We start from the raw sequence: 57,671 nt of genomic DNA on the forward strand, positions 1-57,671 counted from the left end.
CGTGGACGGAATATTGTCATACCCGTACAATCTCGCCGTTTCTTCAATCAGGTCTTCTTCTATTCTAATATCTCCGCGGCGCGACGGCACCGTTACGACGAGAACGTCTTCAGCTTCACCGACTGCAAACCCGAGGCGCTTGTAAATGCTGATGATTTCTTCTTTAGCGATTGTCATGCCGAGCACGGCGTTCACTTTTTCAACAGACACGTGAATATTGTTTGCTTCAATTTTCAGATGGTTTTCTTCAACCGTGCCTGAGAGCACTTCTCCGCCGGCATATGCCTGAATGAGACTGCAGGCCCGTTCAGCCGCCAGCAAAACGCGGGCCGGATCAATGCCTTTTTCATATCTGGCGCTCGCTTCGCTTCTCAATCCGAGGTCTCTCGACGCTTTGCGGACGGTCTGTCCGTCGAAATAAGCGGCCTCCAGTAAAATCGCAGTGGTGTCTTCACGGACTTCAGACTCAGCTCCGCCCATGACTCCCGCAACGGCTTGCGCTTTTTTTCCGTTTGTGATGACCAAATGGCTGCTTGACAGCTTTCGCTCTTGTTCATCCAGCGTTACGATGGTTTCGTTTTCCGCCGCTTTTCTGACGACGACCTCTTTTGAACCGAACCGGTCGTAATCGAAAGCGTGAAGCGGCTGTCCGTACTCAAGGAGGACGAAGTTTGTAATGTCCACGACGTTGTTATGCGGGCGGATGCCTGCATTCATCAGCTTCGTCTGCATCCAAAGCGGTGACGGGCCGATTTTGACGTTTTTAATGATTTTTGCGGCATAATGCGGATTGGCCTGCGTATCTTCAACCTTAACGGAAACAGCATCCGCCGCTTTTTCTGCCGCTTTTTCATATGAAGCCTCCGGAAGCTTTACCTCTGCGCCGAGGATAGCCGCAACTTCATAAGCCACGCCAAGCATGTTCATCGCGTCGGCGCGGTTCGGCGTTAAGCCCAATTCTAAAATCGCATCATCAAGCTGAAGGGCCGCCATTGCGTCAGCTCCCGTTTCAGCATCATTCGGAAAAACGAAAATGCCTTCCGCATATTCTTTCGCCACGAGCTTGCTTTCAATGCCGAGCTCCTGAAGGGAACAGATCATGCCGTGAGACGCTTCGCCGCGCAGCTTGGCTTTTTTAATTTTGAAATTGCCGGGAAGCACGGCTCCGACCGTTGCAACGGCAACCTTCTGTCCTTTATCAACATTCGGGGCGCCGCAGATAATCTGCACGGGTTCCTCCGCACCGATATCAACAAGGCATTTGTTGAGTTTGTCGGCATTCGGGTGCTGTTCGCGCTCAAGCACGTGTCCGATGACAACGCCTTTTACGCCCTCCCCTTTATACTCGATACCCTCAACTTCAATACCGGCTCTCGTAATTTTTTCTGCAAGCACGGCCGGGTCGATTCCCTGCAAGTCAACGTAATCTTCTAACCATTTATAAGAAACAAACATGTGTATCCTCCTCTTACGCCTGTTTAAACTGCGAAATGAATCTGACATCATTGGTATAGAAATGGCGGATATCTTCAATGCCGTATTTCAGCATCGCGATACGTTCCACACCCATTCCGAAAGCAAAACCCTGGTATTCCTCAGGATTGAATCCAGCCATCTTCAGCACGTTCGGGTGAACCATGCCGGCGCCGAGAATTTCGATCCAGCCTGTTTTTTTGCAGACGGAGCAGCCTTGTCCGCCGCACTTAAAGCAGGTCACATCCACCTCGACAGAAGGCTCTGTGAATGGGAAAAAGCTCGGACGGAGCCTGATTTCACGGTCTTGGCCGAACATTTTTTTGGCGACCAATTCAAGCGTGCCTTTCAGGTCGCTCATGCTGATTTTGCGGTCGACGACGAGACCCTCGATCTGCATGAACTGATGGGAATGTGTCGCGTCATCGTTGTCGCGGCGATACACTTTACCGGGACAAATGATTTTGACAGGGCCTTTTCCTTTATGCTTTTCCATCGTGCGCGTCTGCACCGGTGACGTCTGCGTTCTCATCAGCATTTCTTCTGTAATGTAAAAGCTGTCCTGCATGTCGCGGGCAGGATGTTCCTTCGGCAGGTTCAGCGCCTCAAAGTTGTAATAATCCGTTTCCACTTCAGGGCCTTCTTCGACGGTATATCCCATGCCGATAAATAAATCTTCAATTTCTTCAATAACGACCGTCAGCGGATGGCGTCCGCCGATGTTTACCTGACTGCCCGGCAATGTGACGTCAATCGTCTGGCTGCTGAGTTTTTTATTCATCTCTTCTTGTTCAAGCTGTTCATTTTTCGCCGTAATGGCTGCTGCAATGCGCTCTCTCACTTCATTGGCGAGCGCTCCCATTTTCGGGCGCTCTTCGGCGGACAGTTTGCCCATGCCGCGGAGAACTTCTGTAATCGGCCCTTTTTTTCCGAGATATTGCACCCGAATGTCGTTAACTTCTTTTAATGAACCCGCCGCTTCTACTTTTTCTGCAGCTTCCAGTTCGAGCTGTTTAAGCTTCTCTTCCATCATGCATCCTCCTTTTATGTAAACCAAACCGTTCTATGCCTTTTTCAGAAAACAAAAAAACCCGCCCCTTGAGAGAAGGGACGAGTTGTGGCCGCGGTACCACCCTTTTTAAGGCAGACTTCATCTGCCGACAGCTTCATTGACATAACGGAAACGATCGTTCCGGTTCACCTTTACGCGCGTTTGGCGCGGTCCCGGTGACAACTCGAGAGGTGAAAATCAATTTTTGTGCTGCGATAAAAATGCTTTCAGTCAGCGGCATTTTCTCCCTGGAAGGCAGTGTGTGCAAAAATTGACGTCCTCTGTCACGGTTTTTACATTATTGCTATCTATTATAGTGAAATCCAAGGCTTTTCGCAACCTATCCTCTGAGATGATAAACGAGGATGGCGGCCGCTACCGCCACATTCAGCGATTCCGCCTGCCCGTACAGCGGAACGTACAGGTTGAGATCCGTTTTTTGCAGAAGGCCGGCGTCCACTCCCGCCCCCTCGTTCCCGACGATTAACGCGAACGATTCTTCAGGCTTCACACTTTGATAAGCCGCACCGTTTTCAAGCGCCGTGCCGTAGATCGCGACGCCTTGTGATTTCAGCTCAACGGTAAACTCATCAAGCGGACGTTTCAAAATGGGAATATGAAAATGAGAACCTTGTGCTGAACGCAGCGTTTTTCCATTGTACGGGTCTGCTGTTCCCTCACCAAGGACAACGGCGTCGATTCCCGCCGCATCTGCCGTTCTGATCATTGTTCCTAAATTCCCCGGGTCCTGCACGGCATCAATCAGAAGCAGCCGCTTCAGCTGATCAGGCTGCTTATCCGGCATATGGCAGACCGCGGCGATCCGCTGCGGCGTTTCTGTTTCCGTCACGGCTGAAAACGCGTCTTCGCTCAGCACGTAGCACGGAATGCTCATGTCCAGATCGGCCGGGATGGCGCTCTCATCGTTTACGAGAATTTCTTTTACCGTTCCCTTTGATTTGAGCGCTTCTTCTGCCAGATGCTCTCCTTCTATCAGAAATGTATTCGTTTTAAGTCTCTCTTTTTTTGTGTGAAGTTTTTTCCAGTCCTTCACTTTTTGGTTTTTTGCAGAGTCGATTCGTTTCACTTTATGTCTGTGCTCTCCTTTTTTCATGCATATTGTTATTATATCTTAAGAACAGCACATAATAAACCGCGTGCGCGGTAAGAATATGCGTATCACATTCAGAAAAAGGAGCGGTTGTAATGGATCTTAATTTACGCAACGCCGTTATTGCCAATGTAACCGGCAATAACCAGGATCAGCTGGAGCATACGATCGTTGACGCCATCCAAAGCGGTGAAGAAAAAATGCTTCCGGGCCTCGGCGTCTTATTCGAAGTTCTTTGGCAGCATGCGTCGGACTCAGAAAAAAATGAAATGCTCAAAACACTTGAAGGCGGATTAAAACCTGCGCAATAAGCATGAACCGGGTGATGGGACACCCGGTTTTTTTTGTATAATAATGGCGAGGGGGATCGCCATGCAGTTACAGCCGGAACTGGCAAAGAAATTGATTGCCGAAGTCAAACATATGTACAGCCGCGAAGTGATTATTGCCGATACAAAAGGGATGATCATCGCGGGCACCAACGAGGCGCGCGCCGGATGGTTTCATGAAGGCGCACTGATCTGCGCGCGCGAAAAACGGAATGTCATCATTACGAAAGAAGATGAAAAACGGCTCGAGGGCGTAAAAGCAGGACTGAACCTCCCCGTTTTTTCAGGCCATGAAGTGATCGGAGTATTCGGCCTGACAGGAGACCCTGACGATATCCTGCCTTTCGGAGAATTGCTCAGAAAAATGACGGAGCTGTTTATTAAAGAAACGCGCCATATGGAAGAAGCGCAGTGGCGAGCGAGAATGCTTGAATCCTTTATGGTTGATTGGCTGCAGCTGAAAGAATGGTCTCCGGGCTTTTTAGAAAAAGCAAAGCTCATCGGCGCAGACCTTCACGCATACCGCCGGATCATACTCATTCAAGGCCGTTATGAGCAATATAAAGCGGAGGAGCTCGGGCGGCTCTGGCAGTACGAATGCCCTGAAGACCTGTTTGTCCGCTGGGGAAATGAACGCATTCTCATTAATCATGAAGCAAATTCGGGTTCCAAAACACAGCTCATTAAAAAGATCGGCGCCGTTTTTGGGCAGCCTGTCACCGCCGGCATCGGACGGATCGTTCCGGGAGAGCGCCTCACGGAATCATACGAACAGGCAGATAAAGCACTTTCAGCCGGAATCGGTGACAAGCAGGCCGTCTTTGAAGAAGATTTAAAACTGGATATGTGTCTTGCCGATATCACACCCCGCACGAGGTCGGAATTTTCACGGCGGGTTCTCGAGCATGTACTCGGCCGGGAAGAACTTCTGGATACGCTGCGCGCCTTTTTCGACCGGCAATTATCGTTAAAGCGCACCGCCGACGACATGCATATTCATATCAACACATTGCGCTACCGTCTTTCCAAACTGGAATCACTGACAAATATGAAGCTGGACCGCCCTGAAGACATAACGGCTTTTTATTTGGCGCTGCGCTTTTTAGATCAACATACAAAAAGCACGTAATCATATCAACATTTTTCATATGTTTCTCCATAGTGTGCGGAATCGTTTTTCTTTACAATTAAATGAAAACGCTTTTCTTATCAGGGAGGTTGGGAGAACATGATTTCACGAGAGGCAAAAGAAGCGTTCATCCGGACGGTCGGGAAGGAGAATTATGATGATTCGGCGGCGGGCCGTCTTGTGTATTCTTATGATGCGGCTCCTCAGCTGCAAGCCATGCCGGATGCGGTAATCGCCCCCCGCAGTGCGAATGACGTGTCCCGTATATTAACGATTTGCAGCAGGCATGACATTCCGATCGTGCCGAGGGGTTCAGGCACAAACTTGTGCGGCGGCACATGTCCGTCTGAAGGCGGGCTTGTGCTTTTATTCAAACATATGAACCGCATTCTAGAAATCGATGAAGAAAATTTGACGGCAACCGTCCAGCCGGGCGTGATTACGCAAGATATGATCCGTGCGGTTGAACAAAAAGGTTTATTTTATCCGCCTGATCCGAGCAGCATGAAAATATCGACAATCGGCGGGAATATTAATGAAAATTCCGGCGGGCTGCGCGGTTTGAAGTACGGCGTCACCCGGGATTATGTCCTCGGCCTTGAAGCCGTATTGGCTTCAGGCGATATCATCCGCACAGGAGGAAAGCTGACAAAGGATGTCGCCGGTTATGATCTGACCCGGCTTTTCGTCGGATCAGAAGGGACGCTCGGCGTTGTGACGGAAGCGACTTTAAAGCTGGTTCCGAAGCCGGAAACGAAAAAAACGCTGCTTGCACTCTATGAACATATTGAAGCGGCTGCGGAATCGGTTTCTGCCATCATCGCTGAAAAAATCATTCCGGCGACACTCGAATTTCTGGATCAGCCGACACTGCAGGTCATTGAAGATTACGCCAAGATCGGGCTTCCGACCGACGCAAAAGCGGTGCTGCTGATCGAACAGGACGGTGACATCGACACGGTCAGACGAGATATGGAAAAAATCGAAGCGATTTGTAAAAACGGAGCCGCCGTATCCGTCCAAACGGCTGAAACCGAGGAAGAGGCATTCGCGCTTACAGAGGCCAGACGGTCCGCATTATCAGCCCTTGCCCGGCTGAAACCGACAACGATTCTGGAAGATGCGACCGTGCCGAGATCACAAATTGCCAGCATGGTCAAAGCCATTAACGAGATTGCAGAAACATACGGCCTGTCCATCTGCACATTCGGCCATGCCGGAGACGGCAACCTCCATCCGACGTGCACCACCGATATCCGAAATACAGAGGAGATGGAACGTGTCGAAAAAGCTTTTGCCGCCATTTTTGAAAAAGCGATTGAGCTGGGCGGGACGATAACGGGTGAACACGGGGTCGGCATCGTAAAAGCGCCGTATTTAGAAATGAAACTGAAAACAGAAGGCATCACCGCCATGAAAGCGATCAAACAAGCGCTTGATCCCCAAAATCTGCTGAATCCGGGAAAAATATTCGCCAATTCATCAAGGAAACGCGTGGTGGTGATGAAATGACAACGGCTAAAGAGCAGCAACAAATTCAAACAGAATTCAAAACCCGCATGGATGAAGGTGAATTGCTGAACTGTATGCGCTGCGGCTTCTGCCTTCCTTCCTGTCCGACCTATATTGAATCGGGATTTCAAGAATCCCATTCGCCGCGCGGCCGGATCGCCCTGATGAAAGCCGTCACTGACGGACTGATCGAGCCGGATGAAGATGTCGAGCGCTCACTTTCGCTGTGTCTCGGATGCCGGGCATGCGAGCCCGTTTGTCCGGCAGGGGTCAATTACGGACAGCTGCTTGAAGAAGCGAGGGATATCATTCATCAAAATAAAAAACATAAGCCGGGCGTGCGCCTCTTGCGGAAAGCCGCCTTCACCGGGCTTTTCCCTCATCAAAACCGCATGCAGACAGCCGTGAATCTTCTCGGAATATACCAAAGATCGGGACTGCAGACCGCCGTCAGAAAAACCGGTATGCTGCGCGTTTTGCCTGAACATCTGCGCACAATGGAACAAGTGCTCCCGCCCGCCCCGAAACGGAAAGACATGAAGGAAAGGCCGCGTTTTCTTCCTGCCGCGGGTCCCGTCCAAAAACGGGCCGCTTTTTTCTCGGGCTGCTTAATGGATACGATGTTTTTAGCGACAAATCATGCGACAACGGCGCTTTTACAGGCGGCCGGGTGTGAAATCGCGGTTCCGGACGGCCAGGCGTGCTGCGGCGCGCTTCACGGGCACAGCGGAGAAAAAGAGATGGGAAAAGAACTGGCCAAGCGGAATATCGCGGCTTTTGAGGCGCTTGACGCTGATTATATCATTACAAACGCCGGCGGATGCGGCGCCTTTCTTCAGGAATATCCGCATTTACTGAAAGATGAACCTGGATGGGCGGAACGTGCCGGACAATTCGTCCGGAAGCTCAAAGACTTTTCATCCGTACTGGTTGATCTGAAGTTCCATCAAAAAAACCTGCGGGCGCAGTCTCCTCATATCGTCACATATCAGGACTCCTGCCATCTCCGCAATGTGATGCATACGTCAGAGGAACCGCGCACGCTTTTGAAAAGCATTAAAGGGGCTGAGTACAGAGAAATGGAAAAGGCCGACAGCTGCTGCGGGTCGGCGGGAATTTATAATATAACAGAGTCAGAGATGTCTATGAAAATATTAGACAGTAAGATGAAAGCCGCCGGAAAAACGGAGGCCGCCGTCATCGTAACAGCCAATCCCGGATGCCTTCTGCAAATGCAGCTCGGCATTTTACGCGAAGGATTAACAGGCCGTGTCCGCGCGGTTCATTTGGCGGATTACCTTTTGGAAGCGGCGGATTTGTCATAAGATGAAAGCAGAGAGACCGATCGGCTCTCTGCTTTTTTATGATGCTGCAATGTTCGGACGGCCGCGGATTTATCCGGGTATTGAAGCTTCCAGTCTGGCACTCGGGTCACGCCATACATTCGCCCATTTTTTCACAGCCGCAATGATAATCACAAGCCCGAGAATGAGCATGATAATGGATAAAACGCCATTCAGCACGTTGTATCCCGCCGCTTCGGGGTTCAAATACACATACCGCACCATCCAATAACCCGCATAGTTGACGGTCACGTACAAATAAGCGAGAGGAATCAGGCATGTCAGCATATAGCGCCGCTTATCCGCTATTTTTAATACGACGGTCGCACCGATAATTAAGCCGACAGACGCCATAAGCTGATTGGATACGCCGAACAGCGCCCAAATGGAGCTGATGTCGCCCGAATACAGAAGATAGCCCCACAGCAGGCAGGCGAGCGCGCTTGAGAAAATCGAGCCCGGCAGCCAGTCTGTTTTTTTCAGCGGCTTATAGACCTCTCCGAAAAACTCTTGAATCAAGTACCGGGCGACACGGGTTCCCGCATCAATCGCCGTTAAAATAAACACCGCTTCAAACATAATGACGAATTGAAAAAAGTATGAAGCCAAATGACTGAAAAACGGAATCTCCGTAAAGATATACGTCATTCCGACGGCAAGCGTAACAGCGCCGCCCGTTCTTCCTTCCAGACTGAGCCCGATTTCTTTACTCAATTCAGGCAGATGGACGACATTCATCCCGAGGGTGCGGAATATTTCAGGCGTGCTGTTAATAGCAAAATAGTCGGCGGGCTCAAGAGCGGCAGCTGCAATGAGCGCCATAATTCCGACGAGACATTCCACAAGCATCGCTCCGAAAGCAACCGGCTTTATATCACTCCATTTATCCAGCATTTTCGGCGTTGTGCCGGAACCGACAAATGCATGAAAGCCCGAAATGGCGCCGCAGGCAATCGTTATTGAAATAAACGGCCAGACAGGACCCGCGATCACCGGCCCTCCGCCGTGAATAAACTCCGTTACGGCCGGAAATTTAATGGCGGGATTGACGAAAAAGACGCCTGCGATCAAAGCGGCAAAAACCCCGATTTTCATAAAACTGCTTAAATAGTCACGCGGAGCCAGCAAAAGCCAAACCGGAAGCGCCGCGGCGAAAAACGCATAGACAGGAAGCGCCACTGCAAGCGTTTTCGCATCCAGTGTCAGCATGTCCCCGAGAGCCGTTGTCTGCAGCCACGGCCCGATGACAACACCGGCCATTAACAAAAGAAACCCGACAGTTGATGCGAGTTTGAGATTGCCCGTTTTTTTATAGTAGAGGCCGACCCCCATCGCGATCGGAATCGTAATCCCCACCGCAAACGTTCCCCACGGGTTTTTCTCAAGCGCGTGCAGCACAACCATGGACAGCCCCGCCATCGTGATCGTAATGATAAACAGCATGGAAAGACCCGTGCAAAAGCCCGCCACCGGGCCAAGCTCTTCTTTGGCGACTTCAGAAAGCGTTTTCCCGTTTTTCCGCATTGATGCAAACAATACGACAATATCGTGCACGGCTCCTCCGATCACCGCCCCGATTAACAGCCATAAAAGCCCGGGCAGATAGCCGAACTGAGCTGCCAGAATCGGTCCGACAAGCGGGCCGGCAGCGGCGATTGCCGCGAAGTGGTGGCCGAATGACACCCACTTATTCGTCGGCACATAATCTTTCCCATCCTCAAGCACATGGGCCGGAGTCGGTGTCTGATCATTGATTTTTAATACTTTGACCATCATAAAGGTACCGTAAAGCCGATAGGCGATCGCCAGAATACATATAGACGCTATGACGATTGTAATCGCATTCATTTAATCCCAGCCCCTTTTCTCTTTTTCTAAATATTATCACAATTATCAGATAACAGTAGATGATTTTTGCGTAAAAAAAAGCCGGCGACTAAGCCCGGCTTTTCGGAACGCTATTTTCCTGATAAACGGATGACATTCCAGGACAGCGGCTTAAAATGAGCCGTTATCCCTTCAGCATTTGCTGAAGACGTTCCGTTTGAGTGAGGCGTGACTTCATTTCTGTTTTTTTGATTGGTCGCTTTCATATCCTGATGCTCCAGCACGATATGCTCAATGATGCGGTAATCTTCAAACCCCCTCAGTTTGATCTCCGTTTCCATCAGTTCCTTGCTTTTGTTGACGGCAAAAATGGTCAGTGCTTCATCCTCTTCATGGTAAACGGCCGCGGCATCAACATACGGCACATCCGTAAAATCCGCCGAGTCGTATTTCGGGGAGGTAATTAGCAGCTTCATCGAAGTCCCTCTCCCGTAGACAGAGGCGTGCATGTAAGGGTAAAAGATCGGCTGCCTCCATGCTTCTCCGCCCTTTTCGGTCATGATAGGCGCAATTACGTTGACAAGCTGGGCGAGACAGGCGATCTTTAGTCTGTCCGCATGCTGCAGCATGGTAATCAGCAGTGAACCGATCAACAGCGCATCTTCAAAATTGTAGATGTCTTCAAGAATCGGCCGGGCCGTAATCCATGGCTCCACTTTTTTATCCGCTTCATTTGAGTGATACCACACATTCCATTCATCTAAAGAAAGGTGAATCGTTTTTTTGCTGCGTTTTTTCGCTTTCATATAATCACATACGGCTGTGACGGATTTAATAAAATGGTCTAAATCCATCGACTTCGCCAAATAGTTCTCAAGATCATTTTCATGGTTGCCGTAATACGTATGCAGTGAGATGTAATCCACATGCTCATACGTATTCTCAAGCACCTCGGCCTCCCACTCGATGAAGGACGGCATGCCGCTGTTTGAGCTTCCGCAAGCCACCAACTCGATCGTCGGGTCCGTCCATTTCATCACCTTTGCCGTTTCAGCGGCGAGCCGTCCGTATTCATGCGCCGTTTTATGACCGATCTGCCAAGGGCCGTCCATCTCATTTCCTAAGCACCATGTTTTGATGCCGTAAGGTTTTTCATATCCGTGCGATTTTCGTAAGTCGCTCCAGTATGACCCTTCAGGATGGTTGCAGTATTCGACGAGGTTCCGGGCGGCATCGATCCCTCTCGTCCCGAGATTGACCGCCATATTCACTTCGGCGTTCACTTTTTTCGCCCACGTTAAAAATTCATTCGTCCCTACTTCGTTCGTTTCTGTCGTCTGCCATGCCAAATCTAGCCTCCGCGGGCGGCCCTTCACCGGCCCGACGCCGTCTTCCCAATTGTAGCCCGAGAGAAAATTCCCTCCCGGATAGCGGATGAACGGCACTTGCAATTCCTTGATTAACTCCTGCACGTCTGTTCTGAAGCCGTCCTTGTCGGCTTTCGGGTGTCCGGGCTCATAAATGCCTTCATACACCGCCCGGCCCATATGTTCTATAAATGATCCGTACATCCGTTTGTCCACTTCACCGATGATATATTCTTTATCTGCTGTAATCCCCGCTTTTTTCATTATATTTCCTCCCTCTCTCTATCCCTTCACTCCGCCTACTGTGAGTCCGGAAATGAAGTATTTTTGGAAAAACAAGAATATGATGATCACCGGCAGTATCGCAAAAACGGACCCGGAAATCAGCATGTCATAGTTGTTGCCGTACGGACTCAGCAGCCCTGAAAGTCCGATTGGAAGCGTAAACATTTCTTTCGACCGAAGCACGATCAGCGGCCATAAAAAGTTATTCCAGCTGTTTAAAGATTGAAGAATGATCATTGCCCCGAATGCCGGTTTCATGAGCGGCGCCATAATTCTGAAAAAAATGCCGAATTCGGTGCAGCCGTCCATTCTTGCTGAATCAAGCAGATCCTTCGGAAGTCCGAGCGCATATTGCCGGAAAAAGAACACGGCGACAGGCGACACAATAAACGGCAGAATCACTCCCGTATAAGAATCGATCAAATGAAGACCCACCGTCAATTTGAACAACGGAAGCATCATCACTTCAAGAGGCACCATCATAATGATCAGCACAAGAACGAAAATAATATTTCTGCCTTTAAATTCGTAGACACCGAGTCCGTAGCCGATCAAAGAGGAAAAAAACAGCGTGAGAACCGTGGTGAGAACGCCGAGCAGCAGGCTGTTAAAAAACCATTTGAAATAAATGCTCCCCCCGTTGAACAAATAGGTGTAGTTATCAAGGCTCATCACATCCGGATCAAGACGCAGATTCAGCCCGATACGCATCAGCTCAGATGACGGCTTTAAAGAACCGAGCAATAGGCAGATCATCGGAAAGATATACAACAGGCTCAGCATGATAAAAAACAAGGTAAACGCGACTCTGTACACGGAAGACATGTGATTGTTACGCAACGCTTTATCCCTCCCCTTTAAACGAACCGGACAGTTTCAGTGAAACAAGACTGACTAGTAAGATGACAAGCAAAAGGACAATTCCGATTGCGGCCCCGTACCCCATTTCGTTGTATGCAAGCCCCTGCTGATATAAATAACCGACAAGCGTGAGGCCGATATTGCCCGGGGAATTATTCTGCCAAAGCACATAGCTTTCCTCAAACATTCTGAAACCGCCGATAATACTGATCGTTAACACATAAACGGACACCGGCTTTAAAAATGGAAGGGTAATATGCCGGAACTTTTTCCACGTACTCGCCCCGTCAATTTCAGCCGCTTCATACAATTCTTTCGGCACGTTTTGCAATCCTGCCAGAAAGTAAAGAATGTTAATCCCCATCCACCTCCATGACGCAAGCAGCACCATTAAAAACATGCCGGTGCCTTTGTTGTTGAGCCAGTTTTGGGGTGATGCGCCAAGCTTCATCATCAGCTCGTTTGCAAGCGACGTATTCATTTCTCCGAACATCAGACGGAAAATAATCCCCGCTACGATCGTCGATGTTAAAGCCGGTACAAACAGAGCCGATTTAAACACATTTCTGAACCTGACGAGCTTCGAATTCAGAATCACCGCCAAAAGAAGCGGCACCGGAATCAGCACGATCAGCGTCCAGAAGGTATATTCCAATGTGTTAAATAATGCCGTATAAAAGGTTGGATTAAGAAGAGCGGTATAATTGGAAAACCCGACAAATGTAATTTCTCCCGGCAGTATCCGCTGAAAGCTCATGATAAACACGCTGATAATCGGATACAAAAAGAAAACGAGAAACGAAATGATAAATGGCGCCGTAAAAAGATAAGGCGCCGCTTTTTTTGAATACAGCACATTGCGCCGGCGCGGCTTCTTCCGGACTGCAGAAACGGTTTGCGCTGTCTCTGTCTTTACAGGTCTCATAAAAGCTCCCCCGCTTTCACTGTTAAATAGGGCGGCTTCTCCTATTTCTCTAATTGCTCTGCCGCCTCGTCCAAGGCTTCCTTAGGTGTTTTTTCCTGCGTCTTCAGCGCATCGAACAGCACTTGTCTGACAACGAGATCAGCCGCTTTAGAGAAGTCTTCATGCAGATAAATCGGATTGATCTCATCTTTTATTTCAAGGAGCGAGGAAAAAATTGACGTACCGTTCCGGAAGAAATCCGTGTACTTGTTTTTCTCCTTCAATTCTTTTGAATCCCACACGTCCCAGCGGAGCGGGTCAAAGCCGAGCACCGTCCAAAGCTTTATATTCCCTTCCTTCGAACCTTTCGCAAAACCGAGAAATTCTTTCGCGAGCTTCAGATGTTCAGCCTGCTTCGGCACAACGGTGGCTGTTCCGCCTAAACCCGCTGATCTGTCACCGCCTTCTTTCCAGGCCGGCATAGGGTAAATCGCCATTTTGCCTTTTAAATCAGGCATATAATCGATAAACCGTCCCATGTACCAAATGGGCATCAGCACTGAGGCTGCCCCGCCCTGATTCATAAAACCGTAGTATTCTTCGCTGTGATGGCCGCCGCCGGGAGCCGGCAGAAGGGTTTTATCATTTACCATGTCCTTTACATAATTCAGTGTGTCTGTATTCGTCTTGCTGTTCAGAATCAATTTTCCGTTTTTGCTGTAGTAGCCTGACCCTTGCTGCGAAATCATGGATAGGAATGTGGCGGAGTCGTTTGTTTCAACCGTTCCCATCGGTTTCCCAGCGGTCTCACGCACTTTTTTCCCTGCCCGCCGGTAATCTTCCCATGTCTTAATGGAGGCGGGATCAACGCCCGCTTTTTTCATGATATCCATGTTGTAAAACATGACGGTCGTCCCCACATGTGTATCAAGGCCGTACAATTTTCCGTTTTTGCTGTATAAGGCCAGACGCGCTTCCACAAACTTATCGCGGTCTTTTTCAATCAGCGGCGTCAGATCGGCAAGCGGGATATCCTTCCCCTTCAGAAAGTTCGAGAACCGGCTTAATTCCACGTCGGCTATATCGGGAAGCCCCTCACCCGCGATCAGCGAAACCGATAAATTATCATGCATTTGTCCATAAGGATAAACAACGGTATTCAGCTTGATTTTGCGATCCGGATATTTCTGATTCCATTCTTTGACCATTTCCTGATAAAACTGTTCGTGCAGACCGTTAAATGTCCAAAACGTCAGCTCTGTTTCTCCCGGCCGGCCGGCAGTCCGTTCTTGTGAACAGCCGGCGGTAAACAAGAAGAGCATCATCAGCACCAAACATACAGCGGTCGTTTTTTTCATGTCATTACCCCTTCCACTTTAGGCCGTGCGGCTATTGATGCAAATGATGTGCAAAGAGCGCTGCATTTTCATTTATGATGGTTAAACCGGTATAACGGTCTCGCAGTGTGTGCGCATGCTTAAGCGCATCGCTGACAAGGTCCTGTTTTACACCGATCTCATCGAAACAGGCGGGACCTCCCGCAGATGCGAGCCACCCGGCAATTGTCTTGCCGTCGGGAAGCCCTTCATATGCAGATTGAATCGCCTCGCGAAAGTGCGGCGGCAGTTCAGCAAGCTTTTCGTGACAAGCCAGTTCTTTGTAAATATCACTCAGCACCGCGCACGCACAGCCGACCTTCGCACCGTGGAGAATCGGAGGCTGTTTTGCCTTCAGCATTTCCATCTCAATCCAATGCGAGATGTGATGTTCTCCTCCTGAGGCGGGGCGGGAGTGGTCAAGCGCAAGCATGACAAGACCCGAAACGATCAGCGCTTCCATCAGTATCTGAATGCCGGCCTCCGTTCCCATGGCAATGTCAGCGCGGTGATCAATGCACTGCCAAAGCGCGTCTTTCACAAGCTTCGCCCCGGCTTCTGAGTACGGCTCACCCGCAAGCCTGCGGGAAATCTCCCAATCTGCCAGCGATGTTATTTTTCCGAGCATGTCTCCGAAGCCCGCGGCTGTCATTGAACGGGGCGCTTCTTTTAATACATTCGTATCCGCAAATAAGGCGATCGGCGCTTTCGTTTGAATCGTCGTTTTGATTCCGTTTAATATGAGCGGCGCTCCCGCCGACGTAAAACCGTCGACTGACGGAGCGGTAGGGAATGAGATAAACGGCAATCCGCGCTGGCAGGCGGCAAACCGCGTAATGTCGTGAATCGTTCCTGAACCGGACGCAATGATGACATCCGTCTCTTCCGCGAGGTTGATCAGCGTATAGACCAATGTCCTCTCATCAGCCGCGGCGGCCCCGGCTTCATGCTCCGGAATAATGACTTTTGACGCTTTGATCCCGCCTGCCCTCAATTCGTCCGCAAGCAGACGCCCCGCCGCCTCGTACGTGTTCCGGTCACAGACGATGACCGGATGATTCCAGCATTTTTTTTGCAGAAATCTGAGAAGCTCTTCTTTTGCATTCGCCCCGATCACGATATCTTCTATTTGAATCGGTGAGCGGCTGGCCCCTTCCTTGTTAAACTCGGATTGAATGTCCTCAGGAGAACGTTTCATGAAAGGATTCCCTCCTTCGCTAATTCTGTCAGGTCTTTAATAGAATCAAGGACGACGTCAGGTTCATATAGACGGGGCTCCCCAAGTTTGGCCGACCCCGTCAGAACCAATACGCTTTTCATCCCGTACAGGCTGCCCATTGCGATATCTGATTCGAGGCTGTCTCCGATAATGGCGCATTCCTCAGGGGGAAGTCCGAGCGCTTCACATGCCGCCTCAGCCATCAGCCAAGACGGTTTGCCGATGACAAGCTCCGTTTTTGCTCCGGCGGATGCTTCAATGGCCCCGATCATTCCCGCGACGTCCATGGCATGGCCGCCTTCATTCGGAAAGGAGCGGTCCCGGTTCGTGGCGATGATGCGCGCGCCGGAGGAAGCCGCCTTAAAAGCGAGATTCAGATCCTCATAGGTGACGGTTTCATGCAGGGAGATGACAAGCCAGTCTGCCGCCTGCGGGTTTTGCGCCAGGGCGACACCCGCTAAAGCGAGTTCATCAGTCAGCCCTTTTTCTCCTAACACCCACGCCTTTGACAAAGGATAATGCTTCTTTAAAAATGATGCCGTCACACTGGAGGACAGCACGATGCTCCGTTCATCCGTGCGGATACCGGCACCCAGCAGTTTCTTTCGGCACATTGCTCTTGATAGATTGCCGCGGTTGCTTAAAAAGACAACGGCTTTGCCCAGTGACTGAAGGATATGAACGGCTTCTTTCGCGCCGTCAATCAGCTCCCGCCCCCTGAATACGGTTCCGTCTAAATCAATCAGAAACCCGGCTGCGTCAAGTTTGGCCATAATAAGCATTCGCCCCGTGTTTTCTGTAAAAATGCTTATCATGCAGCACTCTGTCGATCGGACTGAGCTGTTTGTTCAGCATAAGCGAATGGTAGGCCATTTCCGCTACCGTTTCGAGCACAACGGCGTTATGCAGGGCATTCAGCGCGTCCGTTCCCCAGCAGAACGGGCCGTGGCTGTGGACGAGGACACCCGGATTTTGTTCATACGGTTCGTTTTGAAAAGTTTCGGCTATGACTTTGCCTGTATGATATTCGTAATCTTTCACAATTTCTTCTTCATACATTTCCCTCGTGCAGGGTATAGCGCTTTCAAAGTAATCCGCGTGAGTCGTTCCGAGAGCGGGTATGTCTCTTCCGGACTGAGCCCAGCTCGTCGCCCAGCGGGAGTGCGTATGAACGATTCCGCCGATAGCCGGAAACGCTTTATACAGATAAAGATGGGTCGGCGTGTCAGAAGACGGTTTCAGCGAGCCTTCGAGAATGTCTCCGTCCTCATTCAGGACGACCAGTTTGTCAGCGGTCAGCTCACTGTAATCGACACCGCTCGGTTTAATGACGATTCTCCCGCTCTCTCTGTCAATGCCGCTGACATTCCCCCATGTAAACGTGACAAGGTTATGTTCCTCAAGCTTCAGATTGGCGGCGAGCACTTCTTCTTTTAACGCTTCAAGCATGGCGGCTCCCCCCTTTCGCAAAATCACGGTTTTTAATGGCTTTCAGGCGTTTCATGACATTGTTTTCTTTGCCGAAGTAGTGTACGAGCTCTTTATATTCAGCATATAAGCTGTCATAAATCTCAACTCTTTCCCGGTTCGGGGCATAAAAGCCGTCTTTTAATTTCCCCATATGCGCACATGCTTCGGCAATATTGGAGTATCCCCCGTTTTCCCGTCCCGCGGCGAGCGCTCCGAAAATCGCGGAGCCCAGTGCCGGCGCCTGCGGAGAACCGGATAATTGAATGTCCATATTTGTGACGTCTGCATAAATTTGCATGATAAATGGATTTTTCTCAGCGATTCCTCCGGCTGCGTAAAGCTCCTCGACCGGAACGCCGTTTTCCCGAAACGTTTCGATAATCATCCTCGTTCCGAACGCCGTCGCTTCAATCAATGCCCTGTAGATTTCTTCCGGCTTCGTGTGCAGCGTCATGCCGAGCATCATGCCCGTCAAATCGGCGTCCACCAAGGTTGACCGGTTTCCGTTCCACCAGTCAAGCGCGAGAAGGCCGCTTTCCCCCGGAACAAGTTCAGCTGCTTTTTTGCTGAGCAGCTCGTGAATGTCTATGTGTTTATCCTCAGCTTCCTTCTCATAGTCTCTCGGAACGCACGTTTTGACGAACCATTCAAAGTGGTCGCCGACACAGGACTGCCCCGCTTCATATCCCGCATATCCGGGCAAGATGCCGTTATTGACGACCCCGCACATACCGGGGACGATATGTTCTTCCTCGCCGAGCAGCACATGGCAGGTGGACGTTCCCATAATCATCAGCATTTTCCCCGGCTCTGTAATACCGACCGCGGGCACTGACACGTGGGCGTCGACATTGGCGACCGCAACGGCCGTCCCCGGCAGAAGCCCGGTCAGCTCCGCCATTTTTTCGGTCAAACCTCCTGCCTTTTCCCCGACTGAATAAATGGTGCCGCTTAATTTATCTTTTGTAATCGTTTTCATTAACGGGTTGAGCTTTTCAAAAAAATGATCCGGCGGATACCCCGTCTCCTCATTCCAGATTGCTTTGTAGCCGGCCGTGCAGTTGCTTCGCTTCAATGAACCGCACAATTGATAGACGATCCAGTCTGCCGCTTCCACAATCCGATCTGCCGCCTTGTATATATGCGGCGCTTCTTCCGCGATTTGCATGATTTTCGGGATCATCCATTCAGAAGAAATTTTACCGCCGTATCTTTTAAGGAATGTTTCTTTTGTGTCTTCGGCAATCGTGTTCAAACGGTCTGCATGTTTTTGAGCCGCATGATGCTTCCACAGCTTCACATAACTGTGGGGCTCCCGTTCAAATTCCGGCAGCATACAAAGCGGCTGCCCCGCGACGTCTATCGGCAAAATCGTGCAGGCGGTAAAATCAATTCCTATGCCGATCACGTCTTTTGGATCAGCGCCCGCCTCTTGAAGCAGGTTCGGAATTGCCGTTTCCAGAACTTCGATATAATCGGCAGGATGCTGAAGCGCCCAGTCCCGAGGGAGTTTTTCACCCGTCTTCGGCAGCGTGCGGTCAATGACGGCATGAGTGTATTCTTTTACCGCAGACGCGATTTCTTCGCCCGTGCGGACATTGACAAGCACCGCCCGGCCGGACAATGTGCCGAAATCAACACCAATCGTATACGCCATATCAATTCCCTCCCAGCCGGTATAATACGTCATTCCATTTCAACTCTTTTTTCAGCTCATGTATTTCGGTATTGCGGGAAATAAAGATGCTTTCTATGCCTGCCATCTCAGCCCAGTCAAGCATCTGTTCAGCCGTAAGCCGGAAGGACATACAAGTATGATGGGCGCCTCCCGCCAAAATCCATGCTTCCGCAGCTGTTTTCAGCGATGGCTCCGGCTTCCATAGCACCCGCGCCACAGGAAGATTCGGCATATCATGATCAATCTCCCTGCCTTCCGCTTCATTCAGAATGAGACGGAATCGCCCGCCGATATCAATGATGCTGGCGATGATGGCTGAGCCGCCGATTCCGTTAAAGACCAACCGGGCCGGATCTTCCTTCCCTCCGATTGAGAGAGGATGGACTTCGATTTTCGGCTGATCAAGGGCGATCGTAGGACATACTTCAAGCATATGTGATCCGAGAATCATCGCACGCCCCGGTTCAAAATGGTACGTATAATCTTCCATGAAGGAGGTTTGTTCTCCGTCCGCCATTATTTTCATCATTCGCACAAGGGCAGCCGTTTTCCAATCGCCTTCGCCGGCAAATCCGTACCCTTTTTCCATGAGACGCTGAACGGCAAGACCCGGAAGCTGCTTCATTCCGTGCAAAACTTCAAAGGAGGTCGAAAACGCTGTATATCCGCCCCGTTCGAGAAAGGCCGTTAATCCGAGTTCAATTTTCGCCTGTTCTTTAATGGAAGCAACTTTTGCTTCATCCCGTTTTGTTTCGCCGCTGATGACATACAATTTGTCGTATTCCTCATAAAGCGCCTCAATTTCTCCGTCGGTGACGTTGTTCATCACCTCGGTAAGATCGCCGATTCCGTACCCGTCAACCTGCCAGCCGAATTGGATGTGGGCGCCGACTTTGTCTCCGTCAGTAACCGCCACATTCCGCATATTGTCGCCGAACCGGGCTACTTTAATATTCCTGCTTTCATTCCAGGCGGCAGCAGTGTTCATCCATTGCGAAATGTCATGTTTGACTTCCTCATCATCCCAATAGCCTGCGATGACTTTTCTCGTCTGCCCCATTCTTGACTGGATATACCCGTATTCCCGGTCTCCGTGAGCGGATTGGTTGCTGTTCATAAAGTCCATATCAATCGTTTCCCACGGGATGTCGCGGTGATATTGGGTATGCAGATGAAGCATCGGCTTTTGAAAAGCGGAAAGACCTTCAATCCACATTTTCGCAGGGGAAAATGTATGCATCCATGTCACGACCCCGGCACAGTTTTCTTGATACTGCGCTTCCCGCAAAACCTCTCTGATCGTTTCAGATGACGTGACAACCGGTTTATGCCTGATCTTGTATTTTGATGACACCCCGCTGAGGCCGTCACATATTCCCTTTGCGTGTTTATCGACAAGCTGCAGCGTTTCCTCTCCGTATAAGTGCTGGCTTCCCGTTACAAACCAAAATTCATATTCTTTGTTCTGAAGCACATTCATTTCCCCTTCCTATCAAAATAAAGCGCTTGCATTTTTAAAAATATACGTACGAATATAAACTATAAAACTTTAATCCTTTTATTTGTACGAACAATTTTATTATAGTTAAGGAGGAATCAAACTGTCAATCTTTTATTGCAAGTAAAAAAGCCGGACACACATGCCCGGCTGATCAATTAATAGGAAGGCCAGCCTGAACTCCAATCGATATCATTGATGAGCATCTTCGGAATTCCGCTGTTTTCGGCATCATACGCATGACGCACTAAAATATTCCCGTTCACAATGTCTTGACCGCCCGGGCCTTTCCAGCGGTCATTGCCGGAGTCAAGAATCGTCCCTCCGCCTTCTGACATGCTTTTCCCGCTTTTATCGAGATATGGGCCGGTGATGCTTTTGGATCTTCCATAAGCGATTTTGTACGTACTATTCACGCCTGAACAGCATTTATCAAACGACACCATTAAGTAATAGTAGCCGTTCTGGTAGGTGATGGCCGGCGCTTCCAAAGCTCCGCCGTTATTCGGTCTGGCAGCGATAGAATAAAGTGATCCCGTCGGTTTCATTGTATTTTTATCAAGCTTTGTCAGCTTAATGCCGCTCCAAAAAGAACCGAAGGCAAGCCAAGGGTTTCCATCTTTATCAATTGTCAGCTCCGGATCAATTGCATTGTAGTTATCGGCGCTTGTTGAACGGATGACGAGCCCTTCGTCCTTCCAGTTTCCCGAACTGAGGCTTGTAGATGATGCAAGACCGATCGCGGAGGTATTTTTGCCGAATGAAGAAACGGCATAATACAGCCAATACTTTCCGTTAAAATATTGAACATCGGGGGCCCATTGATTCAGCCCGTAATTCGGCACATAATTGCCCCACCATGACAGCGGGGAAGTAAAGATTGATTTCTGAACGGTCCATATGCCGCCGCTGCCCGCCTTTAAGACGCGAAGCCCCCTCTCCCCTTCCAAACCGGTTCCGAAAGCGTACCACGTGTTTCCTTCCTTCGCCATTGTCGGATCGTGAAGCAATTCATTTGATGCCCCCCAAAACGCGGCAGATGCCGGAGATGAAGACATCAGCAGCAGACCGGCTGTAACGGCTGCGCATGAAAAGCGGATCATGCGTCTGAATCTGTTTTTCATTTGTAAACCCTCCCTTTTTTAAAGCGCTTTCAAAAACATGTTGTCAGATTTTTCTATGCCTTCTCTTATTGTAGACGCAGGGCTCATATTTGTACAGACAAAAAAAAGAATCTGCTTAAAAAAGCAGATTCTTCCGTATCTTTATTGATAAGTAATACGGTCAACCGTTTCCCGGTCTAATTTTTTAATCACTTCTGTGATCAATTTCACCGTATTCTCATAATCATCCCGATGCAAAATAGCGGCATGAGTGTGAATGTAGCGCGTCGCAATCGTAATGGACAGCGCCGGCACTCCGTTTGCGGTTAAATGAATGGAACCTGAATCCGTGCCCCCTCCGGCAATGGAATCGAATTGATACGGAATTCCCGCTTCTTCCGCCGTGTTCACGACAAGGTCGCGCAGCCCTTTGTGAGATACCATTGACGCGTCATACAGAATAATTTGCGGCCCTTCGCCGATTTTGCTTTGCGCCTCTTTTTCAGAAATTCCCGGTGTATCTCCGGCAATTCCGACATCCACACCGAACGCGATATCAGGCTGAATCGTATGTGCCGCTGTTTTCGCCCCGCGAAGCCCGACTTCTTCCTGAACCGTTCCAACCCCATATACTTCATTCGGATGATCGCTGTTTTTCAGATTTTTTAATACATCGATGGCAATCGCGCAGCCGATACGGTTGTCCCATGCCTTCGCCAATAAATGTTTTTCATTGTTCATCACTGTAAATTCAAAATACGGCACAATCTGGTCACCCGGAAGAACGCCCCATTCCATTGCTTCTTCACGGCTGGACGCTCCGATATCGATGAACATCTCTTTAATATCGGCGGCTTTTTTTCTGGCGTCAGGAGGCAGAATGTGAGGCGGTTTCGAACCGATGATCCCCGTGATGTCCCCTTTTTTTGTCACGACGGTGACGCGCTGGGCCAGCATGACCTGAGACCACCAGCCGCCGACGGTTTGAAAGCGGAGAAAGCCTTTATCAGTGATTTGTGTCACCATAAAACCGACTTCGTCTAAATGCCCTGAGATCATGATTTTCGGACCGTTTTCTTTGCCGGTTTTTTTGGCGATTAAGCTTCCCAGCCGGTCTGTTGTGACATCATCGGCAAATGGTTCTATGTATGATTTCATCACTTGTCTTACTTCTCTCTCATTTCCCGGTATCCCTTTTGCATCCGTTAACGCTTTCAGCATGGTGAGCGTTTCATCTAATTTTGTCATCAATAGACCTCCTTTTTTTCACTACCCTTCTTATTATACAAAACCAATGCTGAAGCATACGATTAATTCGCCTGAAAAACGGGTAAATGTTTTTATCTATTTCTTTTAAAAAAATGAAACCTTTTGTTTTGTTTTTCGTATTACATCAGATCATGACAAAGGTGAGGAGGTGCCTTCACACATATGGCCATTACAGTATTGAGGATTGTCTTGCTTGCACTTCTTATTTATTTTATTTACATGGGCGTCAAATTTTACGCAAACCCGAAAAGAAGGCTCAGACTGGCGCAATCAAAAGAGAATTTTTATTTTATTGACGAACAGAAAAACACGCGAAAAAATCTCCAGCTTACTTATAAAGGAGTGCTCTTTGAAGGAGAAAAGCATATCCCTTCCAAAGATCATCCGCTGTTTATTCATACGATTTTTGTATGGACCGAAAATCCGGAAAAGCTGAACCGCTTTTCTGCAGGTGATTTTGAAGAAGTCGAAAAAAAGGTATTGGAGCGGTACCCGAATTGCAAGATTGATTGGGACCAGCCCATCAAAAAAGCGAAAAAAGCAGGCGAGCGATAAGCTCTCCTGCTTTTTTTATGTTTTATACATCAAATACATCAGCACAAGGACGGCTTCAGTGAGAAAAAGCAGCGGCACCCCGTATAAAAAGGATTTGTGTTTCGTCTTATGCCTGAAGGTGCGCATGCCGATCCATACGCCGAGTGAGCCGAACATGGCGGCTGTGAGCCATATTCGTTTCTCTGATATTCTCCACCTGTGCGCCTTTGCTCTTCTTTTATCAGCGCCCATGATCCAAAAGCCGTATCCGTTTATCAATACGGCGTAAATGAAGAGAGCCATTGATTGTCACCCTTTACGTAAAAAAACCGCTCCCGTAAAGAGAGCGGCTTTTTCAACTTACTTGTCTAACTGAGCTTTAGCAGCATCAGCAAGCTGATTGAAAGCAGTAAGATCGTTTACAGCAAGATCAGCAAGCATTTTGCGGTTTACTTCGATGCCTGAAAGCTTAAGACCGTGCATTAAACGGCTGTAAGAAAGACCGTTCATACGTGCAGCAGCGTTGATACGAGTGATCCAAAGCTTACGGAAATCACGTTTTTTCTGACGGCGGTCACGGAATGCATAGTTTCCTGATTTCATGACCTGCTGGTTTGCTACTTTGTATAATGTATGTTTTGAACCGAAATAACCTTTTGCTAATTTAAGAACCTTTTTACGACGCTTACGTGTAACAGTTCCGCCTTTTACTCTTGGCATTAGATTTCCCTCCTAATTGTTCCTTGTCCGATTACTTGATGTTGGCAAGCTGTTGTTTGATGCGTTTGAAGTCTCCTGCGCTCACAATAGCACCCTTGCGAAGCTTACGCTTTTGCTTTTGGGATTTGTTGGCGAATAAGTGACTTGTGTATGCATGAGAACGTTTTAACTTCCCAGAACCTGTCTTTTTAAAACGTTTAGCAGATCCGCGGTGAGTTTTCATTTTTGGCATGGGATTTCCTCCTTATTGCTTTTCGTTTTTCGGCGCGAGCATTAAGAACATGCTGCGGCCGTCCATTTTTGGTTTTGTTTCGACTGTCGCAACTTCCGCACATGCTTCAGAGAAACGGTCCAATACGCGCTGGCCGATTTCTTTATGAGTGATTGCGCGCCCTTTAAAGCGGATAGAAGCTTTCACTTTATCGCCTTTTTCAAGGAATTTAATCGCATTGCGCAATTTCGTGTTAAAGTCATGCTCATCGATCGTCGGACTTAATCTAACTTCTTTTAAGTTAATGATTTTTTGATTTTTGCGTGCTTCTTTGTCCTTTTTCTGCTGCTCGAATCTGAACTTACCGTAGTCCATGATGCGGCAGACAGGCGGTTTTGCATTTGCTGCAACTAACACAAGGTCAAGATTTGCGCGGCCGGCGATTTCAAGTGCTTCCTGACGGGACTTGATGCCGAGCTGATCGCCATTTTGTCCGATCAGACGAACTTCACGTGCACGGATACCCTCATTAACCAATTGATCTTTGCTAATAATGAGCCACCTCCATAGTTTCTTCGAATTGATTCACAACGCTTGTTGACTGCATTCTGCAGGCAAACAAAAAGTGCGGGCGTGACAACACACCCACACTACGAACATCTGCATAAATAAAAATGTACGGTCAACCTGCCAACTACATGAATGTGTCAATCAGGTGAGAAGCGGGTGCCTCTGCTTGTGATTTATATTCAATTCAATAACTATTCTACACAATACCGGATCATTAGTCAAGAATGACTTCTCCGGATCAACTTTTTCATTTTAACACGATGCCGGGGCGAGCGCAAGGAAAAATGTGAAATTTCGTTCTTTGCCGCACGCGGACGTGCCAACACAATAAAAAAACCCGGGTCTATGACCCGGGTTTATCCTCCGATGAGCTGAACGAATACTGGAATGACCAGCACCGTCACCACTCCTACGACGACAACCGCGATACTTGCCATTGCCGCTTCTACTTCTCCCATCTCAATACCGACCGCAACACCGAGTGCGTGTCCGGATGTGCCGAGAGCCAGTCCTTTAGAGATCGGGTGCTTTACTTTAAACAGTTTTAAGAATAGAGCGCCCAGAGCATAGACGATAACGGCGTTGAAAATAACGGCGAAAGCGGTGATGTCGGTGATGCCGCCGATTCCTTTTGACAGCGGAAGGGCAATTGCCGTTGTCGCCGCCTGCGGAAGCATGCTTTTCATAACGGCCGCGTCAAGATGAATGCCTTTTGCGATCAAATAGACAATCGTGACTGAGCAGATAGAGCCGACAATGATAGAAGACATGATCTGCCACCAGTATTTTTTCAGTTTGTCACGCTGTTTGTATAAAGGGATGGCAAAAGCGATCGTCGCGGGCTCCAGGAAGAATTTAATAATGTCTCCTCCGCTTTTATAATCTTCATATGAAAAACCGCCGAGCTTCAGAAAAAGGATTCCAAGCACCATCGCGACAAACAGCGGGGTGAAGAGGAAAAAGCCTCTCGTTTTTTTAAATAAATACGTGCCGATGCCAAAGGCCGCAAGTGAAACGACAATACCGAAATATGGACTCATCCGATTTCCCTCCTAATGCTGCACAAGTTCTTTTTCCTGATTGGAACGGCGCACCGTTTGTTTTTCAGGGGCTGCCTTCTGACGTTTTTGGCTGACAGACAAGATCAGCTGAGAAAAAAGGCCCGTCGCCCCTAACAGAATGATGGTAGCGAGTAAGATGACGAGTGCGATCTGCACGCCGTACTGCTGCATGACGCCAAGTGAATTCATCACGGAGATGCCCGACGGGACAAATAAAAATCCGATCAGTGACGTTAATGATGTTCCCAGCGTTTCTACTTGTTCAAGCTTAATCACTTTCAGGCATAAGAGGACAAATAATAACACCAAACCTACTACGGAAGCGGGTATAGGAATGGGGACAATCGCTGCAATCCCATTAGATATGAGCATAATTACGGCAAAAATAAATGCTTGTGTCAGAAATCCGTACACTTTTTTCGCACTCATTTTCTTCACCTCTTTCTCTTTGTTAGGTTCATTATAAAAGAGAAATCGCCTTTTAAAGCGCTTTCATAACAAACGGCTGAATATTCATTCTGAAATGCAAGAAACGGCTGCTGAAATGCAAAAGCCGCCTCATATAATATGAAGCAGCTTTTTTAAGTCCTTGGCGTATGTACGGCTGACGGGAATTTTAGAGCCGTCTTTTAAGATAAGATTGTACGTCGAATTAAACCACGGATGAATTTCCGTAATATGCTCCGTATTCACGATGAACGCGCGGTGCACTCTCAAGAAACCCGTATCAGGCAGTTTTTTCTCAATGACCGCCAAAGTTTCATGAACGGAATAAGACGCGGCAAACGTTTTAACGGAAACGTGTCCGTCCTCCATGCCGGCGAAAATAATGTCCTTCGTATCTAAAATGACAATAGATTCACCGGCTGATACAGCCAGTTTATGCGCTCCGGCTGCGGACGGCTGCTCTGAGACGGCTCCTGCCCTGTCCCGCTTCACTCTTTTAAACTTTCTGATCGTCTGGCGCACTCTTTCTTCATCAAAAGGCTTCGTTAAATAATCGAGCGCGTCGACTTCAAAGGCTTTTAAAGCAAATTGGTCATACGCCGTCGCAAAAACGACGGCCGGCGGATTTTTCATGTTTTTCAGCCGTTTGGCAATGTCAAATCCGTTTTCTCCTGACAAATCAACGTCCAAAAACAGCAGATCCGGTTTTTGATCCATCATACTGTCAAAAGCGGATTCAATATTTTCAGCTTCGTTTATGTCACTTACTTCATTCGTCCGTTTCAGCAAATAAGCTAATTCATCTCTTGCCAGCATTTCATCATCAACGATTAACACCTTCAGCATGTTCTTCTCCTTTAGTCATCAGTTTCAAAGGCAGCTCAAATGATACGTCCGTACCTTTGCCGGCCTCACTTTCCAATCGCAGGGCTGCTTTGGGGCCGAACAGCCCGATCAGCCGCTGATTTAAATTGTAAAGCGCGGTTCCCGTCCCTTCTTTAGACGGCAGCGGACGGTTTCCGAGCACGGACAGCAATTCCGGATCAATTCCCCGCCCGTTGTCTCCAACCCGCATTAAAACCGACTGACCGGCGGATACCACGCTGACATTGACGGCACAGCTGTCCTGCTTTCTTGAAAATGCATGGCGGAGCGCATTTTCGACGAGAATCTGCAGCACAAAAGGAGGAATTTCGATGTCCTCCAAACCGCGTTCGATTTCAAGACTGATTTTATATTTCCCGGGAAAACGGGCCTGCTCCAATGATAAATACGCCTGCAGATGGTTCAGTTCTTTAGAAAGCGGGATGAGCAGCTGCCTTGCCCCCTGCAGATTGGAACGGAAATAGACGCTGAGCTGCAGCAGAAGCTTTCGGGTTTTTTCCACATCCGTACGGCAAAGAGCAGAAATCGTATTGATCGCATTAAACAGAAAATGCGGATTGACCTGTGCCTGAAGCGCCTTTATTTCTGCGTCTTTCAGCAATTTGCTCTGCAGTTCCGCCTCGCCGAGTTCAAGCTGAGTGGAAAACAGCATGGCGAGTCCTTCTGCAAGCTCTTCTTCAACCCGGCTTAAACCTGACGGGCTTTTAAAGTACATCTTCAACGTCCCGATCGTTTTGCCGTTTGACGTCAGCGGCAATACGATCGCCGCATGCAGCGGACAGGGATCGTGCGTGCATTCAATTTCTTCCTTTGATGTCGCTTTCATAATATGACCCGTTTTAATGACGCGTTTTGACAATCCGGTGATCAGGCTTTCAGACGGAATATGATGGTCGGCACCCGCGCCGACGTGCGCCAAAATCTTTTCGTTATCCGTAAGCGATACCGCGTCCGTTCCTGTTTGACTGTGAATGATGGCGGCGACGCTTTTGCATGAGCTTTCATTCAGCCCCTGGCGGAAAAACGGAAGCGTCTGGTCGGCAATCATCAGCACCCTGTGGGTTTCAAGGGCTCTCGCCCGTTCTTCCTTCCGGATAATCGACTGAATGATCGAAAGAAAAATAAAAGTCCCTGACCCGTTTACCAATATCATCGGGATGCCGATGATGCTCACAAGCGTCCAAGCATCAGAAAACGGCTTGGCCATCAAGAGGATGAGCAGCATTTGCAGCGATTCCATTCCGAGTCCGACAAGCGCGGCCACCCGCGGTGTCGGCATCGCATAGCGTTTTCTGAAATACCGTCCGATCCAGCCGGACAAAATGCCCGCTAAAACGGATGAGACGGCACAGCTGACTGCGGTCGCGCCGCCGAGTGATAAACGATGCAGGCCGGCCAGTATGCCGACGCCGATCCCCACATACGGGCCGCCTAAGAGTCCGCCGATTTCAACGCCCATAATTCTTGTATTGGCAATTGAACCGGACGGATTAATTTGAAACACCCAGTCATTATTCATGATTGTATTCCGCTGAATTTCTATTCCCGTATAGTTGCTGATGATACTGAACAGCGAGAAAATTGAAATCAGCACCGCTTTGCCTTTATAGCTCTCAGGCTGCTGGAGCGCCTGTCTGAACAATCTGGTATGAGCCAGAACAAATCCCAATATGACGATAATTCCGACTCTTTCCAGCATCATGATGATCAAATGCAGCATACTTTTCACCTGTTCTTTCAAATTTTATTTTATCACGTTTTTGAGCCTGAGACAGAATCTGACACAAACCTGCCTGTTTTTTTCAAATCATCTGAAAACAAATCTTTCACAGTCTATATATCTATTGTAGAATAAACGGGAGCCTTGCGGCAGAGAGTTTCAGAATATAACAAAGAGGAGAAGATCATGAAAGCCGTATTTTTTGATTTGGACGATACACTGTTATGGGATGAAAAAAGCGTCAGAACAACATTCAGGGAAACATGTTTACAAGCGGAAAAAAAATATGGCCTTGACCCGCATACATTTGAAGATGCGGTTCGGAAAGCGGCACGGGAATTGTATATGTCATACGAAACCTATCCTTATACGGTCATGATCGGCATTAATCCGTTTGAAGGATTGTGGGCGAATTTTTCCGAGCCGGTCAGCGAAGGATTTAAACAGCTGAATCGGATTGCCCCGGAATACAGACGAAACGCCTGGACGAACGGCTTAAAAAGCGTCGGTATAGACGATGCGGCTTACGGCGAATATTTGGCGGAGTTTTTCGCGGCGGAACGCAGACAGCGTCCGTACGTGTATGATGAAACGTTTGCGGTGCTTGATAAGCTGAAAGGTGTTTATGAATTGCTTCTGCTGACAAACGGCGATCCCAGCCTGCAGAAAGAAAAACTCGCCGGCGTTCCTGAGCTCGCGCCTTATTTTAATGAAATCGTCATCTCAGGCGCTTTCGGAAAAGGGAAACCCGACGCCTCCATATTCGAACATTGCCTCGGCCTCCTGAACCTGAAAAAAGAAGACGCCATTATGGTCGGAGATAACCTCAATACTGATATATTGGGAGCGAAACGGGCAGGCATTACGACAGTCTGGGTAAACCGGACGCAAAAGAAAAATGATACGGACATTGCGCCTGATTACGTGATCAGCGATCTTCACGAGCTGTTTGCGATTATAGAGAAACAAAAAGAAAGATAATGTTATACGCAAAAAAACCCCATTCTGAATGAACGGGGTTTTTGTATTTCCGGTTATTTTTTCGCTTCGGCTACAGCCTTTTTCACAAAATCGTCCAATGAGACGGTTTCTGATTTCTGCTCGCCGTATTTCCGGACGTTTACCGCGCCGTTTTCCGCTTCTTGGTCACCGACCACAAGCATGTACGGGATTTTTTGCATTTGCGCTTCACGGATTTTATAGCCGATTTTTTCGTCCCGGCTGTCAAGCTCGACACGCAGGCCTTCGCGCTGCAGGCGCTCCTGCACTTTTTTCGCATAGTCAAGATGCACGGACGGTGATACAGGAATGACTTGGAATTGCACCGGCGCAAGCCATGTCGGAAGGGCGCCTTTGTGCTCTTCGATTAAGAAAGCAACGAAACGCTCCATCGTTGACACGACGCCGCGGTGAATAACGACAGGGCGGTGCTGTTTGCCGTCTTCTCCGACGTAAGTGAGATCAAAGCGTTCCGGAAGAAGGAAGTCAAGCTGTACAGTTGACAATGTCTCTTCTTTGCCGATCGCCGTTTTCACCTGCACGTCAAGTTTAGGGCCGTAAAACGCCGCTTCGCCTTCCGCTTCATAATAGTCGTGCCCCATCTCATCCATTGCCGCCTTCAGCATGGATTGCGCTTTGTTCCACATCTCATCATCATCAAAATATTTTTCCGTGTCTTCAGGATCGCGGTAAGACAGGCGGAATGTGTAATCATTCAGGCCGAAGTCTTCGTATACGTCTTGAATCAAACGGACCGTGCGGATGAATTCTTCTTTAATCTGATCAGGGCGGACGAAAATGTGCGCGTCATTTAACGTCATGCCGCGTACGCGCTGAAGACCTGAAAGCGCCCCGGACATTTCGTATCGGTGCATCGTTCCCAGCTCTGCAATCCGGATCGGAAGCTCGCGGTAGCTGTGAATGTCCTGCTTGTAAATCATCATATGGTGAGGACAGTTCATCGGACGGAGCACGAGTGTTTCATTGTCCATTTCCATCGGCGGGAACATCGTATCCTGATAATGATCCCAATGGCCCGATGTTTCGTACAGGTCTTTGCTTCCGAGAACAGGCGTATAGACGTGCTCATAACCGAGGCTCAGCTCTTTATCCACAATGTAGCGCTCGATCACGCGGCGGATGGTCGCGCCTTTCGGCAGCCAGAGCGGCAGACCTTGTCCGACTTTTTGAGAGTTGGCAAACAATTTTAATTCTTTGCCCAGTTTTCGGTGGTCGCGCTCTTTCGCTTCTTCAAGCATGCGCAAATGCTCTTTCAAGTCATCCTTTTTAAAGAAGGCCGTGCCGTAAATGCGCTGAAGCATTTGGTTTTTGCTGTCGCCGCGCCAGTATGCGCCCGCAAGGCTCAGCAGCTTAAATTCTTTAATTTTGCCTGTAGACGGCACGTGCACGCCGCGGCACAGGTCAAAAAATTCGCCCTGCTCATAAATGGAGACCGTTTCGTCTTCAGGGATGGCATCCAGCAGTTCAAGCTTCAGATTATCGCCGATTTCCGCAAACATGGCTTTTGCTTCATCACGGCTCACTTCTTTTCGGATAATCGGCAGATTTTCACCGACGATGCGTTTCATTTCTTTTTCAATCTTCGGAAGGTCATCCGGCGTCAGCGCCTGCTCCATTTCAATGTCATAATAGAACCCGTTTTCAATGACGGGGCCGACTCCGAATTTCACATCTTTATAAATGCGTTTAATCGCCTGGGCCAATAAATGCGCCGTGCTGTGCCGCATGATGTTCAAACCTTCTTCTGTGCCTTCTGTTATGATTTCTACGGCACCATCCTCTTGAATCGGCGTTCTTAAATCAATTTCCTGTCCGTTCAGTTTTCCGGCTAAAGACTTTTTCTTTAATCCCGGACTGATGGATGCCGCGATATCTTCTGTTGTTGTTCCTTTCGGAAATTCCTTTACCGCTCCGTCCGGAAATGTGATGTTGATCATATCTGACATCTTCGTCACTCCTTTTTTTATGCAAATCAAAAACCCCGCCCCCTATGAAAGGGACGAGGTTAAATAAACGGAATCGTGGTTCCACCCTTTTTTCCGCGCGGCCGATTGTTTCGGCACCTGCGGCTCTAAACTCTGTAACGGGAGTTCCCGTCAGCTATTACTGGCGCTTCTTCCGGCGTTCACAGCTGAAGTTCAAAGGCGGTAAAGACAATGATCCATAGCTGGAAAGCTTTCAGCCTGGGCTCTCCTCTCTTATAAAGCCGGTATCAATGCTTCATGTCCTTATCAATACGTGTAGCAATCATTAATCTTTTATGTATTATAAAATGTCTGCGAGAAAAATGCAACTCGGTTTTCCGTCTGATTTCGCACAGACAGCCCTGCCGCTTACGCAAGGCCGTCCGTACGGCTATCCTTCCGTCTTCTCGGCTGCAAACGCGCCCAGCGGAAAAAGGCGCACCCTCTCCTGAAACACGTTTTGAATCGTTCTGGACATCATATGCTCCGGTTTGTCCGTATACAGTTCTACCGTCTCAGGCGCAATGGAGATCAGCGGCGCAAGGAGATGGGAATCTATATACATCGGGTGCTCCCGCACAAACCGTCTGTCTATGTATTTTTTCTGTTCCCGTTCTGACAAATAGCGCAGCTCCCACAGCGTAAAAGCCCGGTCATGTACGATGCGGACTTTCTTCATCCGCGGCGGATTGGATGTCACATAATCTCTCAGAGACTGGATAAAGTTTTGATATTCCTGTTCCATCCGATATTCATCTATCGCAGCCTCCGCGTATTCTCTGAGCCGCTCATAATACCTGCCGAGCCGGAACGTCTGAAACGAACGCACGGAAAAAACACCCGCATCAAGTGAAATCGTCCGGAGCGCATCTGAAATAAACTGTGTGCGCGGCTCTTTCTTCGGCTCGAACGGATGATCATCAAGCTCTCCTTCCATAATGCTGTGTGCAAGCTGAAGGATTTGCTGCTGTTCATCCTGATCGGTGAAGCAGTATGCATCCTCAATAAGCGAAAGCATATGCTCGTCTTCTTTGCATTCCAAAAAAAACCTGACAAGTATCGGCTCAATAAAGCGCTGAACGCAAAAAGCCGTTTCAGACCTTGCGATTCCGACTTTTTTTATGCCTTCACGGACAATAAAATGTCTCCGGTCGTCCGATTGCTGAATGAGATGTAAAAAAGCGGCAGTATCGTGGTCATCTTCAAAGATCACTTCAAGCATATTTGTCCCCCCTTACGGCATCTGTTACAAGTATATGGGGGATGTTTTTAAAATAGACGTAAAGGTTAGCTTTCACCGCCGAACAAATGGCGCACCTTCTTTTTAAATATAACGGGAAGCGATAAAAATACGATGTAAAGACAGATCACGCCGAGTACGGTCAGCACATTGCCGGACATAAAGCTCGCGCCGAGCACATTCAGGACGATCGTCCCCGGAATGATGCCCGCTGCGGTCGCCAAAAAATACGTCATCGGCCTGACTTTCGATAGGCCCGCGGCATAGCTGATCACATCAAAGTTAACAGGCAGAATACGCAGGATAAAAATATAAAAGAAGCCATTGGTTTTCATCTGCTTTTGAATGGCTTCCATTTTTCCATGACGGCTTTTCTCATTAAAGGCAAACAGCCCCGCCGCAAAAAAAGACGCGGCGGCAGCGCCCATTGAGCCCGCCAGCGTATACACGGTGCCGAAAAACGGGCCGAACGCCAATCCTCCGGCGACGGAAACGATTGATACGGGAAACAGCACAAAAGGCCTGACGATGGAAATTCCGATAAACACAAGCGGCGCAAAAACACCGAACGATAACACCCACAGCCGTATCTCCTTAGGCGACAGATTCAGATATTTGCGGTTTGCCCACAGCAAAAGGCCCGCTCCCGCCGCAGCCGCAGCCCAAGTGACAGCCTTCTTATTCCTCATTCCCTCAAATCCTTCCCATTGGACGCCGGCATCATGAACGGCGGCGGTTTTCCCCGTCAAGACGGACGGGCGAAGCCAAATATAAAATCCGCTCCATCAGTCTTGCCGCTTTTACTTCTTCCTTTTCTCCCCGCTGTGAATACGTAAAATGATGCTTCAGCTCGTCAGGTGAGAAATTAGACGAGAAGAAAGTGGGAAGCTGCTGGCTCATTCTGTGCTGAAGCACGGTGCCGATGACCTCATCTCTGACCCAGCTTGTCATTGACTCCGCTCCGATGTCATCAAGCATCAGTACGGGCGTCGTTTTCACCATATTCAGTTTCGCCTCCAACGACTGATCCTGGAGCGAGTTTTTCAGCTCTCTGACAAATTCGGGAACATATACGATCATTGATGAATACTCTTTTTCCGCCAGCTCATTGGCAATGGCGGCTAAAATAAATGTCTTCCCGATTCCGAATTTTCCGTACAGATACAGCCCTTTGCCTTTCCCCGTTTCATTATAGCTCTTCAGAAAATCCGTCACATGCTGGAAAATGCCGACTCTGCTCGGATCGGTAATGTCGATCTGCTGAAACGTCGCGCCGAGAAGATCCTGCTGGATATACATGCTCTTCATCAGGGACTTTTGCCTTTTCTGGCGGTCGAGCTTTCTCTTTTCCGGACATTCGTAATATTCAATATCGATGGAACGCCCGTTGATCACAAGCTTCGGATGATAGCCTTCAAGCAGGCTGTTCGTCCGGCTGTCTTTCGAACAGAAGGCGCACTGTTTGCTTTGCTGAACGAATTCGTACAGTTTATTTAACCCTCTGTCAATCATGCTTTGATTGATTACATCTTTCTGTTCCTTCAAAAAAGCCTGGACGTCTTCGTCGGCCATGACTTGCTGCTGCATTCGTTCCAGGCGTTTTTGAAAGTCAGGTCTTTTCGTCACGCCTTCTAAGGATCGGCTGATCGGTTCCATTCAATATCACCCCGCTTCTCTGTCTCAATAGGCAGAGTATTTTTTCAGTTTTTTCATTTCTTCCATCATTTTTTTCTTCTGTTCTTCAAGATCCTGCGCGGAAAGAGCCGGCTGTTCTTGTTTCTTCCCGGTTTCTTCTTCTTTCATCCAATCAGGGCGCTTTTCTTCCCGGACGGTTTTTTTACCGCGCGCCGCGCCGTTTGTTTTGCCGTCCGCCCAATCAAGATATTGCCTGTGCTCTTCTATTGCGAGTTTCATTGCTTCCCGTACCGTTTTGACTTTCTTTCTGGCCCAGTGGGCGGCGATTTTTTGGATATAGTTTTTGGACAGCTTCATATCCGTTTTCAGCATGACATAATAAATCAGCACATTGGTGACGCCAGGCTCAAGCTTTTGTTCGAACATAATATCGGCAATAATCTGCAAGTCGGCTTTTGACGGCTCGGTCCCGTCCGCAATGTCCTGAAGAAGCTTTCTCGGTGATATGGTCTCAAGCTGTGCGATGAGTTCGCCGTTCAATGAATCGTCCTTTTCCGTCCGGTTTTCTCTCAAGGTGACAGGCTGTGTTTTATCAATCAGTTCCGGAAGCTTACCGCTTCTTTCAATTTGGTACCAGTCGCTGGCCGCTTTCCTCAGCGCTTCGGCCGTTATCGTATCCTGTTCATTAATTGCGGTCATGACGACGTGCTGCATGGAGATAGGATCTATTCCGTATAAATATGAAAGCTTTTTAATGCTCTCCCGCACGTCCTGCGTGATTGATTTACGCGGTATCATCGTTTCTGACAGTCCCGCCATGAAAAGCTCAAAATCAAATACTTCCTCCGTCACCGTATAGGAAGGCGCTTGTCCGACAGACGCCGTCTCATAGTCCTCGGGGAGCTTCATCGCCTCTTCCATATCAGGCGTCATTTTCCATTCACTCGGCTGAAAAGAGGCAAAAGCGTGATTAAACGGACGGGTAATTTCCCTTGCGCCCGCGCCGACGGAAGGGTGCGTGTAAAATTGTCTCAGCTGCTGGTATTTCGTTTTACCGACTCTGTTATAAAGAAAGACATTCAGCATGCCGTCTTCAAAAAAATCATTCGGTCTGAGCGGGGGCAGCAGCTCATAAATAAACATCCGCTCTTTCTGCTCGGACTCCCGGATATACACTTTCAGCAGCCCGATTCCTTCAAGCTTTCCCTGTTCATGATGAATCTTTTTTAAATTTGACTGCATCATGCCCATCAGCTGCCTGTGCGTGGATTCCGCTCCCCACAAGCGGTTCTGCTCAAGCTCCCCCCATAAGGTCATATAAAGGGAGAATGCAAAAGAACCGATCAGCGGCTGGTACAGATGTGTCAAAACCTGTCTGTCGACATCCTGAAGAAGCGAACGGCTTTTGACCGTATAAGGATCTACAGGTAATACGTCATTCCAATAGTCAGCCATGATTCTCAAACCTTCCGATATGTTTCTACTCTCATTTTACACCGTTTCTGCGATCTATCAAATGCCAATTTTGCTCATGAGAAAAGAGCCAGACACAATCTCTTAGCTCTCTCAGCGTTCTTTCTTTATTAAATCTTTCAATTCATCGATAAACACGTTTATATCCTTAAACTGCCGGTAGACGGAGGCAAAGCGGACATAAGACACCTCATCGATTTTCGCCAGACGGTCCATTACCATTTCTCCGACAAGTTCGCTTTTGACTTCAGATACACCTTGGTTTCTCAGCTCTTTTTCAATGTCAAAGCACATGTCTTCCAATGTTTTTAAAGGAACGGGCCTTTTTTCACAAGCTTTAATTAACCCGCGCAGCATTTTTTCACGGCTGAATTCTTCCCGGACGCCTTCTTTTTTCACGACGATCAGAGGCATCTCTTCAAACTTCTCAAATGTAGTGAAGCGGTAATGGCAGGCTTCGCATTCCCGCCTTCTGCGGATTGATTTCCCTTCGTCCGCAGGCCGTGAATCAAGTACGCGGGAACCGTTGTGCTGGCATGAAGGACATTTCAAATTGGATCAGCTCCCATCTGTTTCGTTGCTGTAATGCGGTTCGCAAGCTTCCGGTAAATGCCCGCCAACGTTTCTAGGATGAGCCTATTTGTTGGGAGAGCCGATAGACCGGCCTTATCTTTTCTATTTTACAAAAAAAATGCTTAAAGAAAAAGCAATGCTGTTTTTTTACATTAGAAAAGGAGCATCAGCTTCAAAGCGCGTAATGGCTTTTTCAGCTTAGCTCCCTTGTGTTTGCGTTTTGAAAATTACAGTACTTTCGCTTGTGCCTGTTTAATCTGTACAGGCCCCATTCCTCGCGGTATTTCAATGTTTTCTCTTGTATCTGCATGTAATGCGTCCGCAATGTAATCCGCAGCCACATTAGGATCCAGGTCTCCACAAGTATAAACATCAATGCTTGCATATCCGTGTTCAGGAAAACTGTGAATCGTTAAATGTGACTCAGAGATAATAACGACTCCGCTTACGCCTTGCGGTGCAAATTTGTGAAATGCGACCTCGCGCACTTCAGCTCCTGATTTCAAAGCAGCATTTACAAACGTTTTTTCAATAAAATCCATGTCATTGAGCTTATCAAAATCGCATCCCCACAGCTCGGAGATGACGTGACGCCCCATTGTTTCCATAATCATGGACCCCCCTTAACAAGAATTAAAAAAGTGAATTTCCGAGAACTGACCCGGCCATTTACCACGGGGGAAAGTTAGTCCGGAGAGGTCCTAACCCTTTAAGTAATTCCGAAGCAGTCACGAGCAAGAAGTTCACGAAAGATAGTATACTGTGTTTAAGTTTATTTTGCAAGGTGTGTTTTTTGCGAATATGCCGTTAAGGGTTTTTTTCTAACAAATGTCCATGATCTTTAGTCTACACAGCTGACGGGTGTTTCATTCGCGCGGCGACGTGACGGATAAGATCAACGACCCGGCAGGAATATCCCCATTCATTGTCATACCAGGCGAGCACCTTTACTTTTCGGTCTTCCATCACCATCGTTGTCAGACCGTCGATGATCGCAGAGTGTGAATTCGTATTATAATCCGAAGAAACGAGCGGCTCATCCGAATAATCAAGAATTCCGTACATCGACGTTTTTGCGGCTCTTTGGAAAGCGGCGTTCACTTGCTCGGCCGACACATCTGTTTTCAGATCGCAGACAAGGTCCACTAATGACACATTCGGAACGGGAACACGCAAAGCGAGACCGTGAAGTTTTCCTTTCAAATGAGGCAGCACGAGCGACAGCGCTTTGGCGGCGCCTGTAGAAGTCGGAATGATGGATTCTCCGCACGCTCTCGCCCTCCGCAGATCTTTATGCGGATTGTCGATATTTTTTTGATCATTCGTGTAAGCGTGAACAGTCGTCATCAGGCCGCTTTCAATCCCGAATTCCTGATCAAGCACTTTGACGACCGGCGCAAGACAGTTTGTCGTGCAGGATGCATTTGAAATAATGACATGTTCATCGGGATTGAACTGCTCTTCATTTACTCCCATGACAATGGTAACGTCTTCATTTTTGCCCGGAGCCGTTAAAATGACTTTTTTCGCCCCTGCTTCAATATGGCTCATCGCTTTTTCTTTTGAATTAAATTTCCCCGTTGCCTCTACGACGATGTCTATTCCGCATTCTTTCCACGGAAGCTCTCTCGGGTCCCGGCGGTTGAACAGCATAATATGTTTTCCGTTGACGATCAGGCTGTCGTCGGAGGTCTCAACTTCTTGATCATATTTGCCGTGAATTGTGTCATACTTTATCAAATGAGCAAGCGTTTCCGGGGGATAGCTTGCATTAATGGCTGTTATTTGAATTTGATCATCTTCCATTGCTTTTCTGAACACCATTCTTCCGATTCTTCCAAACCCGTTGATTGCTACTTTTACCTTCATGCTCAGGTCACCCCTTTTTAATATGCCACTCTAATTTACCTTCATTTATATATAGTATAACACATTAAAAGAAATCCGCCAGTACAACTTGATAAAAATCCACCCTTATACCGATCAATATGTTGTTCAATCGGTTTTTTTGCATATAAAATGATCTTTCTTCCATAAAAAAAGCAGGATCAGCGTCTCAGGCTGCCTGCTTTTTTCTTATATTTGTCCCGGTTCTTTAAATTTGTCATTTAAAATGCTGTCCTCTAAAACGGAAGACACCTCGCCGTACCGTTTAGCAATATGCATCGCGCCCCAGTCGCACAGCGCGTTTAAAATTCTTTCCAGACTGTGCCCGTATTCACTCAGCTCGTATTCCACTTTCGGCGGCACCTGATTGTATACGATCCGGTTGATGACGCCGTCAGCTTCCAGCTCCCGCAATTGCTGTGTCAGCATCTTCTGGGTGATGTCCGGCATAAGCCGCTTCAATTCGCTTGTCCGTTTTTTCCCGCGCATGAGGTGGCAGAGGATCACACACTTCCATTTTCCGCCGATCACTTCAAGCGCCGCCTCTACGGATATATTGTATTTTTTCTTCAGCAACGGTAATTCCTCCTCATCTATAGGAACTAAAAAGTGCCTATGGCACTTAAAAGTACGTTCTTTTCAATGACACTTCTATCGATCATAATGACATTTGCCGGCTGAAAAGGAATGTACTCTTATACTTATATCGTTTACCCGGCATCATTTCAACCATACATTATCGTTCAAGGAGGAAAACAGATGTCTTCACATCGCCAAAGCTATTTACCAGCGCTGCTGGCATTAGCCGTCAGCGCTTTTGCGATCGGCACAACCGAATTTATCAGCGTCGGGCTGCTGCCGCTTATATCTCAAGATCTGCATATACCTGTGACCACGGCGGGACTTACCGTTTCCATGTATGCTCTGGGCGTGACATTCGGCGCGCCGGTTTTAACGTCTCTCACATCCGGCATGTCGCGGAAAACGCTGCTGCTCTGGGTGATGTTAATTTTTATCGCCGGAAATACACTCGCAGCGAGCGCTTCCTCAATCGGCGTCTTACTGGCGGCACGGGTCATTTCGGCTTTTTCCCACGGCATTTTCATGTCAATCGGGGCAACAATCGCCGCCAATATCGTGCCGGAGCATAAAAGAGCAAGCGCGATTTCTATCATGTTTACGGGGCTGACGGTGGCTACGGTGACCGGCGTTCCATTCGGCACCTATCTCGGCCAGCAATTCGGATGGAGAATCGCATTTGCCGTCATTGTGGCGGTAGGAATCATCGCATTCCTCACAAACGCGCTTCTCGTTCCGTCACATTTGCGCAAAGGGACGAAAACCGCATTTGCCGAGCAGGTCAAACTCGTCACAAACGGCCGGTTATTGCTTTTATTTATCATTACCGCGTTAGGCTACGGCGGAACGTTTGTCGTGTTTACGTATTTATCTCCGCTTCTTCAGGAGGTAACCGGTTTTCAGAAAGAAACCGTCGCGGCCATCCTGCTCATTTACGGAATTGCGATTGCCATCGGAAACATGATTGGCGGCCGTTTATCAAACCGAAATCCGCTGAAAGCCTTGTTTTATATGTTCATTGTCCAGGCTGCTGTGCTGTTTGTTCTGACTTTTACCGCGCCGTTTAAAACAGCCGGGCTGATCACCATTATTTTCATGGGGCTGTTGGCGTTTATGAATGTGCCGGGGCTTCAGGTATATGTCGTGATGCTGAGTGAACGTTTTGCGCCAAGCGCCGTTGATACAGCATCAGCATTAAATATCGCGGCATTTAATGCCGGAATCGCGATCGGCTCGTTTGCCGGCGGAATCATTACAGACTCAATCGGAATCATTCATACCGCTTGGATCGGGGCGCTGATGGTGCTCAGCGCGGTCGTATTAACCGGATGGAGCAGGAAGCTTGAAAAGCGGGATCGCACTGCCCTTGAAAGGAGGTGAGTTTTTCTTCAGCGCATTTTGATTGTTTCAACAGACAACTAATAGGAGGAATATATACATGACAACACATTTACAAGCAAAAGCAACATTGCATAACGGAGTAGAGATGCCTTGGTTCGGCATCGGAGTTTTCAAAGTAGAGGAAGGCGCGGAACTCGTCAACGCGGTGAAAACGGCATTGGTGCACGGCTATCGCAGCGTTGATACCGCCGCGATTTACGGAAATGAAGAAGGTGTCGGCGAAGGCATCCGCCAAGGGCTGCAAGAAGCGGGATTAAAACGTGAAGACATTTTTGTCACGTCAAAAGTGTGGAATGCCGATTTAGGATATGAAGAAACGTTAAAAGCGTTTGACACAAGCTTAGAAAAACTCGGTTTAGATTATTTGGATTTATATTTGATCCATTGGCCTGTCGAAGGAAAGTACATCGATGCGTGGCGGGCGCTCGAAACTCTCTACCGGGATGGACGCATTAAGGCGATCGGGGTCAGCAATTTCCAAATTCACCATCTGAAACATCTCATGAAAGAGACGGAAATCAAGCCGATGATCAACCAGGTGGAGTACCATCCTCGTCTGACACAGAAAGAACTGCTTGCTTTCTGCACTGAACAAGGCATTCAGCTTGAAGCGTGGTCGCCATTGATGCAAGGTCAGCTGCTTGATCACACCGTCTTACAGGAAATCGCTGAGAAGTACGGCAAATCAGCCGCCCAAGTGATTTTGCGCTGGGATTTGCAGAACGGTGTCATCACCATTCCGAAATCAACGAAAAAACACCGTATTGAAGAAAATGCAAATGTCTTTGATTTCGAACTGTCAGCTGACGATATGAAGCGGATTGATGATCTGAACGAAAATCTCCGTGTCGGTCCTGATCCTGACAATTTTGATTTTTAACCAGAAAAACACCGTTCGGCTTTCCGAACGGTGTTTGTTTATGCCCAGCCGCTCAATACTTCCTCAAGCTGGTGCTTTGTATATTCAAGACTGCCGCTGTTATCAATGACGGCGTCAGCTTTTTTTGTTTTATCCGCTAAAGGCATTTGCGACGTTATCCGGCTCATCGCTTCTTCTTCTGTAAGGGAATTCCGCTCTATCAGCCGTTTAAGCTGAATGTCTGCCGGTACGGTGACGACGAGCACCTTGCCGACAAGATAATCAAGCCCGCTTTCATACAAAAGCGGTATATCCAAAACGACGAACTGCTCTTTTCGCGCAACGGCTTCATCCCGCTGTTTCAGCATTTCCGCACGCACCGCCGGATGAACGATCTGATTCAGCTTCAGACGTTTTTGTTCGTCAGTGAAAACGATAGAACCGAGTTTTTTTCTGTCAATATCGCCGTTTTCCAGCAGGATGTCTTTTCCGAATGCTTCCACAATTTGTCCGTAAGCCGGCATTCCTTTTTCCACCGCCTGTTTTGCGATGACATCCGCATCAATGACTGTTATTTTTTTGTCGATCAGCATACGCGCTACCGTGCTTTTGCCGCTTGCGATGCCTCCCGTTAAACCGATGACCAAGCTCAAAAAGCCCACTCCTTCTTACATTTTCCAAATCCCGATGATAATCAGCAGGACTCCCGGCAAAAATGTCATTTTATCTATCCAATTCCATCTTGAAAGCAAATGCCCCGAGTTTATGCCGAGTGAAACAAACAGCGAGCTCATCAGCCCGACAGTCACGCTCATCATAACCGGAGAAAAGCCGAGAATGGCCGCTCCCAGCCCGGCGCCAAACGCGTCAATGGATAAGGCGATACCGAGCAGAAGCGCCTCGACTCCGTTAATGGTTCCGGATTGATCAATATCGGCGCTGGTCGGTTTTTTCAAAATATGAATGACGATGCCGAGCGATTTCACTTCAAGATTAAGTAACGTTTTTTCATGCAATAAGTAATCCGGCTCTTTAGCCGGTTTGAAAAATTGCCAGATGACCCATGCCCCGATTCCGATTAAGATCAGTCCGCCCAGTTTTTCCGTGACGGATACGGGAAAAATCTTTGTCAGAAAATGGCCGATCAGCATGGATATAAACATCACAGAGGCTGAACAGCAAGCGATCACGGCAATCGCTTTGAACGGGATTTTCATTTTTCTCAAACCATACGTAAACCCGACTGAAAAACTGTCCAAGCTGACAGCAAAAGCCAAAAGCAGCAAAGAAACAATCTCCATATCCGTTTCTCCCTTTCTCTTGATCGGCAATTGTGACATATGCCTATTGGGTGAATCACAATATATATATGGAGAAAGGTCATCAACTGTGTTAGAAAAAAGTCATTCTGCTGCGCCTGCTTGAACCGCTTCAGTTCATGATTTTTTTTGGCAGCGGGCGCAAAAATGCGTACCCCTTCCGCCGACCACGATTTTAGAAATCATCGTGCCGCACGTTTTGCACGGTTCATCCTTTTTGCCGTATACGTAATGTTTGAGCTGAAACATTCCGATTTCCCCTTGAGAATTGATATAAGACCGGACGGTGCTCCCGCCCGCGTCAATCGCTTCCTGAAGGGTGTCTTTAATTTCTGTATGAAGCGTTTTTATCTGCCCGTCTGACAGACTGTTCGCTTTTGTCTCAGGATGAATACGCGCCCGGAATAAAGCTTCATCGACATAAATATTGCCGAGGCCGACGACCGCTTTTTGGTCGAGCAGGGCGGTTTTCACCGCGCGGTTCGTTTTTGCAAGCCGCTCTTTTAAATAAGCAGCGGTAAATGCTTCATCATCGGGTTCGGGCCCGAGCTGTGAAAGCGGTAATGCATTCAATTCCTCTCCCGGCGCAAACAAATGCATCGTGCCGAATTTCCGGACATCCCGGTAGCGGAGCTGTGTTCCGTCCGTCATGTGAAACACGACGTGCACATGTTTATCGTCAGGCTCATCGGCCTGATGAAGACCGTATTTCCCCTCCATCCGCAGGTGGGACACCATGACATAATGATCCAGATGGAAAAGCAAAAACTTTCCCCTTCTTCCGATGGATCGGATTGTTTCTCCTGCAATCTGCCGCGCGAATTCCTCCGGCTCGGCGGGTTTTTTGATGATATTCGGCCATCTGATATCCGCCGATTCAATCGTTTTCCCCTTCACAAGACCGGTCAGAGTGCGCCGGACCGTTTCAACTTCTGGTAATTCCGGCACAATCATCACTTCCTTTTTCTCTGTTTATTTTGCATCGTACCAAGACGGCCCTGAAGCATAATCCGCCTTCAGCGGCACGTCTAATGCCAAAGCATGCTCCATCACTTCAGGAACCAGCTTCTCTAATATTTCAATTTCTTCCTTAGGCGCTTCAAAAATCAATTCATCGTGCACCTGAAGCAGCAGTCGCGCCTTCAGGTTTTTTTCTTTCAGCTCAGCTGCCATGTCAATCATGGCTTTTTTAATAATATCGGCGGCGCTTCCCTGAATCGGCGTATTCATGGCCGTCCGTTCCGCAAAGCTCCGCAGGTTGAAGTTGCGGCTGGTCAGCTCAGGAATATAGCGGCGGCGCTGCATAAGTGTCGTGACATATCCTTTTTGCTTCGCTTCCTGCACCGACTCTTCCATATACGCCTTGACGCCCGGGAAGCTCTCCAAATAGCGGTCAATAAAAGCGCCCGCTTCCTTCCGGGTGATGCCGAGGTTTTGCGACAGCCCGTAATCACTGATGCCGTAAACAATGCCGAAATTGACGGCCTTTGCCTGGCGGCGCATCGCTTGTGTCACTTCATCTTCACTGACATGAAATACGTCCATGGCGGTTTTTGTGTGAATGTCCATGTCATTCGTAAACGCTTCGATCAGATTTTCATCTTTTGAAATATGCGCAAGCACCCTTAATTCAATTTGTGAATAATCGGCGGCGAAAATAAGCCAGTCCGGTTCGGACGGTACGAAAGCCTGGCGGATTTTCCGCCCTTCCTCCAGCCGGATCGGAATATTTTGCAGGTTCGGATCCGTTGAGCTGAGGCGTCCGGTTTGAGTCAATGCCTGATTGAATCGTGTATGCACCTTATGAGAATCCTTGCGCGTGACTTTCAGCAGCCCTTCAATATAAGTCGATTGGAGTTTGCCGATTTGTCTGTATTGCAGAATGTGCGCGACGATATCATGTTTGTCTGCGAGCTTCTCAAGCACATCAGCTGAAGTGGAATAGCCTGTTTTTGTTTTCTTTACTGGCGGCAGGCCGAGCTTTTCAAACAGAATGACGCCGAGCTGTTTTGGTGAATTGATGTTAAACGGCTCACCGGCGATGTCATGGATTTTTTCTTCATATTCTTTCAGCTTCGCCTTAAGCTCTTCGCCCATTCGCTTCAGTCTTTCAACATCCACTTTGACGCCCATTGATTCCATTTCTCCGAGAATAAGCGCAAGCGGGAGTTCGAGATCTTCATATAATTCAAGCTGATTATTTTCTTCCAAAGCGTCGAGCAGTTTGTCACGGAGGCTGTTAACAGCAGACGCTTTCCGCGCGAGATGATCGGCAAGCTCTTTTTCAGCCGGAACGGCGCGCTTTGCGCCTTTTCCGTATACCGCTTCATCTTTTGAAACGATATTCAGCCCGTATTCTTTCGCTACGCTCGCGACATCGTCGTACGAATTGCCCGGGTTTATAATGTAGGCAGCAAGAAGCGCGTCAAATTCCGTTCCCTTCAGCTCAATTCCCTGCCAGCGCAAAGCGACGACGGAACGTTTGCTGTCGAACACCCACTTTTTCATCGATTCATCTTCAGCCCAAGATTTAAAAGCTTCAGACTGAATGGCGATTTCTTTCGGAATATAATAAAGACCTGTTTCATTCACGATGGAAAAGCCGAGGATCGGTTCTTCGTGATAGTTATCACCGATTTGTTCGACGACCAAAGCGGACGGCGAAACGAGCATATCTTCGGTGATTTCTTCTGCCGTTTCAACATTGATGTCTTCAAAATTTTCTTCCGCCGTTTCGCCGCTTTCTTCACCGAGCCGCTCAAGAAGCGTATTAAAACCGAGGTCTTTAAAAATGGCAACAACTTGTTCACGGTCAAACCCTTGGTAATCTAAATCTTCGGGCTTGACTTCAATCGGCGCATTTGTCATAATCGTCGCCAGCTCTTTGCTCATCAGGGCTTGTTCCTTATATTCTTCAAGCTTTTCTTTTAATTTTTTTCCGCTGACTTCATCAATGGAATCAAGCAGTTTCTCAACCGAATGGAACTGCTTTAAAAGCTTAATCGCGGTTTTTTCTCCGACGCCGGGGACGCCCGGTATGTTATCGGATGAATCCCCCATTAATCCCTTCATATCAATGATTTGCAAAGGGGTCAGACCGTACTTTTCTTGCACGTGCTCCGGCGTGTAATCTTCCACGTCAGTAATGCCTTTTCTCGTAATGGCAACGGTCGTTTTCCCGGTTGCAAGCTGGGTTAAGTCCTTGTCCCCCGAAACTACCTTTACTTCGAAGCCTTCTTTTTCAGCAGAAACGGCAAGGGTGCCGATAATATCGTCCGCTTCATATTCAGGAAGCTCGTAGCGGCTGATTTTGTAGGCATCAAGGAGCTCGCGGATGAACGACATCTGTTCTGAAAGCTCCGGCGGCGTTTTTTGTCTTCCGCCTTTATATTCTTTAAACGTGCTGTGGCGGAAAGTGGTTTTTCCCGCATCAAAAGCCACCAGCATGTGGGTCGGCTTTTCATCTTCCAGCATTTTCATTAAAATCATCGCAAACCCGTATACGGCATTTGTATGGATGCCTTTTTCATTGCTTAAAAGCGGCAATGCAAAAAACGCCCGATACGCCAGACTGTTTCCGTCGACAAGCACTAATTTTTTTCGTTCCGTCATTCAATATCCTCCTAAGAGCAAAAGCTCGTCATTCCTCTATTTTTTAATCTCACAGCTTCTCTTATTTTAACAAAGTTCAATTTGAAAGGAAAATGAGCGAACCCCGTGAAAACGCAAAAAAGGACGGGAACAAGAAAACACGTTCCCGCCGTCAAAATTGGCTCCTTGGATGAAGGGGTTCTGTTACATCCTAACAAGATAGGTTTAACAGGTCATGAAGAAATTGTTAATCCTTTGTAAAGCTGATCACGCTTCCGGCTGCCGCTTCAGCGTCACGGTAAATACAGTCCCCTGTCCCGGCTCGCTTGTGACCTCGATTTTACCTTCATGGGCTTCTATTAAGTGCTTCACGATGGCGAGGCCGAGCCCGGTTCCTCCCGAGTTGCGGCTTCTGTCTTTATCCACGCGGTAGAATCTCTCAAATATCCGCGGGATCTCTTCCTTCTGAATGCCGATTCCCGTATCGGACACTTTGATATCGACAACGGTTTCTTTCACATGTACCGAAATCCCCACCGCCCCTTTTTCAGGCGTGTAGGTCAGGGCATTGTTCGCCAGATTCAAAAACACCTGCTTCAGCCTGTGCGCGTCACCCGTCACAAAAATCGGCTCTTCCGGGAGATCGAGCTGAAAGCTGATGCCTTTTTCCTCAGCCTTATGCCGCAAAAGCGCTTCAATTTCATGCAGAATTTTTGCGGCGTCAAAGGACTCTACGCGCATCGTAAAGTTTTGCTGCTCCATCTTGGATAAATCCAGTAAATCCTGCACGAGAGATTGGAGCCGCTCACTTTCTTTCAGAATGATAGACAGAAAGTCTGAAAGCGCCTTTTCGTCTTTCATCGCTCCGTCTAACAGTGTTTCCGTAAAGCCTTTAATCGAGGTGATCGGTGTTTTCAGTTCATGGGAGACATTGGCGACGAAGTCCTTTCTCATCTGCTCCAATTTTTTAATTTCCGTCATATCGTGAAAGACGAGGACGATGCCCTTCCATTCATCGTCAGGGCCCATGATCGGAACGCCGTCAACTTCAAAGTAGCGCCGCTCAATGTTGATGGGAAGTCTGAGCAGCTGGCATTTTTTCGTCTCCGTCATAAAAATGTCTTCGACAAGCCGAATGATCTCCTCATGTTCAAACGCATCATGGTAAAGACGCCGAAGCAGACGTTCAGGCTTTGTATGAAACTGCTTCGTGTATGACCGGTTCACGAGATTGATAAAACCTCTCCCGTCTATTAAAATCAAACCGGATCCGATATTTTCAATGACGGTTAACAGACGATCGCGCTGCATATCCTGCGTTCTCGTCATTTCCATTAAATCGACCGCCAGGCTGTTCATCGCACGCCCGAGACGGTCCGACCGCCTTGCGTAACCGCTGTAGGAGCGGGCGTCATAATTCCCCTTGGACAGCTCCGTCGCCACTTTTGTCGCGGCGTCGATTGATTTTTTGTAACGGGACGTCATGTTTGTATAAAAGAAAACGATAATGATAAAAGCGGTACAAAGACTTGCTGCCAGCATGCCCCACATTTCTCCGGTAACGCTTGAACCGCCGTTGATCTCAGAGGAAACGAGTACATACCCCGCAATTTTCCCGGCGTCATTTTTTACGGCAGTGCCGCGGATGACTTTGCTTTTCGACTGTACGGCTTCCTCGCTTTTATTGTGAGAAATGAACTCCTTTACGGCTGAATCATCAGCATGACTGCCGGAATGATATACGGCGTCACCCTTCTCGTTGAGCACGGCGACGTTTATACCGAGGGTGCGGCCGGCGTCACGGATTACCGTTTCATTGCTTTTATTGCCGATTCTGCCGGCGTCAAGAAGGCCCGCTATGTATACCGATTCCTTTTTCAGCTGATCCGCCGTTCTTTCTTCAGCGGATGAAGAAATAAGCTGCTGTAAAAAAAGGCCGAGAACACTGAAAACCAATATGATACATACAACGAGTAAAGCGAACAGACGCACACGGACTTTATTCATTCATTTTTGGCTCCTCCAGTTTATACCCCAAACCTCTGATTGTTTTAATATAGATGGGTTTTTTGGTATTTGATTCGATTTTGTCGCGCAGATGACTGATATGAACGTCAACAATCCGGGTGTCCCCGGCAAAATCATAGTTCCAGACCGCGCTCAGCAGAAGATCTCTCGTCAGCACTCTTCCCTTGTGTTTTCCCAAATACAGAAGCAGTTCAAATTCTTTAGGCGTCAATTCCAGCTGTTCTGACTTGAAGTACGCTTCGTAATGCTCCGGAAGAATTTTCAGCTCGCCGATGAGGATCTGCCCGTCCTTTTCCTCTTCTCTGCCTTGTGACAGCGAAGAAATGTCAGCCCTTCTTAAAATGGCTTTCACCCGCGCAGTGACTTCCCGCGGACTGAACGGCTTTGTCATGTAATCATCCGCTCCGAGCTCCAGTCCCAGCACTTTATCAAACTCCTCATCTTTTGCTGTCAGCATCAAGATCGGGACCATCATTTTCTGCTGTCTGAGCTGCTTACAGACGTCGATTCCGTCCACTTTCGGCAGCATGACATCCAGTACGATTAAATCCGGATTTTCATTCTCTGCCAGCTCCAGAGCCTCTTCACCGTCTGATGCGGTAATGACATCATAGCCGGACCGTTCCAGATTATACTGTAAAAGAGTAACGATAGATTGTTCATCATCTACAACTAAAATTTTTTTGTTCATGCTGCGCCCTCCGCTGTCTATTTTCCCCGACATCCAATTTTCTCTATTTTATGTGCTGCATATCACTTTATGATTTCATTTTATCCAATACTGCCCGTTCAGACAATTCGCCTTTTTGATCATTTTCAGAGAAAGGATCGCTCAGGGAAAAAGAAAACGCTTTCATTAATTGTAAAAAGAGGAAGGCTTCTGATTCGGAAGCCTTCCCTTTTTTCTTATGACAATACTTTCATCACGTTTTTGACAGATTCAACTGATTTACTCAGCTGCGCTTTTTCATAGTCTGTCAGTTCAAGCTCGATGATTTGCTCTAGGCCGTTTCCTCCGATAATCGTCGGTACGCCTAAGTAAATGCCTTCATGACCGTATTCGCCTTCTAAGTAAGCGATGGTCGGAAGCACGCGGCGCTGATCTTTCAAAATGGCTTCTACCATTTCAGTCAGTGATGCAGCAGGCGCGTAGTAGGCGCTTCCGTTTCCGAGAAGGTTGACGATTTCCCCGCCGCCTTTTCTTGTGCGTTCTACAATCGCATCAAGACGGTCTTTCGGGATAAGCGTTTCAAGCGGAATGCCGCCCGCATAGGAATAACGGACGAGAGGAACCATGTCGTCACCGTGTCCGCCAAGAACAAAACCGGTCACATCTTTTACAGACAGGTTTAATTCTTCAGCGACGAATGTTCTGAATCGTGCAGTGTCAAGCACTCCGGATTGTCCGATGACGCGTTCTTTCGGGAAGCCTGATTCTTTGTACACCGCATATGTCATCGCATCAACAGGGTTTGTCAATACAACGATAATGCAGTCAGGAGAATATTTCACGATCTCACGTGTGACGCTTCTCATGATTTTTTCGTTTGTAGATACGAGATCATCACGGCTCATGCCTGGTTTTCTCGCAATTCCGGCTGTGATGACGACGATATCAGAACCGGCTGTGTCCTCGTAGTTGGACGTGCCTGTGATTTTCGCGTCAAATCCTTGGACCGGACTTGCTTCGAGCATGTCTAGCGCTTTTCCTTTTGTCGGGTTTTCTAATTGCGGAATATCAACGAGCACAACGTCCGCAAGCTCTTTTTGAGCTGTAAGAAAGGCTGTTGTCGCTCCCGTAAATCCTGCTCCGATAACAGAAACTTTACTGCGTGTTTTTCCCATGATTCTCTTCTCCTTTTTTGGCTTCATTAGAAGTCTGCTTTAGGTTCAGTCCATGTTTTTGATTAGCTCTTCACCAAACTCTGAACATTTCACTTCAGTTGCACCGTCCATTAATCTAGCAAAATCGTACGTTACTACTTTTGAAGCAATCGTTTTTTCCATAGATTTAATGATCAAGTCAGCAGCCTCATTCCAGTTCAGGTGTTCAAGAAGAAGCACTCCTGAAAGGATGACGGATGACGGGTTGACTTTGTCAAGGCCGGCATACTTTGGAGCCGTTCCGTGAGTCGCTTCGAAAATCGCATGCCCTGTTTCATAGTTGATGTTCGCTCCCGGCGCGATTCCGATTCCGCCTACCTGAGCGGCAAGCGCATCAGAGATATAGTCTCCGTTTAAGTTCATTGTCGCCACGACGTCGAATTCGCTCGGACGGGTTAAGATCTGCTGAAGGAAAATATCAGCGATGCTGTCTTTGACGATGATTTTTCCTGCCGCTTCCGCGTCGCTCTGCGCTTTATCAGCAGCTTCTTTTCCGTCTTTTTCGACAATGCGGTCATATTCAGCCCAAGTGAATACTTTATCTCCGTATTCTCTTTCGGCAAGCTCGTAGCCCCAGTTTTTAAATGCCCCTTCAGTGAACTTCATGATGTTTCCTTTGTGGACAAGCGTGACAGACTTACGGCCGTTTTCGATCGCATACTCAATGGCAGCTCTGACTAAGCGGCTTGTGCCTTCTTCAGAAACAGGTTTGATGCCGATTCCTGACGTTTCAGGGAAACGGATTTTGTTAACACCCATTTCATTTTGCAGGAAGCTGATCAGCTTTTCAACCTCTTCAGAACCTTTCGCATACTCAATTCCGGCATAAATATCTTCCGTATTCTCGCGGAAAATGACCATATCCGTATCTTCAGGTCGTTTGACCGGAGAAGGCACTCCCGTGAAATATCTGACAGGGCGCAGGCACGTAAACAAATCAAGCTCCTGTCTCAGCGCCACGTTCAGAGAACGGATACCGCCGCCGACCGGTGTCGTCAGAGGACCTTTGATGGCGATGAAGTACTCTCTGATGTCTTCCAGCGTTTCGGCAGGAAGCCACTCACCTGTTTTATTATAAGCCTTTTCACCGGCATAAACTTCTTTCCACGTGATTTTTTTCTCGCCTTTATATGCTTTTTCAACAGCGGCTTCCAATACTTTAGAAGCGGCGTTCCAAATATCAGGGCCTGTGCCGTCGCCTTCAATAAACGGGATAATCGGATTATTTGGTACGTTTAATACTCCATTAGAGACTGTAATTTTTTCACCTTGTGACACAATATTACCTCCCAGTATGTAATTCATATTTAGAAAACATTTTATTTTTCTTGTATAGAAAATAAAATGATTTTTCTCAAGATTCTATCAAAATTGTAAACCAATCCGGGCTTGATTAACAAGAGGCTAACGACATGAAAATCACCAGCCTCCCGTTTGATCAGGCTCTTTCATCAATCGGAACAAAAGTCTGCTTATCCGGACCCGTGTAATCAGCGCGCGGGCGGATGAGGCGGTTGTTATCGTACTGTTCAAGAATATGGGCGATCCATCCTGACATTCTGCTGACCGCAAAGATCGGCGTGAACAGATCGTGATCAATGCCGAGACTGTGGTATACAGATGCGGAATAGAAATCAACGTTAGGCGGGAGTTTTTTCTCCGACGTCACGATTTCTTCGACACGGATTGACATCTCATACCATTTGCTTTCCCCCGTCAGATTCGTCAGGCGTTTGCTCATTTCTTTTAAGTGTTTGGCGCGCGGGTCTCCATGCTTATACACACGGTGTCCGAAGCCCATTACTTTTTCCTTTTTCTCCATTTTGCTGCGGATATAAGGCTCGGCGTTTTCCACTTCGCCGATTTCTGTCAGCATTTTCATGACGGCTTCATTGGCTCCGCCGTGAAGCGGCCCTTTTAAAGCGCCGATGGCGGCAGTGATGCCTGAGTAAATATCAGATAAGGTGGCGACACATACTCTCGCCGTAAACGTTGATGCGTTCAGCTCATGATCCGCATGAAGAATGAGCGCTTTGTTAAACGCTTCCACTTCGATCGGAGAAGGCTCTTCACCGTTTAAGGTGTAAAGGAAGTTCTCCGCGATTCCGTACTCTTCCTTCGGTTCAACAGGATCAAGTCCTTTGCGGATTCTTGAGAAAGCGGCGACAATGCCCGGCACTTTCGCCTGCAGACGGATGGCTTTTCTGTAGTTCGCTTCCGGATTCATGACATCGGCTTCACTGTCAGTCAGACCGAGTAATGAAATCGCCGTCCGGAGCGCAGCCATTGGATGTACGTTATTGAGGGGATAGGATTTGAAGTGCTCAATGATTTCTTGTGGAACGGCAGCTTCTTTCGCAAGCTGTTTTTTCAGTTCAGCAAGTTCCGTTTTATTCGGCAGGCGCAGATGCCACAGCAAATAAATGATTTCTTCAAAACTTGCATTCTCTGTCAAGTCGTCAATATCGTACCCTACATATGTAAGGGTATCGTCGATAATAGAGCTTACAGATGATGTTGTTGCTACAACCCCTTCAAGACCGCGTGTTGCTGTCATATTCAACCTCTCCTTTTCAATCAAAATTCCCCTTTAAAGAGTATATAAAACATACGGCTTACTTAAAATGAGTCATGCAAACACTCCCTTTCCCCTTCAAGAAAATGCTTACATTTCACTGGTTGCGGTTACATAACCGATATGCTTATAGAGGAACATAACAAATTCTTATAAGCTTATTTAAGTTTAAGCCTATTCTTATTATAAACAATAATCTGATTAATTTGTAGACTTTTAACTAAAAATGTTTTAAAAGCCCTATATATCAAGGCTTGGCGTTGATAAATTTAATCGTTTGCTTTCAGGCGCTTTGTAAAACCATGTATTCTCATGTTTTCATTTGGGGGAGTTTTGGAGGAGACTTTAAAAGGACAGGCGCGACAACTTCACCGCAAATTTAACCCCCTTCTTTACCGGAGAAGGGGGTTATTTTGTTTACTCGACTGAATCAATGTTCGGATCAGCTTCAGAAATCCAGGTCTTGGTTTTAGTTGGCTCCCCGCACATGGACTGGAATCGTTTGACTGCATTTGCGCTGTTTTCGGGCTGTAAATATCCTCATCAAACCGTTCATCAATTGAAACTGACTCATTTACTGATATAAGTGAATTTAAATAAATTGCAGAAAAAACCCTCCTCATCTCGAGAAGGGCTCTGACTTATACTTTTTTTCTCTAAATCAGTCCGAAGAAACTAACTGATGCCGCTCAACTTTTCAATCGAAGGGCTTCATCGGGTTCTCCAACTATTTGCCCCTATGCTTTTCTTTTGCTTTTTGTTTTCTGATTAAATATTTTTGTTCCTTTATCTTTTCTCTTTGTTTTCTATTCAGTTGTTTTTTCTTTTCTTTTCTTGCTTCAAGCTCCTGTTTTATCGCTTTTTGTGCCTTAGTTGATATCCCGATATTTTTCATTTCTTTAGAAGCTTGTCGTTGCAATCTTTTTGGGTTTAATTTCTTAGATTTTGCTTTAACACAAACCCCTTCTTGTTCAGTGTGGGAGAGAGTCTGTAAAAGTTGATTATTAACAAAATGCATTATTTCTGAATCCTTTGGCTCTTGTCCAAACAAATGACGAATTGCTCTTAATTTCCCGTCATTCACAACTTCAATGACTCCTACCCAAAACTGACCATCGTAGTAAACCGTTAATTTCATAACGATTCCCTCCTCCTAAATTTACTGAAGAATGATGGACATCCCGAGGAGGGGAAGGTTACTGACATTTTAAATCATGCATCCGGACTACCAACCGAATTGTGTTTTTTCATTCTCATTATAAATTTAACAAACTTTCAAATTGAAGGAAAGGGTCTCCGCTTATTTTAACAACACTTCAAGTTTTGCTTTGGTATCAGGCCCATAAATCCCATCAGCTTTTAATCTACTGCAATCGCTGTTTTCGCTCCATGTGCGCCGTCAATCCCGAAGCTCTTTGTTACATGGTAAGCCGCTTCATTCATCGGAATAATGTAAATGGCATTTGTCTGAACTACAAAATGCGCAAGTGCAAACTCTAATTTTCTCCACAAAAAAAGCAGCTTTACGCCGCTTTTTTACTTTACGAAGTGAATATTTTAACGATTTGCATGGCCAAGTAGGCGATTCCGGCGCCGATTAACGGGCCGACGGCGACGCCTCCGAAAAGCGCGACGGCAAGTATCGTGCCGATGACCAGCGCCGTTGTAATATGAGGGTCGTTTTCCAATAAGGTGAGACCGTTTTTGGCGATTAAGGCAACCGCGATCCCGGCACCGAGAGCGATCCACGCATAATATGATTTCATCGCTTCTCCAAGCTGTTTAAAACCGATATCACCTGTGGCAATCGGCACTAAAACGGCGATTGTAATGACGGTGACCCCCCAGTTGATGCCTTTTGACTGAATAACCGGAAATAGTTTCTGATCAAGACCGACAGCTTTTATCACAATGAGAAAGCCGACGGCAAAAAGCAATGACTGATTTTTGGCTATCAATGCGATGGCCAGCAATAATAGTAAAAATAAATTCGCCTGTGTAAACATCCTGAAAGCACCCTCTTTCATCATATCTGTATTCATATCCTTTTTTTTGACGAATAAACTAATGTAATAGGACGTGCCGACCGAGAGGAGGATCGATGTGAATCCGCACTATGCAACTGTTTTTTTCCGCGCGCTGTTTGTACTCGCTGCGGCCGGCGGCGCTTTAGCGGCCGGTTACGCCTCATTTCCGTTAACTTATCCGTTTCTGATCGCCCTTATTCTGTCATCAGCGATCATTCCCGTTGTTGACTGGCTGGACAAACTGACGGGGATGCCCCGGTCAGTCAATACAGTCATTGTCCTGGTCTTCTTTTTGCTTATTCTTCTTGGCGCGGCGACATTTCTCGTTGCGGAAATCATTTCAGGAACCGCCTATCTGGCCAAAACGCTCCCTCCCCATATCAGCGCCTTTATGACGTATTGCGAAGAGCTGTTCACTTCCCGCATTCAGCCATTGTACCACGAGCTGACCGTCTTATTTAACGGACTGGAAACCAATCAGCAGGCATCCATCGTGACGCATATTCAGACCCTCGGTGATACAGCCGCTAAAAATGCGGGGCTGATGCTTTCACATCTTTTGGAGCTGGTGCCGAAATGGATTGCCTTCCTTCCCAATACAGCTGCCGTCTTCATTTTCGCAATGCTGGCGACTTTTTTTATGACAAAGGACTGGCATAAGCTGAAGGCGCTGCTTTATTCCATTCTTCCGGAACGGGTTTCAGCAAACGCCAAGGCCGTATCGGGAGAGCTGAAAAAAGCGATGGCAGGTTTCATTAAGGCGCAGGCCGTGCTCATACTTTTCACGATGATCATTGTCTTTATCGGACTTTTTCTTTTAGGGATTGAGCATGCGGCAACCATCGCCTTTTTTATCGGCCTGGTGGACCTTCTCCCGTATCTCGGCGCCGGGTCGGTCTTTGTTCCCTGGATTATGTATTTGGCCATTGCCGGTCAGCTTCCTCAAGCGATCGGTCTCGGTGTTTTATATATTGTGGTTCTTATCCAGCGCCAGCTGACGGAGCCGAAAATTTTAAGCAAGTCAATCGGACTTGATCCGCTTGCGACCTTAATCGCTCTGTTTGCCGGCTTTAAATTGTTCGGAATTTTAGGACTGGCTGCGGGGCCCGCGCTGCTCGTTTTCATTCAGGCCTTTATCACAACGGGCGCTTTAAAAGAAATATGGGCCTATATTACTGTTCAGTCCAAATAAAAACAGCAGCCCTGTAAGAAGGCTGCCGTTTTTATTTGATAATGATCCGCTTGTTTTTTGACATTCCTCTCAGCCATTTGAACAAAAGCGGCTTCATGCGGTTCCGAGTGAACGGAATCAGAAGACAGGCCCCTGCAATATCGGACAGAAAACCCGGAAGCATCAAAAGCAGGCCTCCGAAAAAGACGCATATTCCGTCAAGAAGCGCTTCCCCCGGCATTTTGCCGTGCTGCAGGTCGCGCATCACCCGATGATACACATCGGTTCCCTGTCTTTTTGCCACCAAGGCGCCTAACACGCCTGTCAAAATGATGAGAAGGAAGGTCGGAAAAATACCGAGCCATTTTCCCGCCAGCAGAAACAAACCGATTTCAATTGCCGGACACACGATAAACAGTAAGAATAACACTCTCATTTTTCTGCCCTCCTGCCCTTCTAAAAGCGCGTCACCGCCCGCATGGGAATAGGAAAATCAACCTAAAGACAAAAGAGAAGGGAGAACCCCCCTCTCTTTTTTAAAGCTGTTTAAAGAACGCTTGCGCGGCCTTCATACACAGCGCCGCGGGCAGCGTCAACTGTGATAACCTGTCCTTCTGTTAAAACTGAAGTTGCGTTCTCCAGACCGACGATAACCGGAATGCCCAAGCTTAAACCGACAACGGCTGCATGGCTTGTCAGACCGCCTTCTTCAGTGATGAGCGCTGATGCTTTTTCAAGTGAAGCGATCATGTCGCGGTCAGTGCTTGAAGCAACCAATACTGCGCCGTCTGTCATTTTTTGTTCAGCTTCTTTCGCATTTTTTGCAACAACGACCGGACCGAATGCAGATTTGCGTCCGATGCCTTGCCCTTTCGCGATAACGCTGCCGACAGTGTGGACTTTCATCAGATTCGTCGTGCCTGATTCACCGACAGAACCTGCTGTAATGACAATCAGATCACCGCGTTTCACGATGCCGCTGTCAAGTGATTTTTGAACCGCGTCTTCAAGCATTTCATCGGTTGAATTCGCGTTTTGGCCGCTTGCCGGGAATACACCGAATACAAGACCGAGTTTGCGTGATACAGACTCATTAACCGTAACGGCTACAATCGGAGCCTGCGGACGGTATTTCGCGATCATACGCGCCGTATGGCCACTTTCTGTAGGGGTAACGATAGCTGCCGCACTCAGATTGATCGCCGTGTGCGCAACTGATTGGCCGATCGCATCGGTAATCGTCATGCCGACCTGATCTCTGCGTTTAGACAGAATTTCTTTGTAGTTCAGAGATTCTTCCGTGCGTGTGGCGATGTTAAACATTGTTTGAACCGCCTCGACAGGATATTGTCCCGCAGCCGTCTCACCGGAAAGCATGATAGCGTCTGTGCCGTCGAAAATGGCGTTGGCAACGTCACTTGCTTCAGCGCGTGTCGGACGAGGGTTGCGCTGCATGCTGTCAAGCATTTGTGTCGCAGTAATAACCGGTTTG

General features: G+C 47.9%; 54 protein-coding genes, 1 pseudogene and 1 other annotated feature (2 of these 56 running past the window's edge). Of the genes and pseudogenes, 9 read left to right on the plus strand and 46 right to left on the minus strand.

From position 1 onward, the window contains the following. The 3 genes from pheT to NYE42_RS14240 form a co-directional block, all read right to left on the minus strand. Window positions 1-1,455 carry the 5' portion of a phenylalanine--tRNA ligase subunit beta gene (pheT, locus tag NYE42_RS14230; protein WP_352426546.1) on the minus strand. Its footprint begins 960 nt before the window's first position, so 1,455 of the gene's 2,415 nt are visible here — the first part of the coding sequence; the start codon lies at window positions 1,453-1,455; its stop codon lies beyond the left edge, outside the window. Window positions 1,456-1,468: 13 nt separating this feature from the next. Continuing rightward, complete coding sequence (gene pheS, locus NYE42_RS14235; protein ID WP_003152530.1) at window positions 1,469-2,503, minus strand: phenylalanine--tRNA ligase subunit alpha; 1,035 nt, start codon at window positions 2,501-2,503, stop codon at window positions 1,469-1,471. A 361-nt stretch (window positions 2,504-2,864) separates the two neighbouring features. Continuing rightward, complete coding sequence (locus tag NYE42_RS14240) at window positions 2,865-3,611, minus strand: RNA methyltransferase (RefSeq protein ID WP_094031880.1); 747 nt, start codon at window positions 3,609-3,611, stop codon at window positions 2,865-2,867. Between the two features lie 119 nt (window positions 3,612-3,730). Between NYE42_RS14240 and sspI the strand changes: the two genes are divergently transcribed. The 4 genes from sspI (at window position 3,731) to NYE42_RS14260 (ending at window position 7,930) form a co-directional block, all read left to right on the plus strand. Beyond that, window positions 3,731-3,946: a small acid-soluble spore protein SspI gene (gene sspI / locus NYE42_RS14245; protein ID WP_003152527.1), complete on the plus strand. Its 216-nt coding sequence runs from the start codon at window positions 3,731-3,733 to the stop codon at window positions 3,944-3,946. A gap of 61 nt (window positions 3,947-4,007) precedes the next feature. Next, the gene (locus tag NYE42_RS14250; RefSeq protein ID WP_352426547.1) at window positions 4,008-5,093 is read left to right on the plus strand and encodes a sugar diacid recognition domain-containing protein; all 1,086 of its coding nucleotides are present in this window, start codon (window positions 4,008-4,010) and stop codon (window positions 5,091-5,093) included. Between the two features lie 99 nt (window positions 5,094-5,192). Next, window positions 5,193-6,605, plus strand: coding sequence for a glycolate oxidase subunit GlcD (gene glcD, locus NYE42_RS14255; protein WP_007408109.1), 1,413 nt, complete (start codon window positions 5,193-5,195; stop codon window positions 6,603-6,605). Next, complete coding sequence (locus tag NYE42_RS14260; protein WP_352426548.1) at window positions 6,602-7,930, plus strand: (Fe-S)-binding protein; 1,329 nt, start codon at window positions 6,602-6,604, stop codon at window positions 7,928-7,930. Before glcD ends, NYE42_RS14260 begins: the two co-directional genes overlap by 4 nt. Before the next feature lie 69 nt (window positions 7,931-7,999). Here the strand turns inward: NYE42_RS14260 and cstA are convergent, their stop codons facing one another. The 12 genes from cstA to NYE42_RS14320 form a co-directional block, all read right to left on the minus strand. Next, on the minus strand, window positions 8,000-9,796 hold the full coding sequence (cstA, locus tag NYE42_RS14265; protein WP_007408107.1) for a carbon starvation protein CstA: 1,797 nt from the start codon (window positions 9,794-9,796) through the stop codon (window positions 8,000-8,002). A 110-nt stretch (window positions 9,797-9,906) separates the two neighbouring features. Next, a complete protein-coding gene (locus NYE42_RS14270) occupies window positions 9,907-11,406 on the minus strand; it encodes an alpha-N-arabinofuranosidase (protein WP_352426549.1) in 1,500 nt (499 codons plus the stop codon). Window positions 11,407-11,424: 18 nt separating this feature from the next. Beyond that, window positions 11,425-12,252, minus strand: coding sequence for a carbohydrate ABC transporter permease (locus NYE42_RS14275; RefSeq protein WP_032871724.1), 828 nt, complete (start codon window positions 12,250-12,252; stop codon window positions 11,425-11,427). A 19-nt stretch (window positions 12,253-12,271) separates the two neighbouring features. Continuing rightward, window positions 12,272-13,213, minus strand: coding sequence for a sugar ABC transporter permease (locus tag NYE42_RS14280; protein ID WP_007408105.1), 942 nt, complete (start codon window positions 13,211-13,213; stop codon window positions 12,272-12,274). Between the two features lie 41 nt (window positions 13,214-13,254). Continuing rightward, window positions 13,255-14,550 carry an ABC transporter substrate-binding protein gene (locus tag NYE42_RS14285; RefSeq protein ID WP_080130673.1) on the minus strand — a complete coding sequence of 432 codons (1,296 nt, stop codon included), beginning with the start codon at window positions 14,548-14,550 and terminating at the stop codon, window positions 13,255-13,257. Window positions 14,551-14,581: 31 nt separating this feature from the next. Beyond that, window positions 14,582-15,766 (minus strand): sn-glycerol-1-phosphate dehydrogenase, encoded by a 1,185-nt coding sequence (locus NYE42_RS14290; RefSeq protein ID WP_352426550.1) that lies wholly within the window; start codon window positions 15,764-15,766, stop codon window positions 14,582-14,584. After that, window positions 15,763-16,560 (minus strand): HAD-IIA family hydrolase, encoded by a 798-nt coding sequence (locus NYE42_RS14295; RefSeq protein WP_352426551.1) that lies wholly within the window; start codon window positions 16,558-16,560, stop codon window positions 15,763-15,765. Before NYE42_RS14295 ends, NYE42_RS14290 begins: the two co-directional genes overlap by 4 nt. Then, window positions 16,547-17,236 (minus strand): L-ribulose-5-phosphate 4-epimerase, encoded by a 690-nt coding sequence (gene araD, locus NYE42_RS14300; protein WP_003152509.1) that lies wholly within the window; start codon window positions 17,234-17,236, stop codon window positions 16,547-16,549. Before araD ends, NYE42_RS14295 begins: the two co-directional genes overlap by 14 nt. Further along, entirely contained in the window at window positions 17,229-18,914 is a 1,686-nt protein-coding gene (gene araB, locus NYE42_RS14305) for a ribulokinase (protein ID WP_352426552.1), read from the minus strand. Before araB ends, araD begins: the two co-directional genes overlap by 8 nt. Window position 18,915: 1 nt before the next feature. Then, complete coding sequence (gene araA, locus NYE42_RS14310) at window positions 18,916-20,409, minus strand: L-arabinose isomerase (protein WP_326245648.1); 1,494 nt, start codon at window positions 20,407-20,409, stop codon at window positions 18,916-18,918. A gap of 182 nt (window positions 20,410-20,591) precedes the next feature. Further along, window positions 20,592-21,557, minus strand: coding sequence for a glycoside hydrolase family 43 protein (locus NYE42_RS14315; protein WP_064115668.1), 966 nt, complete (start codon window positions 21,555-21,557; stop codon window positions 20,592-20,594). 141 nt (window positions 21,558-21,698) lie between these two features. Then, a complete protein-coding gene (locus tag NYE42_RS14320) occupies window positions 21,699-22,784 on the minus strand; it encodes a M42 family metallopeptidase (RefSeq protein ID WP_007408096.1) in 1,086 nt (361 codons plus the stop codon). Window positions 22,785-22,967: 183 nt separating this feature from the next. Between NYE42_RS14320 and NYE42_RS14325 the strand changes: the two genes are divergently transcribed. Next, window positions 22,968-23,360 carry a hypothetical protein gene (locus tag NYE42_RS14325; protein ID WP_007408095.1) on the plus strand — a complete coding sequence of 131 codons (393 nt, stop codon included), beginning with the start codon at window positions 22,968-22,970 and terminating at the stop codon, window positions 23,358-23,360. Window positions 23,361-23,375: 15 nt separating this feature from the next. Here NYE42_RS14325 and NYE42_RS14330 read toward each other — a convergent pair whose 3' ends face one another. From NYE42_RS14330 to NYE42_RS14365, 8 genes are all read right to left on the minus strand, one after another. Further along, entirely contained in the window at window positions 23,376-23,642 is a 267-nt protein-coding gene (locus NYE42_RS14330) for a DUF1294 domain-containing protein (protein ID WP_039254261.1), read from the minus strand. 57 nt (window positions 23,643-23,699) lie between these two features. Continuing rightward, window positions 23,700-24,059, minus strand: a complete 360-nt coding sequence (gene rplT, locus NYE42_RS14335; protein ID WP_003152495.1) for a 50S ribosomal protein L20 — start codon at window positions 24,057-24,059, stop codon at window positions 23,700-23,702. Window positions 24,060-24,090: 31 nt separating this feature from the next. Further along, on the minus strand, window positions 24,091-24,291 hold the full coding sequence (gene rpmI / locus NYE42_RS14340; protein ID WP_003152493.1) for a 50S ribosomal protein L35: 201 nt from the start codon (window positions 24,289-24,291) through the stop codon (window positions 24,091-24,093). 12 nt (window positions 24,292-24,303) lie between these two features. Then, window positions 24,304-24,825, minus strand: coding sequence for a translation initiation factor IF-3 (gene infC, locus NYE42_RS14345; protein WP_071543361.1), 522 nt, complete (start codon window positions 24,823-24,825; stop codon window positions 24,304-24,306). Window positions 24,826-24,883: 58 nt separating this feature from the next. Continuing rightward, window positions 24,884-25,014: a sequence feature (ribosomal protein L20 leader region), on the minus strand. A 182-nt stretch (window positions 25,015-25,196) separates the two neighbouring features. Then, window positions 25,197-25,880, minus strand: a complete 684-nt coding sequence (gene lrgB, locus NYE42_RS14350; RefSeq protein WP_007408093.1) for an antiholin-like protein LrgB — start codon at window positions 25,878-25,880, stop codon at window positions 25,197-25,199. A gap of 12 nt (window positions 25,881-25,892) precedes the next feature. Further along, window positions 25,893-26,330 carry an antiholin-like murein hydrolase modulator LrgA gene (gene lrgA, locus NYE42_RS14355; protein WP_007408092.1) on the minus strand — a complete coding sequence of 146 codons (438 nt, stop codon included), beginning with the start codon at window positions 26,328-26,330 and terminating at the stop codon, window positions 25,893-25,895. A gap of 129 nt (window positions 26,331-26,459) precedes the next feature. Beyond that, on the minus strand, window positions 26,460-27,194 hold the full coding sequence (locus tag NYE42_RS14360; RefSeq protein WP_007408091.1) for a LytTR family transcriptional regulator DNA-binding domain-containing protein: 735 nt from the start codon (window positions 27,192-27,194) through the stop codon (window positions 26,460-26,462). Continuing rightward, window positions 27,172-28,953, minus strand: a complete 1,782-nt coding sequence (locus NYE42_RS14365) for a sensor histidine kinase (RefSeq protein ID WP_015417977.1) — start codon at window positions 28,951-28,953, stop codon at window positions 27,172-27,174. Before NYE42_RS14365 ends, NYE42_RS14360 begins: the two co-directional genes overlap by 23 nt. Window positions 28,954-29,139: 186 nt before the next feature. Here NYE42_RS14365 and NYE42_RS14370 point away from each other — a divergent pair, with 186 nt between their 5' ends. Next, entirely contained in the window at window positions 29,140-29,934 is a 795-nt protein-coding gene (locus tag NYE42_RS14370; protein ID WP_015240354.1) for an HAD family hydrolase, read from the plus strand. A 53-nt stretch (window positions 29,935-29,987) separates the two neighbouring features. Here the strand turns inward: NYE42_RS14370 and thrS are convergent, their stop codons facing one another. The 9 genes from thrS to NYE42_RS14415 all read right to left on the minus strand — a co-directional run bounded on the left by thrS (window position 29,988) and on the right by NYE42_RS14415 (window position 39,321). Then, on the minus strand, window positions 29,988-31,919 hold the full coding sequence (gene thrS / locus NYE42_RS14375) for a threonine--tRNA ligase (RefSeq protein ID WP_043021587.1): 1,932 nt from the start codon (window positions 31,917-31,919) through the stop codon (window positions 29,988-29,990). A 409-nt stretch (window positions 31,920-32,328) separates the two neighbouring features. Continuing rightward, window positions 32,329-33,159, minus strand: coding sequence for a putative sporulation protein YtxC (gene ytxC, locus NYE42_RS14380; RefSeq protein WP_015240356.1), 831 nt, complete (start codon window positions 33,157-33,159; stop codon window positions 32,329-32,331). Between the two features lie 65 nt (window positions 33,160-33,224). Next, entirely contained in the window at window positions 33,225-33,866 is a 642-nt protein-coding gene (locus NYE42_RS14385; protein WP_007408086.1) for a TVP38/TMEM64 family protein, read from the minus strand. A 31-nt stretch (window positions 33,867-33,897) separates the two neighbouring features. Then, window positions 33,898-34,833, minus strand: a complete 936-nt coding sequence (gene dnaI, locus NYE42_RS14390) for a primosomal protein DnaI (protein ID WP_012118157.1) — start codon at window positions 34,831-34,833, stop codon at window positions 33,898-33,900. Window positions 34,834-34,857: 24 nt separating this feature from the next. Next, on the minus strand, window positions 34,858-36,267 hold the full coding sequence (locus tag NYE42_RS14395; protein WP_012118158.1) for a replication initiation and membrane attachment family protein: 1,410 nt from the start codon (window positions 36,265-36,267) through the stop codon (window positions 34,858-34,860). A gap of 111 nt (window positions 36,268-36,378) precedes the next feature. Then, complete coding sequence (gene nrdR / locus NYE42_RS14400) at window positions 36,379-36,837, minus strand: transcriptional regulator NrdR (protein WP_003152473.1); 459 nt, start codon at window positions 36,835-36,837, stop codon at window positions 36,379-36,381. A 248-nt stretch (window positions 36,838-37,085) separates the two neighbouring features. Next, window positions 37,086-37,466, minus strand: coding sequence for an adenosylmethionine decarboxylase (gene speD / locus NYE42_RS14405; protein ID WP_003152471.1), 381 nt, complete (start codon window positions 37,464-37,466; stop codon window positions 37,086-37,088). Window positions 37,467-37,704: 238 nt separating this feature from the next. Next, entirely contained in the window at window positions 37,705-38,727 is a 1,023-nt protein-coding gene (locus tag NYE42_RS14410) for a glyceraldehyde-3-phosphate dehydrogenase (RefSeq protein WP_007408083.1), read from the minus strand. A gap of 207 nt (window positions 38,728-38,934) precedes the next feature. Beyond that, the gene (locus NYE42_RS14415; RefSeq protein WP_003152469.1) at window positions 38,935-39,321 is read right to left on the minus strand and encodes a winged helix-turn-helix transcriptional regulator; all 387 of its coding nucleotides are present in this window, start codon (window positions 39,319-39,321) and stop codon (window positions 38,935-38,937) included. Window positions 39,322-39,504: 183 nt separating this feature from the next. Between NYE42_RS14415 and NYE42_RS14420 the strand changes: the two genes are divergently transcribed. Together NYE42_RS14420 and NYE42_RS14425 are read left to right on the plus strand one after the other, a co-directional pair. Next, a complete protein-coding gene (locus NYE42_RS14420) occupies window positions 39,505-40,704 on the plus strand; it encodes an MFS transporter (RefSeq protein ID WP_007408082.1) in 1,200 nt (399 codons plus the stop codon). A 58-nt stretch (window positions 40,705-40,762) separates the two neighbouring features. Further along, window positions 40,763-41,605 carry an aldo/keto reductase gene (locus NYE42_RS14425; RefSeq protein ID WP_007408081.1) on the plus strand — a complete coding sequence of 281 codons (843 nt, stop codon included), beginning with the start codon at window positions 40,763-40,765 and terminating at the stop codon, window positions 41,603-41,605. Between the two features lie 38 nt (window positions 41,606-41,643). On the opposite strand, the gene coaE is transcribed toward NYE42_RS14425, so the two are convergent. The 12 genes and pseudogenes from coaE to NYE42_RS14485 form a co-directional block, all read right to left on the minus strand. Then, entirely contained in the window at window positions 41,644-42,237 is a 594-nt protein-coding gene (gene coaE, locus NYE42_RS14430) for a dephospho-CoA kinase (protein ID WP_032866545.1), read from the minus strand. Between the two features lie 15 nt (window positions 42,238-42,252). After that, window positions 42,253-42,885: a sporulation membrane protein YtaF gene (gene ytaF / locus NYE42_RS14435; protein ID WP_007408079.1), complete on the minus strand. Its 633-nt coding sequence runs from the start codon at window positions 42,883-42,885 to the stop codon at window positions 42,253-42,255. A 135-nt stretch (window positions 42,886-43,020) separates the two neighbouring features. Beyond that, window positions 43,021-43,851 carry a DNA-formamidopyrimidine glycosylase gene (mutM, locus tag NYE42_RS14440; RefSeq protein ID WP_015417984.1) on the minus strand — a complete coding sequence of 277 codons (831 nt, stop codon included), beginning with the start codon at window positions 43,849-43,851 and terminating at the stop codon, window positions 43,021-43,023. A gap of 24 nt (window positions 43,852-43,875) precedes the next feature. Continuing rightward, window positions 43,876-46,515: a DNA polymerase I gene (gene polA / locus NYE42_RS14445; protein ID WP_352426553.1), complete on the minus strand. Its 2,640-nt coding sequence runs from the start codon at window positions 46,513-46,515 to the stop codon at window positions 43,876-43,878. Between the two features lie 246 nt (window positions 46,516-46,761). After that, window positions 46,762-48,501 carry a two-component system histidine kinase PnpS gene (pnpS, locus tag NYE42_RS14450; RefSeq protein ID WP_032866541.1) on the minus strand — a complete coding sequence of 580 codons (1,740 nt, stop codon included), beginning with the start codon at window positions 48,499-48,501 and terminating at the stop codon, window positions 46,762-46,764. Continuing rightward, window positions 48,494-49,213 carry a response regulator transcription factor gene (locus tag NYE42_RS14455; RefSeq protein ID WP_003152457.1) on the minus strand — a complete coding sequence of 240 codons (720 nt, stop codon included), beginning with the start codon at window positions 49,211-49,213 and terminating at the stop codon, window positions 48,494-48,496. The genes pnpS and NYE42_RS14455 overlap by 8 nt, the downstream gene beginning before the upstream one ends. 215 nt (window positions 49,214-49,428) lie before the next feature. Continuing rightward, the gene (gene mdh / locus NYE42_RS14460; RefSeq protein WP_003152455.1) at window positions 49,429-50,367 is read right to left on the minus strand and encodes a malate dehydrogenase; all 939 of its coding nucleotides are present in this window, start codon (window positions 50,365-50,367) and stop codon (window positions 49,429-49,431) included. Between the two features lie 45 nt (window positions 50,368-50,412). After that, window positions 50,413-51,684, minus strand: a complete 1,272-nt coding sequence (icd, locus tag NYE42_RS14465; protein ID WP_007408075.1) for an NADP-dependent isocitrate dehydrogenase — start codon at window positions 51,682-51,684, stop codon at window positions 50,413-50,415. 160 nt (window positions 51,685-51,844) lie between these two features. Then, on the minus strand, window positions 51,845-52,963 hold the full coding sequence (citZ, locus tag NYE42_RS14470) for a citrate synthase (protein ID WP_003152453.1): 1,119 nt from the start codon (window positions 52,961-52,963) through the stop codon (window positions 51,845-51,847). Window positions 52,964-53,708: 745 nt separating this feature from the next. Continuing rightward, entirely contained in the window at window positions 53,709-54,119 is a 411-nt protein-coding gene (locus tag NYE42_RS14475; RefSeq protein WP_015240369.1) for a YjdF family protein, read from the minus strand. Between the two features lie 162 nt (window positions 54,120-54,281). Then, window positions 54,282-54,397, minus strand: a pseudogene (locus NYE42_RS14480) (N-acetylmuramoyl-L-alanine amidase); the annotation flags it as partial. A 125-nt stretch (window positions 54,398-54,522) separates the two neighbouring features. After that, window positions 54,523-54,987 carry a DUF441 domain-containing protein gene (locus NYE42_RS14485; RefSeq protein WP_007408072.1) on the minus strand — a complete coding sequence of 155 codons (465 nt, stop codon included), beginning with the start codon at window positions 54,985-54,987 and terminating at the stop codon, window positions 54,523-54,525. Between the two features lie 97 nt (window positions 54,988-55,084). On the opposite strand from NYE42_RS14485, the gene ytvI reads away from it, so the two are divergent. Next, window positions 55,085-56,200: a sporulation integral membrane protein YtvI gene (gene ytvI / locus NYE42_RS14490; RefSeq protein ID WP_012118167.1), complete on the plus strand. Its 1,116-nt coding sequence runs from the start codon at window positions 55,085-55,087 to the stop codon at window positions 56,198-56,200. 31 nt (window positions 56,201-56,231) lie between these two features. Here ytvI and NYE42_RS14495 read toward each other — a convergent pair whose 3' ends face one another. Together NYE42_RS14495 and pyk are read right to left on the minus strand one after the other, a co-directional pair. Continuing rightward, window positions 56,232-56,615 (minus strand): FxsA family protein, encoded by a 384-nt coding sequence (locus NYE42_RS14495; RefSeq protein WP_012118168.1) that lies wholly within the window; start codon window positions 56,613-56,615, stop codon window positions 56,232-56,234. A gap of 110 nt (window positions 56,616-56,725) precedes the next feature. Beyond that, window positions 56,726-57,671 carry the 3' portion of a pyruvate kinase gene (gene pyk, locus NYE42_RS14500; RefSeq protein WP_007408069.1) on the minus strand. It continues 812 nt past the right edge of the window, so the window shows 946 of its 1,758 coding nt (coding positions 813-1,758); its start codon lies beyond the right edge, outside the window; it ends in the stop codon at window positions 56,726-56,728.

The sequence above is a fragment of the Bacillus sp. FSL K6-2865 genome, from assembly GCF_040311405.1.
Lineage (GTDB): Bacteria > Bacillota > Bacilli > Bacillales > Bacillaceae > Bacillus > Bacillus velezensis.

Bases quoted from the DNA above. Each gene is read 5' to 3' on its own strand.
- cstA (WP_007408107.1), bottom strand. From the start codon at position 9,796: ATGAATGCGATTACAATCGTCATAGCGTCTATATGTATTCTGGCGATC.
- thrS (WP_043021587.1), bottom strand. From the start codon at position 31,919: ATGTCAGATATGATCAACATCACATTTCCGGACGGAGCGGTAAAGGAA.
- NYE42_RS14455 (WP_003152457.1), bottom strand. From the start codon at position 49,213: ATGAACAAAAAAATTTTAGTTGTAGATGATGAACAATCTATCGTTACT.
- lrgA (WP_007408092.1), bottom strand. From the start codon at position 26,330: ATGAGTGCGAAAAAAGTGTACGGATTTCTGACACAAGCATTTATTTTT.
- NYE42_RS14360 (WP_007408091.1), bottom strand. From the start codon at position 27,194: ATGCTGAAGGTGTTAATCGTTGATGATGAAATGCTGGCAAGAGATGAA.
- ytaF (WP_007408079.1), bottom strand. From the start codon at position 42,885: ATGGAGATTGTTTCTTTGCTGCTTTTGGCTTTTGCTGTCAGCTTGGAC.
- NYE42_RS14260 (WP_352426548.1), top strand. From the start codon at position 6,602: ATGACAACGGCTAAAGAGCAGCAACAAATTCAAACAGAATTCAAAACC.
- NYE42_RS14275 (WP_032871724.1), bottom strand. From the start codon at position 12,252: ATGTCTTCCGTGTACAGAGTCGCGTTTACCTTGTTTTTTATCATGCTG.
- NYE42_RS14315 (WP_064115668.1), bottom strand. From the start codon at position 21,557: ATGAAAAACAGATTCAGACGCATGATCCGCTTTTCATGCGCAGCCGTT.
- mdh (WP_003152455.1), bottom strand. From the start codon at position 50,367: ATGGGAAAAACACGCAGTAAAGTTTCTGTTATCGGAGCAGGATTTACG.
- NYE42_RS14280 (WP_007408105.1), bottom strand. From the start codon at position 13,213: ATGAGACCTGTAAAGACAGAGACAGCGCAAACCGTTTCTGCAGTCCGG.
- NYE42_RS14425 (WP_007408081.1), top strand. From the start codon at position 40,763: ATGACAACACATTTACAAGCAAAAGCAACATTGCATAACGGAGTAGAG.
- NYE42_RS14250 (WP_352426547.1), top strand. From the start codon at position 4,008: ATGCAGTTACAGCCGGAACTGGCAAAGAAATTGATTGCCGAAGTCAAA.
- NYE42_RS14420 (WP_007408082.1), top strand. From the start codon at position 39,505: ATGTCTTCACATCGCCAAAGCTATTTACCAGCGCTGCTGGCATTAGCC.
- NYE42_RS14365 (WP_015417977.1), bottom strand. From the start codon at position 28,953: ATGCTGCATTTGATCATCATGATGCTGGAAAGAGTCGGAATTATCGTC.
- araD (WP_003152509.1), bottom strand. From the start codon at position 17,236: ATGCTTGAAGCGTTAAAAGAAGAAGTGCTCGCCGCCAATCTGAAGCTT.
- NYE42_RS14295 (WP_352426551.1), bottom strand. From the start codon at position 16,560: ATGGCCAAACTTGACGCAGCCGGGTTTCTGATTGATTTAGACGGAACC.
- citZ (WP_003152453.1), bottom strand. From the start codon at position 52,963: ATGACAGCAACACGCGGTCTTGAAGGGGTTGTAGCAACAACATCATCT.
- araB (WP_352426552.1), bottom strand. From the start codon at position 18,914: ATGGCGTATACGATTGGTGTTGATTTCGGCACATTGTCCGGCCGGGCG.
- rpmI (WP_003152493.1), bottom strand. From the start codon at position 24,291: ATGCCAAAAATGAAAACTCACCGCGGATCTGCTAAACGTTTTAAAAAG.
- NYE42_RS14330 (WP_039254261.1), bottom strand. From the start codon at position 23,642: ATGGCTCTCTTCATTTACGCCGTATTGATAAACGGATACGGCTTTTGG.
- pheS (WP_003152530.1), bottom strand. From the start codon at position 2,503: ATGGAAGAGAAGCTTAAACAGCTCGAACTGGAAGCTGCAGAAAAAGTA.
- glcD (WP_007408109.1), top strand. From the start codon at position 5,193: ATGATTTCACGAGAGGCAAAAGAAGCGTTCATCCGGACGGTCGGGAAG.
- NYE42_RS14370 (WP_015240354.1), top strand. From the start codon at position 29,140: ATGAAAGCCGTATTTTTTGATTTGGACGATACACTGTTATGGGATGAA.
- NYE42_RS14285 (WP_080130673.1), bottom strand. From the start codon at position 14,550: ATGAAAAAAACGACCGCTGTATGTTTGGTGCTGATGATGCTCTTCTTG.
- dnaI (WP_012118157.1), bottom strand. From the start codon at position 34,833: ATGGAACCGATCAGCCGATCCTTAGAAGGCGTGACGAAAAGACCTGAC.
- NYE42_RS14410 (WP_007408083.1), bottom strand. From the start codon at position 38,727: ATGAAGGTAAAAGTAGCAATCAACGGGTTTGGAAGAATCGGAAGAATG.
- NYE42_RS14385 (WP_007408086.1), bottom strand. From the start codon at position 33,866: ATGAGGAATAAGAAGGCTGTCACTTGGGCTGCGGCTGCGGCGGGAGCG.
- NYE42_RS14325 (WP_007408095.1), top strand. From the start codon at position 22,968: ATGGCCATTACAGTATTGAGGATTGTCTTGCTTGCACTTCTTATTTAT.
- speD (WP_003152471.1), bottom strand. From the start codon at position 37,466: ATGGAAACAATGGGGCGTCACGTCATCTCCGAGCTGTGGGGATGCGAT.
- ytxC (WP_015240356.1), bottom strand. From the start codon at position 33,159: ATGCTTGAAGTGATCTTTGAAGATGACCACGATACTGCCGCTTTTTTA.
- lrgB (WP_007408093.1), bottom strand. From the start codon at position 25,880: ATGAGTCCATATTTCGGTATTGTCGTTTCACTTGCGGCCTTTGGCATC.
- NYE42_RS14270 (WP_352426549.1), bottom strand. From the start codon at position 11,406: ATGAAAAAAGCGGGGATTACAGCAGATAAAGAATATATCATCGGTGAA.
- polA (WP_352426553.1), bottom strand. From the start codon at position 46,515: ATGACGGAACGAAAAAAATTAGTGCTTGTCGACGGAAACAGTCTGGCG.
- pnpS (WP_032866541.1), bottom strand. From the start codon at position 48,501: ATGAATAAAGTCCGTGTGCGTCTGTTCGCTTTACTCGTTGTATGTATC.
- NYE42_RS14475 (WP_015240369.1), bottom strand. From the start codon at position 54,119: ATGAAATTAACGGTTTACTACGATGGTCAGTTTTGGGTAGGAGTCATT.
- NYE42_RS14320 (WP_007408096.1), bottom strand. From the start codon at position 22,784: ATGACAAAATTAGATGAAACGCTCACCATGCTGAAAGCGTTAACGGAT.
- NYE42_RS14395 (WP_012118158.1), bottom strand. From the start codon at position 36,267: ATGGCTGACTATTGGAATGACGTATTACCTGTAGATCCTTATACGGTC.
- NYE42_RS14290 (WP_352426550.1), bottom strand. From the start codon at position 15,766: ATGAAACGTTCTCCTGAGGACATTCAATCCGAGTTTAACAAGGAAGGG.
- NYE42_RS14495 (WP_012118168.1), bottom strand. From the start codon at position 56,615: ATGAGAGTGTTATTCTTACTGTTTATCGTGTGTCCGGCAATTGAAATC.
- rplT (WP_003152495.1), bottom strand. From the start codon at position 24,059: ATGCCAAGAGTAAAAGGCGGAACTGTTACACGTAAGCGTCGTAAAAAG.
- NYE42_RS14485 (WP_007408072.1), bottom strand. From the start codon at position 54,987: ATGTTTACACAGGCGAATTTATTTTTACTATTATTGCTGGCCATCGCA.
- sspI (WP_003152527.1), top strand. From the start codon at position 3,731: ATGGATCTTAATTTACGCAACGCCGTTATTGCCAATGTAACCGGCAAT.